This window comes from Brevibacterium linens ATCC 9172, from assembly GCF_900169165.1.
Classification (GTDB): Bacteria; Actinomycetota; Actinomycetes; order Actinomycetales; family Brevibacteriaceae; genus Brevibacterium; species Brevibacterium linens.
On the sequence record NZ_FXYY01000016.1, the window covers coordinates 1 to 57,245 of the forward strand.

Annotated in this window: 47 protein-coding genes and 1 riboswitch (1 of these 48 running past the window's edge); of the genes, 16 read left to right on the plus strand and 31 right to left on the minus strand. The window is 66.1% G+C overall.

The window, feature by feature from the left end; genetic code table 11:
* Positions 1-282 precede the first annotated feature (282 nt).
* Positions 283-1,596, minus strand: a complete 1,314-nt coding sequence (locus tag BLIN9172_RS12140) for an MFS transporter (RefSeq protein ID WP_101555308.1) — start codon at positions 1,594-1,596, stop codon at positions 283-285.
* A gap of 94 nt (positions 1,597-1,690) precedes the next feature.
* Positions 1,691-2,179 carry a MarR family winged helix-turn-helix transcriptional regulator gene (locus tag BLIN9172_RS12145; RefSeq protein WP_101555309.1) on the minus strand — a complete coding sequence of 163 codons (489 nt, stop codon included), beginning with the start codon at positions 2,177-2,179 and terminating at the stop codon, positions 1,691-1,693.
* Positions 2,180-2,288: 109 nt separating this feature from the next.
* Positions 2,289-2,417: riboswitch (FMN riboswitch) on the plus strand.
* A 113-nt stretch (positions 2,418-2,530) separates the two neighbouring features.
* Between BLIN9172_RS12145 and ribD the strand changes: the two genes are divergently transcribed.
* From ribD to ribH, 4 genes are all read left to right on the plus strand, one after another.
* Complete coding sequence (ribD, locus tag BLIN9172_RS12150) at positions 2,531-3,664, plus strand: bifunctional diaminohydroxyphosphoribosylaminopyrimidine deaminase/5-amino-6-(5-phosphoribosylamino)uracil reductase RibD (RefSeq protein WP_240812107.1); 1,134 nt, start codon at positions 2,531-2,533, stop codon at positions 3,662-3,664.
* 14 nt (positions 3,665-3,678) lie between these two features.
* Positions 3,679-4,326, plus strand: a complete 648-nt coding sequence (locus BLIN9172_RS12155) for a riboflavin synthase (RefSeq protein WP_101555310.1) — start codon at positions 3,679-3,681, stop codon at positions 4,324-4,326.
* Positions 4,319-5,698, plus strand: coding sequence for a GTP cyclohydrolase II (gene ribA / locus BLIN9172_RS12160; protein WP_170286908.1), 1,380 nt, complete (start codon positions 4,319-4,321; stop codon positions 5,696-5,698). The genes BLIN9172_RS12155 and ribA overlap by 8 nt, the downstream gene beginning before the upstream one ends.
* A gap of 64 nt (positions 5,699-5,762) precedes the next feature.
* Positions 5,763-6,233 (plus strand): 6,7-dimethyl-8-ribityllumazine synthase, encoded by a 471-nt coding sequence (gene ribH, locus BLIN9172_RS12165; protein WP_101555311.1) that lies wholly within the window; start codon positions 5,763-5,765, stop codon positions 6,231-6,233.
* Positions 6,234-6,329: 96 nt separating this feature from the next.
* Here the strand turns inward: ribH and poxB are convergent, their stop codons facing one another.
* From poxB to BLIN9172_RS12210, 9 genes are all read right to left on the minus strand, one after another.
* Entirely contained in the window at positions 6,330-8,045 is a 1,716-nt protein-coding gene (gene poxB / locus BLIN9172_RS12170; protein WP_101555312.1) for a ubiquinone-dependent pyruvate dehydrogenase, read from the minus strand.
* A 289-nt stretch (positions 8,046-8,334) separates the two neighbouring features.
* On the minus strand, positions 8,335-8,550 hold the full coding sequence (locus tag BLIN9172_RS12175; RefSeq protein WP_101555313.1) for a hypothetical protein: 216 nt from the start codon (positions 8,548-8,550) through the stop codon (positions 8,335-8,337).
* A gap of 131 nt (positions 8,551-8,681) precedes the next feature.
* The gene (locus BLIN9172_RS12180; RefSeq protein WP_101555314.1) at positions 8,682-10,043 is read right to left on the minus strand and encodes a Wadjet anti-phage system protein JetD domain-containing protein; all 1,362 of its coding nucleotides are present in this window, start codon (positions 10,041-10,043) and stop codon (positions 8,682-8,684) included.
* Complete coding sequence (locus BLIN9172_RS12185) at positions 10,040-13,573, minus strand: ATP-binding protein (RefSeq protein WP_101555315.1); 3,534 nt, start codon at positions 13,571-13,573, stop codon at positions 10,040-10,042. The genes BLIN9172_RS12180 and BLIN9172_RS12185 overlap by 4 nt, the downstream gene beginning before the upstream one ends.
* Entirely contained in the window at positions 13,570-14,448 is an 879-nt protein-coding gene (locus BLIN9172_RS12190) for a DUF4194 domain-containing protein (protein WP_240812108.1), read from the minus strand. The genes BLIN9172_RS12185 and BLIN9172_RS12190 overlap by 4 nt, the downstream gene beginning before the upstream one ends.
* The gene (locus BLIN9172_RS12195; protein WP_101555316.1) at positions 14,445-15,908 is read right to left on the minus strand and encodes a DUF3375 domain-containing protein; all 1,464 of its coding nucleotides are present in this window, start codon (positions 15,906-15,908) and stop codon (positions 14,445-14,447) included. Before BLIN9172_RS12195 ends, BLIN9172_RS12190 begins: the two co-directional genes overlap by 4 nt.
* 45 nt (positions 15,909-15,953) lie before the next feature.
* Positions 15,954-17,255 (minus strand): hypothetical protein, encoded by a 1,302-nt coding sequence (locus BLIN9172_RS12200; protein ID WP_145997956.1) that lies wholly within the window; start codon positions 17,253-17,255, stop codon positions 15,954-15,956.
* Between the two features lie 9 nt (positions 17,256-17,264).
* Complete coding sequence (locus BLIN9172_RS12205; RefSeq protein WP_101555318.1) at positions 17,265-18,854, minus strand: DEAD/DEAH box helicase; 1,590 nt, start codon at positions 18,852-18,854, stop codon at positions 17,265-17,267.
* Positions 18,847-19,254 (minus strand): MmcQ/YjbR family DNA-binding protein, encoded by a 408-nt coding sequence (locus BLIN9172_RS12210; protein ID WP_101555319.1) that lies wholly within the window; start codon positions 19,252-19,254, stop codon positions 18,847-18,849. Before BLIN9172_RS12210 ends, BLIN9172_RS12205 begins: the two co-directional genes overlap by 8 nt.
* A gap of 76 nt (positions 19,255-19,330) precedes the next feature.
* Between BLIN9172_RS12210 and BLIN9172_RS12215 the strand changes: the two genes are divergently transcribed.
* The gene (locus BLIN9172_RS12215; RefSeq protein ID WP_101555320.1) at positions 19,331-20,332 is read left to right on the plus strand and encodes an asparaginase; all 1,002 of its coding nucleotides are present in this window, start codon (positions 19,331-19,333) and stop codon (positions 20,330-20,332) included.
* A 122-nt stretch (positions 20,333-20,454) separates the two neighbouring features.
* Here the strand turns inward: BLIN9172_RS12215 and curA are convergent, their stop codons facing one another.
* Entirely contained in the window at positions 20,455-21,477 is a 1,023-nt protein-coding gene (gene curA / locus BLIN9172_RS12220) for an NADPH-dependent curcumin/dihydrocurcumin reductase (protein WP_101555370.1), read from the minus strand.
* A 75-nt stretch (positions 21,478-21,552) separates the two neighbouring features.
* Complete coding sequence (locus BLIN9172_RS12225; RefSeq protein WP_101555321.1) at positions 21,553-22,395, minus strand: ribonuclease FAU-1 family protein; 843 nt, start codon at positions 22,393-22,395, stop codon at positions 21,553-21,555.
* Positions 22,396-22,464: 69 nt separating this feature from the next.
* Between BLIN9172_RS12225 and BLIN9172_RS12230 the strand changes: the two genes are divergently transcribed.
* Positions 22,465-23,475, plus strand: coding sequence for an amidohydrolase family protein (locus tag BLIN9172_RS12230; RefSeq protein WP_308297965.1), 1,011 nt, complete (start codon positions 22,465-22,467; stop codon positions 23,473-23,475).
* Between the two features lie 3 nt (positions 23,476-23,478).
* Here the strand turns inward: BLIN9172_RS12230 and BLIN9172_RS12235 are convergent, their stop codons facing one another.
* From BLIN9172_RS12235 to BLIN9172_RS12255, 5 genes are all read right to left on the minus strand, one after another.
* Positions 23,479-24,018 (minus strand): DUF421 domain-containing protein, encoded by a 540-nt coding sequence (locus BLIN9172_RS12235; protein ID WP_101555322.1) that lies wholly within the window; start codon positions 24,016-24,018, stop codon positions 23,479-23,481.
* A gap of 140 nt (positions 24,019-24,158) precedes the next feature.
* On the minus strand, positions 24,159-25,094 hold the full coding sequence (locus BLIN9172_RS12240; protein ID WP_101555323.1) for a DUF4097 family beta strand repeat-containing protein: 936 nt from the start codon (positions 25,092-25,094) through the stop codon (positions 24,159-24,161).
* Between the two features lies 1 nt (position 25,095).
* Positions 25,096-25,740, minus strand: coding sequence for a response regulator transcription factor (locus BLIN9172_RS12245; protein ID WP_101555324.1), 645 nt, complete (start codon positions 25,738-25,740; stop codon positions 25,096-25,098).
* Positions 25,728-27,674, minus strand: a complete 1,947-nt coding sequence (locus BLIN9172_RS12250; protein WP_101555325.1) for a sensor histidine kinase — start codon at positions 27,672-27,674, stop codon at positions 25,728-25,730. Before BLIN9172_RS12250 ends, BLIN9172_RS12245 begins: the two co-directional genes overlap by 13 nt.
* 154 nt (positions 27,675-27,828) lie before the next feature.
* The gene (locus BLIN9172_RS12255) at positions 27,829-29,118 is read right to left on the minus strand and encodes a trans-sulfuration enzyme family protein (protein WP_101555326.1); all 1,290 of its coding nucleotides are present in this window, start codon (positions 29,116-29,118) and stop codon (positions 27,829-27,831) included.
* A 756-nt stretch (positions 29,119-29,874) separates the two neighbouring features.
* Between BLIN9172_RS12255 and BLIN9172_RS12260 the strand changes: the two genes are divergently transcribed.
* Positions 29,875-30,906, plus strand: a complete 1,032-nt coding sequence (locus BLIN9172_RS12260) for an NAD(P)H-dependent flavin oxidoreductase (RefSeq protein ID WP_101555327.1) — start codon at positions 29,875-29,877, stop codon at positions 30,904-30,906.
* A gap of 343 nt (positions 30,907-31,249) precedes the next feature.
* Positions 31,250-32,137, plus strand: a complete 888-nt coding sequence (locus BLIN9172_RS12270; protein WP_101555328.1) for a hypothetical protein — start codon at positions 31,250-31,252, stop codon at positions 32,135-32,137.
* On the opposite strand, the gene BLIN9172_RS12275 is transcribed toward BLIN9172_RS12270, so the two are convergent.
* Both BLIN9172_RS12275 and BLIN9172_RS12280 read right to left on the minus strand, forming a co-directional pair.
* On the minus strand, positions 32,079-32,483 hold the full coding sequence (locus tag BLIN9172_RS12275) for a hypothetical protein (RefSeq protein ID WP_101555329.1): 405 nt from the start codon (positions 32,481-32,483) through the stop codon (positions 32,079-32,081). The genes BLIN9172_RS12270 and BLIN9172_RS12275 overlap by 59 nt on opposite strands.
* Positions 32,480-33,493 carry a CPBP family intramembrane glutamic endopeptidase gene (locus tag BLIN9172_RS12280; protein ID WP_170286909.1) on the minus strand — a complete coding sequence of 338 codons (1,014 nt, stop codon included), beginning with the start codon at positions 33,491-33,493 and terminating at the stop codon, positions 32,480-32,482. The genes BLIN9172_RS12275 and BLIN9172_RS12280 overlap by 4 nt, the downstream gene beginning before the upstream one ends.
* A gap of 181 nt (positions 33,494-33,674) precedes the next feature.
* Between BLIN9172_RS12280 and BLIN9172_RS12285 the strand changes: the two genes are divergently transcribed.
* Positions 33,675-35,084 (plus strand): sensor histidine kinase, encoded by a 1,410-nt coding sequence (locus BLIN9172_RS12285; RefSeq protein ID WP_101555331.1) that lies wholly within the window; start codon positions 33,675-33,677, stop codon positions 35,082-35,084.
* Positions 35,081-35,713, plus strand: a complete 633-nt coding sequence (locus BLIN9172_RS12290; RefSeq protein WP_101555332.1) for a response regulator — start codon at positions 35,081-35,083, stop codon at positions 35,711-35,713. The genes BLIN9172_RS12285 and BLIN9172_RS12290 overlap by 4 nt, the downstream gene beginning before the upstream one ends.
* A gap of 125 nt (positions 35,714-35,838) precedes the next feature.
* On the opposite strand, the gene BLIN9172_RS12295 is transcribed toward BLIN9172_RS12290, so the two are convergent.
* Complete coding sequence (locus BLIN9172_RS12295; RefSeq protein WP_101555333.1) at positions 35,839-36,600, minus strand: 3-hydroxyacyl-CoA dehydrogenase; 762 nt, start codon at positions 36,598-36,600, stop codon at positions 35,839-35,841.
* Between the two features lie 198 nt (positions 36,601-36,798).
* A complete protein-coding gene (locus BLIN9172_RS12300) occupies positions 36,799-37,377 on the minus strand; it encodes an NADPH-dependent FMN reductase (protein WP_101543990.1) in 579 nt (192 codons plus the stop codon).
* Positions 37,378-37,773: 396 nt separating this feature from the next.
* Between BLIN9172_RS12300 and BLIN9172_RS12305 the strand changes: the two genes are divergently transcribed.
* On the plus strand, positions 37,774-38,433 hold the full coding sequence (locus BLIN9172_RS12305) for a TetR/AcrR family transcriptional regulator (protein ID WP_101555334.1): 660 nt from the start codon (positions 37,774-37,776) through the stop codon (positions 38,431-38,433).
* Positions 38,434-38,499: 66 nt separating this feature from the next.
* Here the strand turns inward: BLIN9172_RS12305 and BLIN9172_RS12310 are convergent, their stop codons facing one another.
* The 4 genes from BLIN9172_RS12310 to BLIN9172_RS12325 all read right to left on the minus strand — a co-directional run bounded on the left by BLIN9172_RS12310 (position 38,500) and on the right by BLIN9172_RS12325 (position 44,263).
* Positions 38,500-40,326, minus strand: a complete 1,827-nt coding sequence (locus tag BLIN9172_RS12310) for a dipeptide ABC transporter ATP-binding protein (protein WP_101555335.1) — start codon at positions 40,324-40,326, stop codon at positions 38,500-38,502.
* Complete coding sequence (locus BLIN9172_RS12315; RefSeq protein ID WP_240812109.1) at positions 40,323-41,384, minus strand: ABC transporter permease; 1,062 nt, start codon at positions 41,382-41,384, stop codon at positions 40,323-40,325. Before BLIN9172_RS12315 ends, BLIN9172_RS12310 begins: the two co-directional genes overlap by 4 nt.
* A complete protein-coding gene (locus BLIN9172_RS12320; RefSeq protein WP_101555336.1) occupies positions 41,384-42,475 on the minus strand; it encodes an ABC transporter permease in 1,092 nt (363 codons plus the stop codon). Before BLIN9172_RS12320 ends, BLIN9172_RS12315 begins: the two co-directional genes overlap by 1 nt.
* Positions 42,476-42,628: 153 nt before the next feature.
* Positions 42,629-44,263 carry an ABC transporter substrate-binding protein gene (locus BLIN9172_RS12325; RefSeq protein WP_101555337.1) on the minus strand — a complete coding sequence of 545 codons (1,635 nt, stop codon included), beginning with the start codon at positions 44,261-44,263 and terminating at the stop codon, positions 42,629-42,631.
* A 359-nt stretch (positions 44,264-44,622) separates the two neighbouring features.
* Between BLIN9172_RS12325 and BLIN9172_RS12330 the strand changes: the two genes are divergently transcribed.
* On the plus strand, positions 44,623-46,161 hold the full coding sequence (locus BLIN9172_RS12330; protein WP_101555338.1) for an alanine/glycine:cation symporter family protein: 1,539 nt from the start codon (positions 44,623-44,625) through the stop codon (positions 46,159-46,161).
* A gap of 321 nt (positions 46,162-46,482) precedes the next feature.
* On the opposite strand, the gene fbaA is transcribed toward BLIN9172_RS12330, so the two are convergent.
* Both fbaA and BLIN9172_RS12340 read right to left on the minus strand, forming a co-directional pair.
* Complete coding sequence (gene fbaA / locus BLIN9172_RS12335) at positions 46,483-47,508, minus strand: class II fructose-bisphosphate aldolase (protein WP_101555339.1); 1,026 nt, start codon at positions 47,506-47,508, stop codon at positions 46,483-46,485.
* 199 nt (positions 47,509-47,707) lie between these two features.
* Entirely contained in the window at positions 47,708-49,672 is a 1,965-nt protein-coding gene (locus BLIN9172_RS12340) for a BCCT family transporter (RefSeq protein ID WP_101555340.1), read from the minus strand.
* 138 nt (positions 49,673-49,810) lie between these two features.
* Between BLIN9172_RS12340 and BLIN9172_RS12345 the strand changes: the two genes are divergently transcribed.
* Positions 49,811-51,130 (plus strand): MFS transporter, encoded by a 1,320-nt coding sequence (locus tag BLIN9172_RS12345; protein ID WP_101555341.1) that lies wholly within the window; start codon positions 49,811-49,813, stop codon positions 51,128-51,130.
* Positions 51,131-51,265: 135 nt separating this feature from the next.
* Here the strand turns inward: BLIN9172_RS12345 and BLIN9172_RS12350 are convergent, their stop codons facing one another.
* On the minus strand, positions 51,266-51,754 hold the full coding sequence (locus BLIN9172_RS12350; RefSeq protein WP_101555342.1) for an SRPBCC family protein: 489 nt from the start codon (positions 51,752-51,754) through the stop codon (positions 51,266-51,268).
* A 31-nt stretch (positions 51,755-51,785) separates the two neighbouring features.
* Positions 51,786-52,127 (minus strand): ArsR/SmtB family transcription factor, encoded by a 342-nt coding sequence (locus BLIN9172_RS12355; protein ID WP_101555343.1) that lies wholly within the window; start codon positions 52,125-52,127, stop codon positions 51,786-51,788.
* A gap of 103 nt (positions 52,128-52,230) precedes the next feature.
* Between BLIN9172_RS12355 and BLIN9172_RS18760 the strand changes: the two genes are divergently transcribed.
* Genes BLIN9172_RS18760 through BLIN9172_RS12370 form a run of 3 tightly spaced genes read left to right on the plus strand, consistent with a single transcriptional unit; the run spans position 52,231 to position 55,585 of the window.
* Complete coding sequence (locus tag BLIN9172_RS18760; protein WP_101555344.1) at positions 52,231-52,932, plus strand: helix-turn-helix domain-containing protein; 702 nt, start codon at positions 52,231-52,233, stop codon at positions 52,930-52,932.
* A complete protein-coding gene (locus BLIN9172_RS12365; RefSeq protein ID WP_101555345.1) occupies positions 52,929-53,870 on the plus strand; it encodes an ABC transporter ATP-binding protein in 942 nt (313 codons plus the stop codon). The genes BLIN9172_RS18760 and BLIN9172_RS12365 overlap by 4 nt, the downstream gene beginning before the upstream one ends.
* Positions 53,867-55,585, plus strand: a complete 1,719-nt coding sequence (locus tag BLIN9172_RS12370) for an ABC transporter permease (RefSeq protein ID WP_101555346.1) — start codon at positions 53,867-53,869, stop codon at positions 55,583-55,585. Before BLIN9172_RS12365 ends, BLIN9172_RS12370 begins: the two co-directional genes overlap by 4 nt.
* 117 nt (positions 55,586-55,702) lie before the next feature.
* Here the strand turns inward: BLIN9172_RS12370 and BLIN9172_RS12375 are convergent, their stop codons facing one another.
* On the minus strand, positions 55,703-57,245 hold the 3' portion of the coding sequence (locus BLIN9172_RS12375; RefSeq protein WP_145997957.1) for a helix-turn-helix transcriptional regulator. It continues 743 nt past the right edge of the window; 1,543 of the gene's 2,286 nt are visible here — the last part of the coding sequence; its start codon lies off the right edge, out of view — the gene reads right to left on this strand; its stop codon occupies positions 55,703-55,705.

The following is a 57,245-nucleotide window of genomic DNA, read 5'->3' on the forward strand; positions in this document are numbered from 1 at the left end:
GTCAGCCATCGTGGGATGCCTTTCGTGAGGTTCTTGGCGGAACTACTAGCGGGATCCCACGATGGTTCTTCACATTTTTGGGGGTGAAGTCCCTGGTGGGAATGCCACCACTCTATGGGACTCACCCATCTATTCTGCACCAGGCTTTCTATCGATCATGTGTCGAACCGGTTTCAGATCTGCAACACAGCTCATGATTCACCCATTTGTCATGGTCCGGACACGGAAACGGCGCCCGAGGATTGCCTCCTCGGGCGCCGTGATCAGCGATTCGCTGCCACCTCAGGCGGCGCCGCCGGTGAGTGCATAGGCCTCGTCGACCGACGTCTCGTCGATGTGCCCGTCGACGCGACGCAGTGCCTTCCACCCGAGCGAGATGACGACGACCGACAGCAGCACTGCCCCGGCGCCGAAGAGGTACGGAGATCCCGCACTGATGGATTCCGACACCGCTCCGGCAACGATCGGTGCCACGGCACCGCCGATGAAGCGCACACCCGAATAGGTGCCCGAGGCGACCGGCCGGGGCAGGTCGCTGACCTCCATCGCCGATTCGGTGAAGACGGTGTTGAGCACACCCAGAAGCATGCCGGCCACGATGATGCAGACGACGATCCCGGCCAGCGATTCGACGAGGAAGGACATGACACCCAGCAGCACAGCGAGCGCGACGAGGGTGACGATGAGGCTGCGACGGCGCCCCATCCGCTTGGTCAGCACGGGAGCGCCGAACACCGAGGTGATCGCCACGCAGATGCCCCAACCGAAGAAGACGTAGCCGAGGCCCATGGCGCCGAAGTCCTCCATGCCCAGCTTCGCGGCGGCCGCCTCGACGGGGAACGGACTGTAGGCCAGCAGAATGAAGAAGCCGAAGTTGTACAGCAGCGCGGAGACGCCGAGGATGGCCACCCCCGGACGAGCGAGCGCTCGGAACGTGGCGCTGAGTCTGATCGGCTCCGCGGCAGCCCCGGTCGAGCTCGTGCCGCCCGGAAGCAGCACGATGATCGCGATGAAGCCGATGGCCATGAGCACTGCGGTGCCGAAGAACGGTCCGCGCCAGGAGATGCCCCCGAGGAGTCCGCCGAGCAGCGGGCCGGTGGCGATGCCGACGCCGAGAGCCGCCTCGTAGAGGATGATCGCCTTCTCCGCACCGCCGGACGCGGCGCCGACGATCGTCGACAGCGCTGTGGAGATGAACAGCGCGTTGCCCAGACCCCAACCGGCACGGAACCCGATGATCTGGTCGACGGATCCGGAGAATCCGGCCAGAGCCGCGAACGCGACGATGAGCACAAGACCGATGAGCAGCGTGGTCTTCGCACCGATGCGCGAAGACAGGAAGCTCGTGAAGAACATCATTCCGCCGGTGATGAACAGGTAGCTGGTGAACAGCAGCATCGATTGGGCGGGGCTGGCGTCGAGCTCGGCCGAGATGGCCGGCAGGATCGGATCGACCAAGCCGATGCCCATGAAGGCGATGACCGCGGCGAACGCGACCGCCCACACGGCACGTGGCTGGCGAAGGATCGACGTTCCCGCCCCGGGATCGCCGGGCGTTTCGTCCCCTGTTGTTTCGTTGTCTGCTGACGCTCTCATCTGCTGGTCGCGTCCCCTTTCCTGTGGTGCATTCGCTTCGAAATCAGTTCCGGAAGCGTGGAAGCGTGGTTGAAAACTGCGATGTGTTCGGCGGCTAGCCCGCGTCCGAGTCCGAATCCGGGCCCTCGATCTGCTCGTCGACGCCGTCGACCGGGTGGCGGTCCTTGAGGAAGTCCGATACCAGTCCCAGCGCACGATCGACGCTCTGCCGCTCCTCGACGCTCAGCGACTCGAAGTACGGCTGAATCTGCTCGATCATGATCGCCCGGTTCTCCGCCAGCCGCGCCCGACCGGCATCGGTGAGTGAGAACTGCGAAGCGCGACCATCCGTGGGGCTGGGCTCGCGCACGACGAGCCCGGCTTCCTCGAGTTTGGCGAGGAGCTTCGTCGCCGCAGGCTGAGAACTGAGATACCCTTGCGCAAAATGACCGACGCGGACAGGTTGATACTGCTCGACGACGGCGAGCGCACGCAGCGCCGCCAGTGAGTTCTCGTTGCCGATCACTCTTCGAAACGCTCTGGTCAGGCGCGACGAGACGACAACGAGCCGAGATACGAGTTCGGCCGAATCCACATCATCCATAACTTATTTATATACCCGTGTTATGCATTTCGGCAAGTCAGCCCCACCCGAATGTCACCATGTGTCGGACCTCACGGCCGCCTCGGTGACGGTCGTGCTAACCTGGCCTCACATGTTCCGGGGACGGTGAAATTCCGTACCGGCGGTCACAGTCCGCGACCCGCTCGCATTCGTGCAGGCGGTTGATTCGGTGAAATTCCGAAACCGACAGTCAGAGTCTGGATGGGAGGAGCATGGTGGCCTCGGCCGCTGTGTTCGGTGCATTCGACCGCACCGTCGCACGCGACTGAGACGCCCTGATGGTTGCACCCGCAATATCCTCCCTCCCGGCGAAGGCTCGGGAGGTTTTTCATGGGCACGCAGCCAGACGAGGCCGCGGAATTCACGGACCTCGAATCCGCGGCGATGGCCGCCGCTCTCAATGCGGCCCGCGAAGGAGTTCGCGGAGCGAATCCGCTGGTGGGCGCGGCAATCCTGACAGCCGACGGCCAGATCGTCACCGGTCACCACGGAGGTGCCGGAACGCCCCACGCCGAGGTGGACGCGATCACCACCGCCCACGACCTCGACATCGATCTGACCACCTCGACGCTGTTCGTCACGCTCGAGCCCTGCGCCCACCACGGCCGGACCGGCCCCTGCACCGAGGCGATCATCAACGCTCAAATCCCCTCCGTCGTCTTCGCCTCCCCCGACCCGAACCCCCTTGCCGCGGGCGGTGGACACACCCTCGCCGAGGCGGGGCTGACGGTCCGTTCGGGACTGTACGAAGCCGACTCCCGCGCTCTCAATGCCCGCTGGGTCCGGTCGACGGCCGAGGACCGCCCGTTCGTCACGGCGAAGATCGCGCAGAGCCTCGACGGGGCCGTCGCCGCCGATGACGGAACCAGCCGATGGATCACCTCGGCGGAGTCGCGCGCACACGCTCACGAGGTCCGGGCCCGAGTCGACGCCATCCTCGTCGGCACCGGCACCGCAGTGGCCGACGATCCGCGTCTCAATGCCCGCGGTCATGACGGAATCGCGCTCGACGATCAGCCGCGGCCCGTCGTGCTCGGAACCTCCGAGCTGCCGGTCACCTCGTTTCTCGCCCTCAACCCGAACACGCTGCATCTGCGCACCCATGATGTCCGGGACGCCCTGGACCAGCTGCACGCCGCCGGGGTGCGTCATCTTCTCGTCGAAGGAGGACCAACGGTGCTCGGCGCGTTCTTCGCCGCCGGGGTCGTCGACGAAGTCTTCTGCTATCAGGCTCCGCTGCTCATCGGCCCCGGCCGCAGCAGTGTCGACGGTTTGGACATCGGCACCCTGTCCGATGCGCTGCGACTGGTTCCCGACGATACGGAGACTCCGGCGGTCTCGCGGCTCGGCCCGGATTTCCTGCTGCACTTCGCAACGACAGCCCAGGAGCCAGCCGAACCCGGCTCCCGGCGGATCACGCACGCAGCCGCCGCAGACCCCCAGCCATCACCGACCAACACGTAGGAATCTGGAGTCACATGTTCACCGGAATCATCGAAGGACTCGGCACCGTCGAGTCCATCGAGCGCACAAACGATTCGGCCGCGATCACCATCGACGCCGGGCCCCTCGTCGCCGACCTCGAACTCGGCGGCTCGCTGGCCGTCAACGGTGTGTGCCTGACCTCGACGAGGCGGCCCACCGAACAGCGCCCCGGCCTCTTCACCGCCGAGGTCATGGGCGAGACCCTGCGCCTGACCGGACTCGGCACCCTGGGCACGGGCGACCGAGTCAACCTCGAACGCTGCACGCCCGCCTCGGGGCGCTTCGACGGCCATGTCGTCCAAGGACATGTCGACGGACGCGGTGAACTCCTCGACCGCATCGACCGTCCCGACTGGTCGACACTGCGCATCGGGCTCCCTGCCGAACTCGCCCCGCTGACCGCGGTCAAGGGGTCGATCGCCCTCAACGGGGTCTCCCTGACGCTGACGGCCGTGTCCGAGCCGAGCGCATCCTCGGCGTGGGTGGAGGTCGGCCTCATTCCGGCCACCCTGACCCACACGACGTTCGGCGAGCTGCCGGTGGGCGCGGCCGTGAACGTCGAGGTCGATGTGCTCGCGAAGTACACCGCACGCCTCCTGTCGTTCCGCACCACCATCCAGCAAGGAGTCGATCATGACTGATCCCATCGCCCACGCCAGCCGCCTCGATCCCATCGATGCGGCCATCGCAGCCGTCGCCGCCGGCCGGCCCATCCTCGTCGTCGATGATGAGGACCGGGAGAACGAGGGTGACCTCATCATGGCCGCCGAGTTCGCCGATCCCACAGCGATGGGCTTCTTTGTCCGGCACACCTCGGGCGTCATCTGCGCACCCATGACCGCCGACCGAGCCGCCGCCCTGCGTCTGCCGCCGATGGTCACCGACAACGAGGACCCGAAGGGCACGGCCTACACGGTCAGCTGCGATGCGGTCGGGGTGACCACGGGCATCAGCGCCGCCGAACGCGCCGAGACCGGTCGGGTCCTCGCCGCCGCCCACCCTGATCCGGCGGCGATCTCGCGGCCCGGCCATGTCTTCCCGCTCATCGCGAAGGACGGCGGTGTCCGGGAGCGCCCCGGCCACACCGAGGCCGGGGTCGAGTTCGCGCGTTTGGCCGGCGCGCAGCCGGTGGCAATGATCGCCGAGGTGGTCCACGACGACGGGTCGATGATGCGCTTCGACGCGGTGCGTGACTTCGCCGACGCCCACGACCTCGTCATGGTCTCGATCGAACAGCTCATCGCCTACCTCGAGCTGCGTGATACGGGTGCGTCGGTCGACTCCCCGGCGGCCGCCTCGGCGCACATCGCCGGTGTCCCTGGTGGGACCGGATCGGTGGAGGCGACCGCGGAGGTGGCTCTGCCGTCGGAGCACGGCAGCCTGCGGGCCCGCGCGTTCACGATCAACGGGCATGACCACCTCGGCGTGTTTGCGGGATCCCCGGATTCCGACGCAGCGGGTTCGGCGCCTCTCGTGCGGCTGCATTCGGAGTGCCTGACCGGGGACGTCTTCGGTTCGCACCGTTGCGACTGCGGTGAACAGCTCGACCTGGCGCTCGGCATCATCGCCGAACACGGCGGTGCGGTTCTCTACCTCACCGGGCACGAGGGCCGCGGAATCGGGCTGAGCAACAAACTGCGCGCCTACGCTCTGCAGGATCAGGGGCGGGACACCGTGGATGCGAACCGGGACCTCGGGTTCAACGACGATGCTCGCGACTACCGTGCCGCGGCGACGATCCTGCACTCGCTCGGGCTGACTCGCATCCGCCTGCTCACGAACAACCCGGCGAAGACCTCGGCCCTCGAAGAGCTGGGCATCACGGTCGAAGCTGTGGTTCCGCTCGAGGTCGCGGCGCGGCCGGAGAACACGCACTACCTGGTCACGAAGCGCGAACGCATGCACCATGTGCTCACGCTGCCGGAGGTCACGGGCACTGCCGGCACGGGCGCGGGTACCGTCGGCATGGGCGTGGGCAACGGTGCAGGTGCCGCCGGGGCCGTCGCCAGCTGAAACCCGCGCACCCACTCTGAACACGAACCAAGCTCTTCGGAGCCTTCGAACAAAGGACACACTCATGGCTCATTCCGGAGCACCAGAACTCACCGTCGACGCCGCTGACCTGCGCGTCGCCATCGTCGCCGCCTCCTGGCACACCCAGATCATGGACGGACTCGTCGACGGAGCCCAGCGCGCCGCCGCCGAGGCTGGAGCCGAGGCCACGCTCATCCGCGTGCCCGGCAGCTTCGAACTGCCCGTCGCCGCCGCGCGCCTGGCACCGCACTTCGACGCTGTCGTCGCCCTCGGCGTCGTCATCCGCGGCGGCACTCCGCACTTCGACTATGTCTGCCAAGCGGCCACCGACGGCCTCAATCGGGTCGCCATCGACTCGGGCAAGCCGGTCGGCTTCGGCGTGCTCACCTGCGACACCGAACAGCAGGGACTCGACCGCGCCGGACTCGAGGGGTCGGTCGAGGACAAGGGGCATGAGGCGATGACCGCCGCCCTCGTCACCGCCCAGGCCCTGGCGCCTTACACGCAGGGCTGAGTTGCGCTCATCTTCATCGAGAAACGGGCTGAGCGCCGAGAAACGGGTGTGTACACCCGTGTTTCGACGCTCAACCCGTTTCTCGGCGTGTGCTCGTCAGAAGAGCTGGCGGATGTTCGTGCGTGCGAGGTCGATGAGTTCGTCCCCCTTGCCCGAGAGCACCGTGCGGATCGCGTAGAGCGCGAAGCCCTTGGCCTGTTCGGCGGTGATCGACGGCGGCATCGACAGCTCCTGGCGTTCGGTGACGACATCGAGGACAGCCGGCCCCGGGTAGGCGAGGAATTCCTTGACGACCTTCGGCAGGTCCTTGGACTTCTCGACACGGAAGCCCTTGATCCCGACCGCCTCGGCGATGGTGGAGAAGTCGGGATCGTCGAGGTCGGTGCCGAACGTGACGAAACCGGCCGCCTTCATCTCGAGCTCGACGAAGTTGAGCGAGGAGTTGTTGTACACGACCGTCTTCACCGGCAGCTTGTTCTGGGTGAGCGTGATGAGCTCACCGAGCAGCATGGACAGGCCGCCGTCGCCGGCGAGCGCAATGGTCTGCCGGCTATCGAACGCCGACTGGACGCCGACGCTCTGCGACAGTGCGTTGGCCATCGAGCCGTGGCTGAAGGAGCCGATGAGGCGGCGCTTGCCGTTCATCGTCAGGTAGCGGGCCGCCCACACCACCGGCGATCCGACGTCGGGAACGAACACCGCGTCGTCATCGGCCATCTCGTCGAGGAGGCGGGTCAGATACTGCGGGTGGATCGTCCGCTTTGACGGAGTGGCCAGTTCGTCGAGGTCCTTCCGGGTCTTCTGGTAGTGCTTGGTCAGGGACTTGAGATGAGTGCTGCTGCGGTTGGCTTTGATCTGCGGCAGCAGCGCCTCGACGGTGTCGGCGACCGTTCCGACGAGCGGAATGTCGACCTTCGTGCGCCGCCCGATCTGGGATCCGCGCACATCGACTTGGATGACGGTGGCGTCCTCGGGGTAGAACTGCTGGTAGGGCAGGTCGGTGCCGAGCATGAGCAGGGTGTCGCAGTCCTTGAGTGCGGCGTAGCCGGAGGAGAATCCGAGCAGACCGGTCATGCCCACGTCGTAGGGGTTGTCGGGTTCGACGAATTCCTTGCCGCGCATCGTATGGACGATCGGGGCCTGAAGCTTTTCGGCGATGGCGAGCAGTTCGTCGTGGGCGCCCTCGGTGCCGGCACCGGCGAGGATCGTCGTCTTCTTGCTCTTGTTGAGCGCCTTGGCCGCGGCTTCGACCTGGGAGGCTGCGGGGATCATGTGCGACGGGTAGGCCTTGACCACCTCGGCGGCGGCATCGATGTCGGCCAAGCCGATATCGCCGGGGATGACGAGGACGGCCACGCCGCGCTTCTCGATGGCCTCACGCATGGCGATGCGCAGCAGTCGAGGCATCTGCTCGGCCGAGGAGACGTTTTCGACGTAGACGCTGCAATCGCGGAACAGTTCGGTCGGGCGGGTCTCCTGGAAATAGTTCGAGCCGATCTCGTCGCTGGGGATCTGGGCGGCGATGGCCAGCACGGGAACCCGTGAACGCTGGGCATCGAAGAGCCCGTTGATGAGGTGGAGGTTGCCGGGTCCGCAGCTGCCGGCGCAGACCGCGAGTTCCCCGGTCAGTGCGGCCTCGCCGCTGGCGGCGAAGGAGGCGGCTTCCTCGTGACGGACATGGACCCATTCGAGCTGCGGGTTGACGCGGAGGGCATCGGTGAATCCGTTGAGCGAATCTCCCGGGATGCCGTAGACGCGCTTGACTCCGCTGGCGACAAGGGTATCGACGATGTTTCTGGCGACGGTGGGCATTGACTTCCTTCCGTTGAACCATGGCACCGGGGGTGCATTCACAGCCCCGGCAGGGGCGGCCCCGTGATCGAGGCCTTGACAGCACTTTCAGTCTAGCCCCGAAGTCCAGCAGGGCGGCTGTCCGATTCCTCACCCACGAATGCGGGAATATCTCCCGTATCGGTCTGGGAACGGCCTCGCCGAGGCGGCATTCACGTCTGCGCAGACAGCAGGGTCATACATCCGCGCACACCACCGTCGAGCATGGCGATGCCGATGAGCCGCCAGATCGGGCCGAGAACCAGGGCGATCAGCCACAGGCCGACGGGCCCGAGGCGGAGAGGACGACCGTCCGCGACCGTGTCGACGAGTGCTGTTCAAGGCTCGGGTACCTGAATCGGCCGGCCACCTGACCGAAGCCGACGAGGCCGAGGGAGATGGCCGCCAGACCGTAGTCGGCACCGCGTTCGATGATGAGCGGGATGGTGTTGATCGTCACCGCGAAGAGGGTGAAGGTCGCGATCACGATCTGGAGGGTGATGAAGCGCGGGTGACGGGTGACGTGGAGCAGTTCGGCCCGGCTCGGGCGTTCGGTGCGGTCGGCCGCCTCGTCGGTCCAGGTGCGGTTGAGGACTGGCGGTCAGTCCCCCGCGCGGCTTATCGTTCGTCGTCAAGGCCCTCGCCGAAGCGGCGCTCCGTTCCCACGCCACGACCTGTTCCTGCGCCGAGGTGACCCGAGGTCTCCACCTCGGCCGCGGTCCGCAGCCGGTTCAGAGCCGTATCCCACGGGATGCGTTCCTGTTCGAGCCGGACGCCTCCTTCAGCATGTAGTCGTTCGAGGGCACGTGCCTCGGTGCCGGTCAGATGCGCGAAAGTGCCGGTGCTCGGCTTCGGTTCCGGTACCCAGAGATCCTGGTGTGCGAGCAGAGTTGCTTCGTCCATGAGCACGGATTCGACCTCCGGCAGATGGCTGCGCAGGCGGTTGAGGATCGCGAAACCATGGGAGTCGAGGTCGCCCCAATAGATCACACGCGCACCGTCGATCCAGTCCAATCGAGCGACCCCGTCGACGGCATAGCCAGAGCCGTGTACGGCCACGGCACCCGGCCAATCCGGCATGGCGAGCACTGATTCGAGGTTCTCGAAGACGAAGACCAGCCTCGGCGATACGGGCAGTCGACCGAGTCGGGAGATCGGAGCGGTCACATCGTCGAGGGACGCGGCGGCTGCTCTGACCGAGGTGCGATCGACGGTGACCTCATGATCCACGGCGCCGATCAGGGTCCCGTCGAGGATACGCAGCCGCAGTCGCGGTTCGGCGTCGAGGACGGTCACCGCATCGGCGTGGCCGATCCCTCCGAGCAGGGCGGTGACGAGGCTGCGGTGGGTCTCGAACCACTTCGAGTCCACCCCGCGGATGGGCAGCTGTCTGGGTCGCAGCGATCCGAGCGGATGGGTGCACAGCCAGTCGACGACGTCGATGACAGTAACGAATGCGGCGTCGGACAAGGAGAGGATCCGTTTCGACTGGGAACGTATCGCCGCGGCAAGGGAGGTCCCGTCTTCAACAGCCTCGGCATCTGCGTCACCGATCGCTTCAGTGCCGTTCGATACGGGTCCCAAACGTTCTCGGATCAGCTGAGCCCGGTCGCGCAGGATCCGCCAGTCTCGAGCAGTGTCGCCGCCGACGAAAGCGGCCACTGCATCAGGGGTCAACAATCGCAGTCGGACCGGAACACGTTGCCTGCCGACGCGGACCCAACTGCGTTCTTCCCAATCGATCTCGAGCTCAGCAGGAGCGCCCGCGGCAGCCGCCCCCGCACGCTCCCGGACCGCCCGCCAACTGCCGGCCCAGTTCGCGGCGGCAGCCTGATCGGAGAGCACCTGCTTCTCCGTCGGGGGTTTGAGGGCGACCTCGATTCGCACCTCCTCGACCTGCTCCGCCGCCCACGAGGCCATGGACGAACTCAGGCGCTTGCGCGCCTTCGCTCGGGCCTCGGCGACGGAGAGCATCGTCATTGGGCGTCCGACTCCTCGAAATCGAGCTCGACTTCACCGGCTACACGGACGCTCTCGGAGCTGTCCGCACCCGTGGAACCACCTGTCCCACCAGCGCCGACCGGCTCCTCGCCCGCGCCATCAGCCGAATCCGAATTCGAGCCCGACTCCGTTCCTGTAGCCTCCCCGCGCACGGACTCGTCCCACACCATCGTCGAGGTCAGGGTCTTCTGCCGGCTCGGATTCTCGATCGAGGTCGCCGCCCCCACATACGGTTCGATCGTCTGCAGCAGCTTCTGCGGGGTGGCGAGCACCATGTGGAACCCGAACTCGATGAAGATGTCGAGAGCCATCCGGGTGTAGCGGGTGTCGGCCTTGTCGAAGGCCTCGTCGAGGATGATCGTGCCGTATTTCGAGATCGCCTCGTCCGGGTCGGCCAGCTGATACCGCAGCGCTGCCGCCAGGCAGAAGATCACGAGCTTCTGCTGCTGGCCACCGGACATCGCAGCACCCGAATCGTAGGTGGCGTGCGCGCGCCCGTGATCGTCGATCTCCTCGGCGAGGAAGCTCACGTGCAGACGTGTGTCCAGACATTGGGTCTTCCACACCTTGTCGACGTGCTCGCTGGAGGCGAATCGGCGCATCACCTCGGCGAGGGTGTCGTACTTCTTCTCCGCGGTCTCCATATCGTCCTCGCCCCAGCTGCCGCTGGCGACGAGTCGAAGATCGGCGATGAAGGCGTTGACGGTCTCGGAGCGGCGGGTCTTGACCTTGAGCCGCAGGTACCGGTCCTCGTCGAACTGCGAGCGCAGCAGGGACGAATTGATCGGGGCGACCCGATCCTCGATCTCGCGCGGAGCGGCGTGGATCTCGTTGAGGAGTTCGCCGATGAGGTCACGGGAGCGCTGCTGCAGCAGATCCCGGAAACGGTTCTCATGATCGGGCAGGCCGTGCGCTTCGATCTCATCGAGCATCGCCAGATAGGCTCGACGATCATCGACTTCGGCTGTCAGCTGGGACGATACCGACGGCCATGCGGCCTTGAACTCGGCGGCCAGCCGCGTCACGGACTGCCCCGACCGGCTTGCTTCGGCCTGGGCCCGGTCCTTCTCCTCCTGCAGCACCTGCGAGACCTGCTGGCCCACCTCGGCGAGGTTCTCCCGCTTGATGCTGCGTTGGATCTTGCGGAAGCGTTCGTCGAGCTGTTCGCCGAGGTGGCCCTCCACAACCGCTACCCGACCGGAGTCGACGTCGTCTTCGATCCGGGTGATGTTCGAGCGCAGATCCGTCGATTCTTCGTTCGCTCGGCGCAGGGCATAGTCGGCTTCGGACCTCGCGGTCTCGGCCGTGTCCTTGACTGCTTTCGCCTCACGTTCGGCGCCGATCGCCTGCTGCAGGTCGCCGTCGGCGTCTTCGAGTTCGGCCAGCTGCCGTTCGAGAGTCGCGACTCTCTCCGCCGCGCCGTCGCGGTCGACGTCGCGCCAGGACTGTTCGCGAATGCCGGCGAGGATGCCGCGGCGGCGGTGGGCCTGTGCGGTTTCGGCGTCGGCTGCCGCGACCACCTGTTCGGCGGCGGCCAGTTCCGACTGAGCCTCTTTGAGGGATTCGACGAGGGCTTCGAGTTTCGCTTCGCGGTCGCCGAGGACCCATTGGCTGCGATCGTCGATAGCTCGCCGGTCGTCTTTTTCGTAGCGGGTGCGTGAGGTCTTGATCTGTCCTTTGACGGTGACGGCGCGCGGGTGGTCGTCGAGTTCGTCGGGGTAGTCGACGCAGGCGAAGTCGAAGCGTTCGGACAAGGTGGTCCGGACCCAGTCGCCGAAGCCGGTGTCGGAAACATGCACCTTGTTCACCAGCGACTTCTCACTGCCGACGGGGCGAGGGCTCGGCACCGAGTGCGGGATCTCCTCGAAGACGAGTCGGCCGCGGATGCGGTGGGCGTCGACCCAGGTGCGCACTGCCGAGAGGTTCTCCGCCCGGACGAGGACGGTCAGTGCCATGGGGCGCAGCACTCGTTCGATCGCGCCGGTCCACCGGGCCTCGTCGGGGTCGACTTCGATGAGTTCGGCGGCGAACGGCAGCGCCTTCTCGCTCAGACCGGTGCCGGCGGCGAGTTCGGAGCGGATCGCCAGGAGGTTGTTCGGCACAGTCGATCCGGACCGGCGCAGCGATTCGATCTCACCTTCGAGTTCGCGCACCTTGGCCCTCGCTTGGGAGAACCGGTCATGGTCGGCGTGGCTGGGCCCGGCGACCTGCGTGTCGTCGTCGAGGCTGGAGGCGATCTGAGCCTGGAGTTCGGCGAACTCGGCGGCCGTGGTCGGAGCGTGCTCGATGCCGGCCTGCTCGAGTTGCCGGGCCAGTGACGCCCAGCGTTCGGCGATGGCGCGGCGTTCCGTCTCGGCTGTGTCGATGCGCTGCTGCAGGTGTTCGGCCTCGGAACCGCCGAGTTCGAGAGTGGCTCGCCTGGCCAAGTCGTATTCGTCGACGGCGGCATCGCAGTCGCGTTTCGCGCGGTCGGCGGTGACTTCGAGTTCGACGATCTGCCGCGTCAGCGCGGACAGGTCGGCACGCAGGATATCGAGCTCACGCCGTTTCTGGTACGGCAGCAGGGCTTCACTCAGGGCGATCGACTTCGCGGCGATGTCATTGGCGGTCTCGAAGCGGGAAGCGGCTTCACGCAGCTGAAGCAGGTGGTCGCGCTGTTTGCGCAGCTGCACGACATGGTCGTGAGCGTCCTTGAGGTCACCGAACTGGGCGACGGCAGTGTCTGCGAGGTCGAAGGTCACCGGGGTTTCGAGCATATGGTCCCGGAAGAGCCGGTCGAGGCTGTCGAGGCTCTTCGCCGACTGGGTCTTGTGCAGCAGCTGGAGAGCGGACTCGTCGGCCATGCCGAAGGTCTTGCGCATCCGCGCATAGAACTTCCCGTGGGATCCGTTCGAGGTGATGACGGCATCAGGATGGTCGGCCTTGAGTTTGCGAGTCTCGAGGCCGGACCGGGCATAGTGCTGCAGGTCGGAGAGGTCGAGGTCGGCACGCTCGAGGACGCAGGCGTCGGAGAGGTCCGTCGCCTTCGTCGCCGACCCCTTGATGAAGAAGAGCCGGGCCAAGGACAGAGGTCTGTCGCTGCCGTTGTCGTAGCGGAGAATGATTCCGCTCCAGGTGGCGCGCGGGCGCAGGTATTTGCTGACGACGCGGTCTTCGTCGGAGTCGGCGGTCCGGGTCCAGGCTCCGCGGACGTAGCTGACGAGGCTGCGCTGGTCGAGACGAGCACCCGCGGTCTGAGCGGCGACGTTGAAGCGCAGCCACTTGTCCGGGGTGAGGACGGCGGCGATGCCGTCGAGCAGCGATGATTTGCCGGAACCGGAAGGACCGGTGATGAGGTGGCCCTTGTGGGAGACGGGGATCCGGTGGATATCCGAGTCGAAGGTGCCCCAGTTCGCGATCTGGATCTCGCTCAGCCGCCACTGGCTGCCGACGTCGGGTCGGTTCGCTCCGCGGGCGCGCGCCTGATCGGCGACGAAGGCCGCGTCGAGCGGGAAGAGTGCCTCGGTCACGCGTCGTCCTCCTCGGTGACGGTGTCTGCATCGGTTTCGGTGGCGGCGACGGAACCGTCATCGGACTCCACCCCCGCCTCGGCGGCGGCATCGATTTCGGGTTCCTCCCCGGTGTCGGCCTCACCTGCGGCGATGCGTTCGTAGACGGCGATGAGCTCGCGCACGCGATCCTCGTCGATGAGGAACTTCACCATCGGGGAGATCTCGAAGCGGTCCTCGCCGGCCTTGTGGAGCACCCGCAGCCGGTTGCTCATTCGCGACCACGCGCCGTTGAGGTTGCGCTGGAACGTCGATTCGTCGCCGGTGCGGTAGATCGCGAGGCGCTCGTAGACCTCTTCGCGGTCGACGATGACGCGCTTCTCCCCCGGCGCGGCCAGCAGCAGCTGTCGGAGCACGAGCAGCATGGCCGTGTCGAGGAAGGTCAGGCGTTCGCTGCGCACTGCGGCGGGGGCGTCGATTTCGTCGGTGACGATTTTGCGGGTGAACGCGAATTCGTCGACGCGGTCGATGACGAGGTCGAGGAACAGGTCATGCAGGCGTGATCGGACGAGGCCTTCGTCGGCGACGAGCGCGGCCCACAGCTGCGGGGCCTGGGTGCCGGACACGTATGGTCCCTTGAGCAGTTCGAGCAGCACTCGGCGGGTGCGCTCTCCCAGCGATCCGGTGTCTCCGGACCACAGTCCACTGGGGTTGTGGTCGAAACCGTCCGCGGATGCCGTGGTCGACTCGGCGACAGAATCGGTGGATTCCCTCGCCGAGGCGGCTCCCGCCTCGGCGCCGAATGTGCGCTCATCTGCCGATGAAGTCCGGTGGGCACCATTGCGGGCTTCCACCTCGGCGGGGGCTGTGTCGTTGTCGTGGTCGGTGGGGCTCATAGGGTGATGCCTTCGGTGAAGTAGTGGCGGCGGATCGCGGCGGTGCGGGCGATGCCGTCGACGCCGGTCCACGTGAGGATTTCGCGGTTGCCGACATCGACGTGGCCATAGGTGCTGGCCAGGGACAATAACCCGACGACGCTGGCCAGGCCCTGGGTCGCGGGGTGGGTCTCGAGCACCTCGGCGACGGAGGCTTCATGGGTGGAGGTGAGTGAGGAGTTGATGTTTTCGGTGAGCTCGGCGAAGTCGATCTCCGATTCGCGAGCGACGGCGATGAGTTCGGCGAAGTCGATCTCCGAGTCAGTGGCCTCGCCGAGTTCCGCTCCGGCATCGAACTCCTCGGGGTCGTGGAGGATGACCTCACCGACGCTGCCCAGCGACACGCTTGAGAGTTCGAGGTCGATGCCGATCTCATCGTAGGGCTTGAGCTCCTGCGACACGGGCGCGGCCGCGGCGAGGCCCTCCTGGAGCAGAGTGCGCATGACGCGGTCGCGTTGGAATTCGTGGGAGTGGACGTAACGACGCAGGCCCCGGGCGAATTCGGTGAGGATGTCCGAGACCTCGTGGGAGCCGTCCTTCATCTGGCGCATCAAGGTGCGCAGGGAGCGACGGGTGGCAAGGGAGAGGGTGGCGGAGAAGTCCCGGTCGAGGATGGCCGCGATGTCGTCGTCGAAGGACGCGGACTGTTCGGGGTCACGGACGAGTGCGGAGAACGCCGAGAACGTGCGGCCCTCGTCAGAGGACTCGATGAGGTCGACGCCGCGGAAGACTTCGTCCAGTACTTGTGATCGGGAGTCCTCGGCGGCCAGTATCGAGATCCGCAGTTCCTGGTTGAGCTCTTCGAAGCGGGCACGCACGCGGGCGAAGTCGGCGGGCAGACCCTGTGCCTGTTGGAGGATGTCGGAGACGCGTTCGTTTGCGCGCCTGCGGTCGAGGACGACCGAACGCGGGTCGCCGCGACGGACGCGGGCGATCTCGGCATCGATGCGGTCGCGTTCGGCGCGGAGAGCAGCCAGTCGACGGGAGCTGTCCGGGTCGGTGTCGATGGCCAGCTGACGCACGGACTGGGCGAGGCTGACCAACCGGGATTCGGTGGCGGTCTGCGGAGGTGTGCGCAGCTGTTCGAGCATGCGGATGGCGTCGAAGCCGGCGGCGGAGAGCTCGTAGGTCTCGCCTCTGGCCCCGGTGGCGGGCCGGCGGACGAGGATCTCCGCGCGTCGCCAGTCATCACAGTAGGCCTTCGCGGTCCGCAGCGAGAGGTCGAAGTGGTCGCGGAGCTCTTCGAGGTCGGCATCGATGCTTTCGTGCAGATCCTCGGTGTTCATCCTCGTGCCGGGCCTGCCGAGGTGGGCGTCGAGGGTTCCGGCCATGACGGCGAGGTTGTCGGCCCGGAGCATGCGCAGGGTGGCATTCGATTCGAGCAGACGCCGGTAGGCGAGCGCGGAGGACAGGGCGGACATAGCAACTATTCTCGATGCACCGGCGGGTCCGCGCCAATTCGCGGCTCAGCGCCAGCGCATGCGCAGCACCGAGGTCATCGACCAAGGATCGCCTCCGCGCACGGCTGCAAGGATGCCGGCCCCGCCGGGACTGCGGGTGTAGATCGGTTCACCTCCTCCGATCCAGGTGTCCCAGGCGGCGGCGAAGGCCACGGCGCGTTCCTTCTTCGTCCCCAGCACGGCGGGCACGCCCACCCAGATCGGGTCGGCCTTCTGGGCGGTGCCGGTCCCCCACCTCAGCTGCGTCCACCAGCCACGCAGCCCATGGGCGCGCCTCGGCAACTGCCAGCACGGAAGCAGGTACCGCGGGTCACCGATCGGTGACACCGCTTCGTCGAGCGCGAGAGCGAAGGCCTCCGCCGAGGCGGGATCCGCGTCGAGGTGACACCGCAGGTCACCGCGTGCATCGATCCTCATCCGCACCGCGTCGGCTCCTGAACTGCTCAGCTCGAGGGAATGAAGCGCCTCGGCAACGGCACCGGCGATCTGCGCGACTGTCGGGGTGACCCCGTAGATGCGGTGCCTGCGACCGCCGGCAATGGTGAGGACGCAGGGCAGGCTCAGCAGCAGTCCGACGGCGATGATGCCGAGGATCCACGCCGCGGCTCCGCTGCTCAGCACCGCTGTCGCCGCCATGACGAGACCCACCGTTGCCCAGACGATGACGATCGGCATGCGAAGAGTGACGGGGAGGATCTTTCCGGGGTCGCCGTCGCGGTGCCGCGGCCTCGGGATGATGCCTTCAGCACCAGCAGCGGCATCAGCCGCGGCACGAGCGCCGTCGGAGGCGTTTTTCGTCGGCGCAATCTCGGGCCGGGGATGATCGGCGACGATCCGCACCGTCCGCAGCTCCTCGTCGCGGTAGTCCGCGCCGACGTTCCACCGTTGCGCCACCTCGGTGCGGGCTTGCGCACGCGTGATCATCCGCGCATTGATGGCGTCGATATCGTCCTCGGGCGGGTGGAACGGCGAGAACGCGGGGTCGATATGGGCGACGCCGTCGACGATCTCGCCGCTGGAGTCGGTGCCGAAGAAGCCGTCGTGCTTGCGCACGAGTCGGCCCCAGTCCTGTCCTCCGCGCGGGTGGTCTGGGCTGATGCACACAACGGTCCAGTTGAGGGCGACCTTCTGTGCCCAGTTCGGATCTTCGCGCAGCGCCCGGCCGCGGGTCTGCGTCACGGCGGTCGGGGTGGTCGCGGTGGTGAGGTCGATGAGTCCGGTCACGGCCGGTGCATCCCAACCTTCGCCGAGCAGCGCCCGGGTGCCGACGAGCACCTGCGCTGACCCGGAAGTGAAGAACGAGGTCACGTACGGCACCTAGTCGCGGCTCGTCCAACGCCCGTCGATGCGGCTGACACCGGCGACGGGATCGGTGACGCTGAGCCGGGCTGCGAGTTCGGCGTCGTCGCCGGCGATGAAGTCGATGAGCGCGCGCAGCACGTCCGGTGGTCCCGCGACAATGCGCCCGGAGACGAGCAGCGGGTTCAGATGTGCCGTCTGAGAGTCGGCGGCCAGACTCTCAAGGGTCAGGAGTGCGGATTCGGACCGTTCGTCGAGGACCGCGCGGACGTCTGCGGCCAAAGTCGCGGTGGCGGACTCGAAGTCGCAGAGGACGAGCATCCGCAGGTGGTCGCCGAGGGTCGCCGCTTCAACTGCGGCGATGTCGACACAGGCGCGCGGCTTCGACGCCGAATGGGACAGGACCCGGTCGGTCGGAGACCGACCGGCGGCGATTCCGTGGCGCGTCCAGCGGCAGCCGATCGCGGGCAGCCGACGGCGAATCTCCTCGGCGAGGTCCTGGTCGGACGCGGAGTCGGAGACGAGCAGGAGGTGTTGCATCCAGTCTTCGATGAGCCGGGCCCAGTCATCGGTGTCGGGGTCGCGGCGGTGCTGTTCGCCGAGTCGGGCTCCGGGCGGCAGACGCAGCAGAGCGGCGTGGTGGAGGCGCAGGGCCGCATCGCAGAGTTCGGGTCGCTGCCGGCTCATCGTCTGCCAGTCCACCGATTCGGCACGGTCGCCGAGGAATCGTCGGTCCACCCATTCGAGCAGCCCGATCGTGCCCTGGCCGGGGTCGAGGATGCCGGTGATGAACTCGGTGTGCCGTTCGGCCTGGGCCGACAGCCAGTCCTGTTCCTCCCGGGTGGGTTCGGTGACCCAGACGAGGTCCGCAAAGGGCACGAGGTCGCCTTCTCTGACGAGGGCGGGGATGGACGCGGAGTAGCGGACGGAGGAGAAGAGGTCGGCGACGAGTTCCCGGTGTCGGGTCGACATCGTCGCCGGTGGGGTGGCAGTGAGTCCGAGCACCCATACGTCGGGCAGCAGGGCCATCAGGTCGGCCAGGAGCCGACCCCAGACTTCGAGCAGGTGATGGCATTCGTCGAGGATGAGCAGCGTCCGTCCCCCGGAGACGAGGTTATCGACAAGGGCCCGGCCACCAGTGGCCAGGGAGTCGAGCAGGTCGCCACCTGGTCCAGAGGCGGGGGAATCGGTTACGCGGTCCTCGAGGTCGCGGTCCGTGGTGCGAGTGTCGTCCTCACGGTCGACGGTCTCCCGTTCCGTGTCGAAGACGGCCAGGGACTGGTAGGTCAGAGCGGTGAAGGTCTGGGTGAGTTCGCGTGTGCCTCCGGCGGGAGGACGCCCCTCGCCGAGGCGGTTCCATTCCTTGGCCCATTGACCTTGGATCGCCGTATTCGGGCCGAATGCCACGACCCGCTCGACGAGCTTCCGGTCGAGCAGGTGGGTCGCGTAGTCGATGCCGACGCGGGTCTTTCCCGCACCGGGAGGCAGGACGATCCAGGATCGGCGCTCATCGGCAGCGGATCCGTCGCGCAGAGTCGCGAGCGCTTCGTCTTGGTGGCGGCGCAATGGCGGTTGCATCGCAGCCGCCTCCCGTACGTTCTCAGTCATCGCCGCGCCCGCCGAAGACGTCCGGGTCAACAGGGCGGTCCCGCTTGGACATCTTGGTCACGACAAGACAGTAGGACTCGAGGACAAGATCGTGAAGCAGTTCGGCATCGAGCCGGTCGCCGCCAGCACTGTCTCCTTCCCCGGCCACGGTGATCCAGTGCTTCTTATTCATGTGATATCCGGGTGAGATCTCCGCATAGGCGTCTGTCAGCACCTCACCGTCGAGGGGATCGATCTTGAGGTTGAGGCTCGGGACTCCGCGCAGCTCATAGGCCATCATGAACATCTTCCCGCGTACCTTGTAGACGGCGTTGTCAGGACCGAAGGGATAGTCGATCTTGACAGACGGGTACTGCATGGCCTGCTCGTGGGCCAGGCGGAGCACGGTATCGGGATCCATGCGTGGAGATTAGCAAACGGCACTGACGCAGAACCGACGACGGCTTCTCCGCACGAACTGACGATAGACTCGAATCATGCCTGAGACCACACCCCGCACCGCCCCTCACCTGCTCTTGGCCGCTCTCGGCGGCACCATTGCATCGACCGCCGATGCATCAGGCGGGGTTGCCCCAGCACTCAGCGGAGCCGAGATCGCTGCGGCCGCGGGCCTCGACCAGGTCTGGCCGGATCTGCAGGCCGATTTCACTCAGGTCGCTCAGGTCTCGAGCGCGAATGTCACCCTCGAGATGCTCTTCGACGTCGTCGATCTCGCCCGCACGTCCACGGCCGATGGCATCGTGCTGACCCAGGGCACCGACACCCTTGAGGAGTCGGCGTTCGGTCTGTGGCTGCTCAATGACTCGGGAACGCACATCGCTGCCACCGGGGCCATGCGCAATCCGACTCTGCCCGGAGCCGACGGACCGGCCAACGTCCGGGCGGCCGCGCTCACTGCCCTGTCCGACCAGGTCGGCAACCTGCCTGCATCCCTGGTGTTCAACGACGAGGTCCACGATCCGAGGTTCGTGTCGAAGTCGCACACGACGTCGACCGCGGCGTTCTCCTCCGGGCCCGTCCTCGGGGCGATCGGGTGGCTGAGCGAGGATGACCTCCACCTTCCGCACACACCCCAGACTCCGACGTCTCCGTTCGCCGGCCTGTCCCGTCCGTCCCAGCTGAGCAAGGTCGCCCTCGCCGAGGTGGGGATGGGCGAACCGGCAGAGACCCTTGATCTCATCGCCGGTTCCGGCTTCGCCGGCGCCGTGATCTCCGGTGTCGGAGGTGGGCATGTCCCCGAGGACCTGCTGCCTGCGGTGACGCGTCTGACGGAGGCGATGCCCGTGGTGCTCGCCTCCCGCGCCGGGTCGGGTGCGAGCCTGCGCCGAACCTACGGCTACCCCGGCGGAGAGATCGGCCTGCTCGAGACCGGACTCGTTCCCGCCGGAATCCTCGATGCCCGCAAGGCCCGCATCGTGCTCACCCTCGCATTGAGCTTCGGACTCGATCCCGCCGAGGTGTTCGCCCGCTTCGCGTGAGTTCGCCGAGGCACATGCCCGTCTGACCAGCAATACCGACTTCACCAACAAAAAGAGGCGGCGTCGGCCAGAACTGGCCGACGCCGCCTCCTCTGTGCGACAACTGTGATGAATCGACAGCCTCAGCTCTCGGCGCCCACAGCGACGACCATCTTGCCGAAGTTCCCGCCAGTGAGCAGATCATTGAAATATTCGGGAGCCTTGTCGAGACCGGGACGGATGTCCTCGCGGTAGCGAACCTTGCTTTCCTTGAGCCAGCCGCTCATGTCCTCAAGGAACTGCGGGGTCAGACGCTCGGCGAACTCGGTCTGGATGAATCCGCGCACGAGCAGCGACTTCGACAGGATGTTGCCCATGAGCGCTCCCGAACGGTCCGGCCCCTCGGGCAGCGAGGTGAGGTTGTAGTTGGCGACGAGACCGCACACGGGCACGCGAGCGAACGTATTGAGCCGCGGCAGCACAGCATCGAAGACCTCACCGCCGACGTTCTCAAAGTAGACGTCGATGCCCTGCGGCACCGCGTCCTTCAGCTCCTGCCGCAGGTTCCCGCTCCGGTGGTCCAGTGCCACATCGAAGCCGAGTTCCTCTAGGTGAGCGACCTTGTCCGGGCCACCGGCAATGCCGACGGCGGTGGCTCCCTTAATCTTCGCGATCTGTCCGACGACCGAGCCGACGGGCCCGGTCGCGGCGGCCACGGCCACGGTCTCGCCCTCCTTGGGCTGACCGATCTCGAGCAGACCTGCATACGCAGTGAATCCGGGCATGCCGAGCACACCGAGGTGGGTGGAGATCGGTGCGAGCTCCGGGTCGATCTTGCGCAGATGCCCGGTCGACTCCACCGAATACTCCTGCCACCCGCCGTAGCCGAGCACGATCTCACCAGCGGCGAAGCCCTCGGCATTGGATTCGACGACCTCGGACACGGTGGCACCGACCATGACATCGCCGACCTCGACGGGCTTCGCGTAGGACTTCGCGTCCGACATCCGGCCGCGCATGTACGGGTCGAGCGAGAGGTAGAGCGTGCGCAGCAGCACCTGTCCCTCGCCCGGGGTCGGCACAGGCACCTCGTCGAGCAGGTAGTTCTCCGCAGTGGGAGCGCCCACGGGGCGCGAGTTCAGGCGAATCCGATGGTTGGTCGTCATGGAGACGGTTCCTTTCAGCAGCAGATCATTCTTCACTTGTGTGCTTCATTGCGGCGACAGGTGCATCCGCGACGATCACCGATGCTGTCGGTCATAACAACCATTCTGCGGTCGCTGATGTTCCTGATCGAACGATTTTTCTGACACCGAGGCGGCCCCCAATCGGGCCTTCCCCACCAGGTCGCGGGCCACGGTCTCCCATTCGGGGTCGAAGGCCCAATCGAAATCGCCGAGGTGGTCGAGCAGATGGCTGCCATTGTCCCGGATGACTTCCGACCACTCCTTCGGCCACGCCCCGAAGTTCGCCGCCGCGGCGAGCTCGTCGACGTCCTTGAACACGGCACCGGTCGGATCGAGCCGACCGTCCGCGGCGTGCAGGGGCATCGAGGCGGTCGGAAAGGTGATGTCGAGGATGTGATCGCTGGTGAACAGCGCATCACCGCTGCGTACGTGCGTGGCCTCGAGATTGATGTACCACTCGGCCCGCACACCGCCGGGCTCAGTACGATCGACACCGTCCACAGCATCTTTGAGCAGTACCCATACGGAGAACGGAACCTTCGGCGGGACGATCTTGAGCACCCCGCGTCCCCGCCACGTGCCCTCGACATTGATCCTGGTGGGCGCCTCGGCGAGCGATCGGAACCGCGCCTTCAACGGCACATCATGGGCGTTCGTGTTCTCCCACCCGACGATGCGGGTCTCCTGCGTCGGCGTACCCCCTGCCAACCACAGAACAGAACCGGACGGCCCGTCGGCGATGACACGCATCGGTCGGGCCACCTCGGCGAGGTCGCGGTCGAAGTCGAACCGTCGGAACGTCCAGGTCACGGTCTGCCCCGGAGTCCAGAACGGCGCCTGCCCCACGGGTCTGACCTGGAGCGGGGTGGGGATCGTGAACGGATCGCGCAGGCTCATGCGGGCAGTCTATGTGTCGGGCATGGACGGCCGCTGAAGACCTGGGAGGCGAGGTCATATAGTGGGGCGATGAACGACTCCGATGACGCAGCGACTCAGACCCCCTCGGCCGCCCAGACCGCACCCACTCCCCCGACCGTGAACCCTGCCCCGGAAACGACGATCGGTCGCACCTTCGTGGTCCCGGACACGATGACCACTCCCCCGCGCACCGATGTCGAGGTCCCCGACTATATCCGCGCTCTCGGCCTGCCCGGCCTCGCTGACATCCACGTCCATTTTCTCCCGCAGAACGTGCTCGACAAGGTGTGGGAGTACTTCGACAATGCCGCGGACAACTACGGCCGCGACTGGCCGATCAATTACCGGTACGACACGGACACCCGCCTGAATATCGTCCGCGAGCTCGGCCTGCGCGCGATCCCGGCCCTGACTTACCCGCACAAACCCGGAATGGCCGCGTGGCTGAACGAATGGAACGCCGGGTTCGCCGCCGCCCACGACGACGTCATCCACTGCGGCACCCTCTATGCCGAACCCGAATCAGCCGACTACGTTCCGGCCGCGCTTGCCGCCGGGGCGAAGCTGTTCAAAGTCCACGTCCAGGTCGGTGTGTTCTCTCCCGACGACGAGGTCCTCGACCCCGCGTGGAAGGCTCTCGAAGAGGCCCGAGTGCCGATCGTCATCCACGCCGGCTCTGCTCCCCTGCCGGGCACGTACACCGGCCCGCAGGCGGTGGGCAACGTCCTCGAGCGCTTCCCGCAGCTGACCTTCGTCATCGCTCATATGGGCATGCCCGAGTACGACGAGTTCGCCGATCTCGCCGAACGTTTCGACAATGTCCATCTCGACACGACGATGTTCGCGTCCGGGTATTTCTCCGACCCCGCCGAGGTGACCCCCGCCTACCGCGAACGCTTGGCCAGGCTTGAGGACAAGGTCATCCTCGGCTCTGATTTCCCGAACATTCCCTACCCCTACGTCGACCAGATCGCAGGCCTTGCCGCCCTGGGCCTCGGCGATGCCTGGATGCGCTCGGTGCTGTGGACCAACGGCGCGAAGGTGCTCGGGCTCGACTGAGTCTCAGCCGTCGCGGGGCACTCGGTCGGCGCCGACGACCCCGGTGAGCATCTCCTCGGTGATGGGTGCGCCGCGTCGGATGACGCTGATCTGACCGGTCGATTCGAGGATCGCGCACGCCACCTCATCACGGTTGCGGATGCCGGCCGATCGCAGTTTGGCGATGAGTTCGTCATGGTCGACATGGCTCTTCGACAGATTGTCCGCGAGGATCTCGCGACCAGCCATGAGCACCACCGCCGGAGAGTTGACGACGCTGCGTACGAATCCGAAGCGCCTGCCGAATCCGCTGAGCGCCTGCAGGATCAGCAGGGTCGCCAATCCCAGAATTCCCGCGGCCAGGGTCGGAGTGTCGCCTAGGATGGACCGCCCGATGATCGCTCCCATCGCGATGATCGCGGCGACATCGAAGCTCGACAGACTCGCCAGCGTGCGCTGGCCGAAGATGCGCAGCAGCAGAATGATCCCGACGTAGAAGACGACGCACGAGACGACGACCCTGACCGCGTCGACCCCGTCGAGCCCGAATTCCATCCAATCCATGAGAACCTCCGGACAGGATGATACCGCCACCGAGGCGGCCCGCCCCGGATCTCAGACCGAGCGCAGCCATTCGTCGACGGCAGCCCCGGACGCCACGCGGGCGGACCCGCAGTCGAGTCCGCCCGTGCGCCGGTCGTTTTTCAGTTCTGGTTGACCGTGACCCTGCCGGTGTCGGCTGTGGCCGAGATCGGTACGAGGGTCTTGCCCTCGGCTTCCTTAGGATCGTCCGCCACATCGTACTTCTTCAGATCGGAGGCGAGGTCGACGGTGCCGTCGTTGGACTTCGCGTTGATCCGGTAGAAGAAGTCCTCATCCAGCTCTTCCGAGGTGAGATTGAGATTCGGCACTCGCAGCTCGATCGAGCCTTCTTCGGTCTTCGCGATGATTCCGCCGGTGGGCATCGCCTGATTGGTGAAGTCGAGGTCGACGGTTCCCGTCGAACTGACCACGTCGATGCGGTCGCTGACGGTGAGGTTCTCACCTTCGATGGCACCGACCCCGGTCTTGGCCGACACGGTCCCGAATTCTCCGTCCAGGTAGGTCGCGCCCCAATCGCTCGTGGTCCGCACCTTCTGTGCCGAACCGGTCACACTCGCGGTGCCACCGCCGGTGTCGGCGTTGATCTCGGCGAAGTCACCGGTGACATCGAACCGGCCGTAGTTGCCGTCGAAGTCCAGGGCGAGGTCTTTCGCCTCTGTGGTCGGGATGGTGACGGTCAGCCGGGTGTTCTCGAGTTTCCCACCGTTCTTCACGGCCACCTCGGCGGTATCGGCGCGGCTGTCGACCTCGAGGTTCGCGGAGCTGTCCCGGGGACCGGTGCCGGTGAGCTTTGCGGTCGCCTCGGCGACGTCGGCGGTCTTGATCTCGACGGCACCGCCGGAATCGAGGCCGATCTTGAGTTCCTTCATCGCCTTCGGCAGCGGTTCGTTCGCTTCGATCCGCCCGTAGTCGAGGCGGGAGGCGCCTTGGGCGGTGCTGACGATGACGGGGATGAGGAGGACGACGGCGGCGAGGATGATCAGGACCGCGCGCAGACCGACGCGGGCGGATTCGCTGATGCGGACTGTGGCAGGCATTCTAAGCTCCGAGGAATGTGAGGACGGCGAGGACGCGGCGGTTCTCCGAGGTGTCGGCGGTGAGGCCGAACTTCGTGAACACCGAGGAGATGTGCTTCTCAACGGCACCGGCGCTGAGGTAGAGGGTGCGGGCGATCGCGGCATTGGACTTGCCTTCGGCCATGAGCTGGAGGACTTCGAGTTCGCGGGGGCTCAGGGTCGACAGTCCGTCCTTCTTGCGTGTGCGCACGAGGATCTGGGACACGACCTCCGGGTCGAGGACGGTGCCGCCTCCAGCCACCTCGTCGACGGCGGTGAGGAAGTCTTCGACGTCGGCGACACGGTCTTTGAGCAGGTAGCCGAAGCCGCCGGTGTTCTCGGCGATGAGTTCGGACGCGTACTGCTCCTCCACGTACTGGCTGAACACGAGGACCTTGACGTCCGGGTTCTGCTTGCGGATGAGGACGGCGGCGCGAATGCCCTCATCGGTGAACGTCGGCGGCATGCGCACGTCGATGACGGCGAGGTCAGGCGGGTCGTTGTGGACGACTGCGAGGAGTTCGTTGGCGTCGGGCACGGCGGCGATGACCTCGTGTCCGGCATCGGCGAGCAGCCTTTCGAGTCCGGCTCGCAGAACGGCAGAGTCTTCAGCGATTACGATGCGCATGGCACCTCCACAACTACAGTCGTCGGCCCACCTGCGGGGCTGGTCAGGTTCAGTGTGCCACGTGCGGCTTCGACCCGGTCGATGAGACCGGCGATCCCGGTGTGACGGCCGGTGCGGTCGACACGGGCACCGCCGTGGCCGTTGTCGGTGACGACGATCTGCACGCCGGTCTCGATCGGGGCGATGAACACGCTGGCGCGAGTGGCGCCGGAGTGTTTGGCGATGTTCGTCAGGCATTCGGCGACGACGAAGTAGGACACGGCTTCGGCTTCGCGCCCGATCCGGCCGTCGAGACGGACATCGACGTCGACGGGGATCGTCGATCGTCCGGCCAGTGCGGACACGGCGGCGTCGAGTCCGCGGTCGGTGAGGACGGCGGGGTGGATTCCGCGGGCCAGCTGGCGGAGTTCGTTGACGATGCCCTTGGCTTCGGTGTGGGCTTCGGCCACGAGTTCCTTCGCCTTCTCCGGATCGGAGTCGATCTTCGTCTTCGCCATCCCCAAGGTCATGGTCAGGGCGACGAGGCGGGGCTGGGCTCCGTCGTGGAGGTCGCGTTCGATGCGCAGACGTTCGGCGGCGGCCGCTTCAAAGCCGGCCATGCGGGCCCGGTCGAGTTCGGTGACTTCGGCCTGCAGCGCCACGGTGCGGGCCGGTGCGAGCAGGGCACGGTCGAGGGCGCGGTCGAGCAGCGGGGCGAACCACAGGATGGCCAGGGAGCTGGCGAGGACGATGACGGAGCCGATGGCCACACCGATGCGGGCCGACCCGTCGATGGACTCTCCGATGAAGAAGGTGTTGACTCCGTGCGGGTTGATGGCCGCGAAGATGCCGAAGATCGATCCGCAGATGCCTGCGAGGGTGCCGGCGACGACGATCGCCCCGAGGAGCATCTTGATGTAATGGTGGGCGGTCGAGCGCCAGAAGGCACCGGATTTCACCTGCAGCCAGCGGTTGTGGAGGAACCGACCGAAGCCGGGGTCGCGATTGCTGCTTTCGATCTTCGGGACGGGGATCTTATCGGAGTAGATGAGTTCGGCCCGGTAGCGTTCGGCGTTGTTCGCGCCCTGCTGGACGAGGACCCAGACGAGGAGGGCGAGGACGCCGAGGCCGAGGGCGAAGATTCCGCCGATTCCGGTGAACAGGAGTCCAAGCGGGATCCACGCCCAAATCACGGCGAGGACGGCGGAGAGCACGAGGTTCGCGACGCCGATGATTCCGGTGGGGCGTTTGGGCCAGGTGATCGGGCCGTCGGCGGGGATCTCGGTGACTTCGTCCCGGCTGAGCGGCAGTGAGCCGGTGACCGGGGCGTAGGCGACGGGTTCGGTGCGCTGCCTCCCTCGCCGAGGTGGTCGTGGGGGTGGCATCGGAGGCGGCCCCTGGCGGGGTGGTCGATGTTGGCGCGGTTGCTGGGGCTGCCCCGGTTGGTGGGGTTGCTGTCCGGCGGGGCCATAGGAGGCCGGGGCCGAGGGGTAGGTGCGAGGACCGGAGTGGCTGGGTGCTGAGGCGCGGTTCGGAGATGCGAGGTGGGCCGCTGGAGCCTGTCCGGGCGGCGGAGTCTGCCCGGTTTGCGGAGTCTGTGGGGCCTGCGGCCCCTGCTCATAGACGCGGGTCGGCGCTTGTGCGCACTGCCTGGTCGGCTGCTGGGGATCCTGCGACTGTCCATAAGCCTGCGACTGCTGCGGGTACTGGCGAGTCGAACCGGAAGCGGACGGCACGTCGAGATCGAGCGGCTTGGTCCGGAACTCTCCGGCCTGGCTGGCCGTCGGCTCAGCTATCTCTGTGGTCGGCGGGGCGTTGACGATCGCCTCGGCGCTGATGGATTCTTCGCGTTCACCGGCGCTGGGGGCCGCCTCGGTGTCGGGGATCTGAGGCTCCACCGGATCGGTGCCGTGCGGCTCCTGATCGTGCGGGTTCTCGGGGGTCTTCTCACTCATAGCAATAACGCTACGGGAGTGACGTCGCGGCCAACAGCACGAAGACCTCCGACCCCGCATCGGGTTTTCCCCCGCGGCAGTGACCGGCCCCACCCTTCGCCATCGTCAGCGACAGAACACCCCGGTGACGGCTGATTGCGCCGTTACCGACGCATCACACCGCTGCAACGGTAGGACGAGTCTCTGACGATGGCTCGCGGTCCGAGTCGCCCGCGGCACCGTTGGCCGAAGCCGCACCTCCACCGACAGCTCCCGCCGTCGCGTCGAGGGCCTGCGCGAGGTCGGCGAGGATGTCGTCGATGTCCTCGATGCCGACCGAGAGGCGGATGAACGCCCCGTCGATGCTCAGCTCGCAGTCGGCCACGGCCAGGTGCGTCATCGTCGCGGGATGATCGATGAGGGACTCGACTCCGCCGAGCGACTCGGCCAGGGTGATCAGCTTCGTGCTCTTCACGAGCGCCAGCGCACGCTCCTCGGTGTCGGTGCGCAGGGAGACCACTCCCCCGAACCCGTTCATCTGCGCCTTCGCGACCTCATGACCCGGGTGGGAAGGCAGTCCGGGGTAGAGCACCTCGGCGATCTCATCGCGTGTCTCCAGCCATTCGGCCACGGCCTGCGCGTTCTCGCAGTGGGCCTTCATCCGCACCGGCAGGGTCTTGATCCCGCGCCGGGTCAGCCACGCGTCGAAGGGGGCGATCCCCAGGCTCACGGAGGCCAGGTGGCTCTCGAGACGCCCGACCACCTCGGCGGCGCGGGCGCAGGTGGTGCCGTCACCGGCGAGCACGGCACCGCCGATGACATCGGAATGGCCATTGATGAACTTCGTCGTCGAGTGGATGACGAGATCGGCGCCCAGGTCGAGCGGGCGCTGCAGGATCGGGGTCGCGAACGTCGAGTCGACGGCCAGCAGCGCGTTCGCCTCGTGCGCGAGCCGAGCGGTCTCGGCGATGTCGACGATGTCGAGGCCGGGGTTGCTCGGGGTCTCGACCCAGATGATCGCGGTGTTGTCGTTGATGGCGGCGGCGAGCGCCGCAGTGTCGGTGAGATCGACGGTGCGGATGACCACGCCCCACCGTTCGTATTCGTTCTTCAGCAGACGGTGCGTGCCGCCGTAGACGTCGCGGGGAATGATGATCTCATCACCGGGCCCCAGCAGCGCGGAGAACACGGCCACTTCGGCGGACGTGCCTGAGTTGACCGCGGCTGCGAACGTCGCATTCTCGAGTTCGCACAGTGCCTCTTCGAGGTCGCTGCGGTTCGGGGTGCCGGTGCGCGCGTAGTCGAAGCCTGCGCGAGTGTCGCCCGGGGTGTCCATCATGAAGGTCGAGGTCTGGAAGATCGGAGCCACAACCGAACCGGTGTGCGCTTCGGGCATAGCCCCCGAGTGCACCGATCGGGTCGAGATTCCGGCGGGTGTTGTGGGCTCGGTGGCAAATGAACTCACGGCGGATCCTTCCTTCACTGATGGTGACCGCTGCTTCTGCGGTCACCATCAGTCTGCTCTGCCGTGGACCCCACGCGCGCGCTCCATGACGCGCGCGGTCATTCCACGTCATAATGTCCGTCATCTTTCGACGCAGAACGTCACCATCACCCGCCGAGTCGGCTCGCCGTCCCATGTGACCGTGGCCCTACCGACGCCCGTTCTTCGCCGAGGCGGCTCACTGTCCCGGGTGCCCGGCCCCCGCGGCGACCGGTCTCGGCCGTTCACCCGGCGAGGAGCTCCCGACGGTCGGACGCCGCCGACACAGCGTCGAGAATCGCCGAGGCGATGCGCTCGTTGTCAGCGAATACCGACGCACCCGTGTGCGGACGACAGCAGGTTCTCCAGCGGTCGGTCGGGGTGAGACAGGTCGAACAGATCCGCCGAGTCGGTGAGGACCTCCCGCGCCGAGGTAGCGGTCGTCGCGAATCCGGCACGGTCTCTCACTGCATCGGCCTGACTGGACTGGCCCTCGTCCTCGTTCCATGGCTCCCAGTCGTTCTGGCGAGAACGTCGACGGCAATGCGGGCACCGGCGAGGACTGCCAGGGACAGTCTCTCCCCCGCCGACCGATACTTCCGAGGGATACCGTCCACCGGTCACCTCAAACTCGCCGCGGCCGATCGTGTGAGAATGGCGGTGAGCACGCCCGACCACGCGGCCGACTCGCTCGGCGACAGACGCCGAGCCCGGGCCCGCCGGTAAAAGGAGAGAACCGTGACGATCGCCTTCGCGAAGACCTCACTGCCCATCATCGGTGCCCCCATGGCCGGTGGGACGACGACACCCGAACTCACCGAAGCGGTCGCCCGGGCCGGCGGATTCCCATTCGTCGCTGGCGGCTATCTCACCGCCGAGGCTCTCGCTCCTCTCGTCGAGAGGATGCGTGAAGCGACCTCGAACTTCGGCGTCAATCTCTTCGCTCCGAATCCCGTTCCCGTCGATCGAGAGGCTTTCGACGACTTCGTCAGTGCGCTCGAACCGGCCGCTGCCGCCCGCGGGATCACGCTCGAACCCGAACCGGTTGAGGATGACGACCATTTCGACGACAAGCTCGACTGGCTCACCGAGCACCCCGTCCCCCTGGTCTCGCTGACGTTCAATCTGCCCACCGCCGAGGCGGTCGACCGCCTCCACGCCGTCGGCACTCAGGTCGTCGCCACCGTCACCTCGGTCCCCGAGGCCCGTGCGGCCTCCGAAGTCGGGGTCGACGGGCTCATCGTCCAGGGGCCGCGTGCCGGCGGACATTCGGGTACGGCCGATCCGACGCGGACCATCGAGGACCGCGCGACCGTCGATCTCGTCCGTGACATCCTCGCCGAGGTGGACCTGCCCGTGGCAGCCGGAGGCGGAGTCGACGGTGAGGCAATGGTGGGTGACCTCCTCGGTGCTGGGGCGAGCGCCGTCGTCGTCGGCACCCTGCTGCTGCGCTCCGACGAGGCGGGCACAACACCGACGCATCGGGCCGCACTCGCCGCCGACGAGTTCACGGAGACGCGGCTGACCAGGGCGTTCACGGGACGGCCGGCGCGGGCACTGGTCAATGACTTCGTGCGGACGTTCGACTCGATCGCCATCGACGCGTACCCGGCGGTGCACCATCTGACGAAAGAGTTCCGCGCCGCGGCGAAGAAGGCCGATGACCCGCACGGCCTGCACCTGTGGGCCGGGACCGGCTACCGCAGCGCCCAGGAAGGATCGGCGGAGACCATCGTCAAGAACCTCGGCGCCGGATTCGCCCGCGAGTAGTCAACGAGCCGGCGTACCCCGCACACGCCCCTCTCCGAACCGCGCCGCTCAGCTCCCGGTGACGACCAACCCGGAGTCGTCGGCGGCGACGACGATCTGGGTACGGTCGCACAGTCCCAGCTTCGACAAGATCCTCGAGACGTGAGTGTTCACGGGGACGGACGCGGGTGGGCACGGCCACCTCGGCGGAGGTTTCGGCATCAGGGGATGCGCGAACGCGTCGAAGCCTTGGACGGGAGCCTGCAGGTGGGGCCGACTCAACACCGCCTCAGGTACGTGTCGAGCATCCGGTGCCATACTGGAAATCCCCTCCTGCTTTCCCTTCTGGAAGGACTGTCGCCCCATGTCACAGCCGCCTCCCGCCGCTTCTGCACCTCCGCCCTCGTCGGCAACCGCCTCGGCGTCGGATCCGAAGGCACCGAGACGATCGGTGCGTATCCTGCGGCGCACGATCGCCATCGTCATCGTCGTGGCCTTCAGCCTGGCAGCGGCCGGCGGGATCATCGTCCTCCTCGGCGACATCGAGTCCGAAACGACGTATAAAGTCATCGGCACCACGGCTCTGACCGGCGCCGTCAGTGTCGCAGCGTTCTGCGGCGCCACGCTCATCGGTCGCCGGACCCAGTGGTTCGGAATCGTCACGATCGGCATGGCTGCAGTCACGATGGCGCTGAGTCTGTGGTTCCTCTGGGGTGATCCATTGGGTGGACCGGATAACTACGATGTCTGGGACTTCCTGTTCAAAACCCTGTCCTCGTTCGCACTCCTCACCGCTGTCGCCTCGATATCCGCGCTCATTCTGCTGTTGGTGCCCCGGTCCTGGATGGTGCGGATCGGGCTGCCGATCACGCTCGGCCTGCTTGGCCTCGGCACGAGCCTGGTTCTCGTCACGATCTGGGTGGAGTCGGCGTGGGAACTCGAGTGGCTGACCCGCCTCAACGGGATCGTGTGGATCCTCGCCGCACTCGGGGTCGTCGTCGTGCCGCTGACCTCGCTGCTGCTCAGGGCCGGGTCGAAGCCTGCGCGCGCCGACCGCGCCGGCGAGACGTCAGCCCGATCGACTCAACCGTCGTCGTCCGAGCCGTCGTCCCAACCGGCGCCGGCCCTGTCGCCTTCGACGCTCGATCGCATCAACGCCGCTGCGCGGGCCGAGGGCATCACTGCAGATGAGCTCATCGATCGGCTTCTGACCGCGGAGCCTCGAACCCCTTCGGCAGACGAGAGTCGATGAAACCTGCGACGAAGGCGCCGAGGACGAGCAGGATGAGGAGCGCGATCATGCCGGCGAAGTTCGACAGCACGGGGTTCTTGAAATCGAACAGTCCCGGCCAGATGGCGTAGACGACCACACAGCACACGCCCACGAATCCGAACACGTTGAGCGTCGCCTGGCCCGTGGACCGTGCGCGCTTCCCGCTGTGCTTTGAGGCTTTCTCTTCGGGGGTGCCGAACTCGGCGTCGGGTGTCGTCCCTGCCGCCTCCGCTCTGTCTTTGACCTCGTGGAGGACGGTGAGGACCTGGTCTTCTTCACACCCGCGCTTGCGCAGGTTCTGGGCGAGCTCGCTGTAGTAGCTCATGACAGGTTCGCTTTCGTTTCGGTGTCGGCGTTCACGTCGCTGTCCACCGCGGTTTCCTCGTTCTCTGGGCTGTCCCCGCTGGGACGCCTCGGTTCACGGTCGGTCGGGCCGCCTCGGCGAAAGGACGATCCGCTTCGGCGGCGATGATCGAGGACGACGACGGTGCCGAAGATGATCGGAGCCGCGATCGACATGACGACCTCCATCGTCGGTGCGCTCGTCGCATTGAGGTCGGCACCGGCGAGCAAACCCAGACCGAACGCGAAGACGTTGTTGACGATGTGGAAGGCGATTGCCGCCTCGAGACCGCCGGTGATGATGGTCAGGGTGCCGACGATGACGGCGAAGATGCCGACGTCGATGAGTCCCGGCAGGTCGTAAAGGTGGCCAGCGACGAACATCGGCACGGGGATGAGCACGGCCCACGCGGGGTGGCGCAGCCATGAGCCGATGATGTTCATGGCCAGGCCGCGGAAGACGATCTCCTCGGCCGTCGCCTGGAAGGGAACGAGGAGGATGATTGCGATGAGCATGGCGAGCACTTGGCTGTTCCATACGATTCCCGAGGTCAGGTTGCCCATCGCTCCGTCGGAGAAGATGACCATGACGATCGCGCAGACCACCCATACGGCCGCGCCGACCAGCAGATAAAGGCCGAGCCGCCCCCATCGCATGCCGCCGCGGAGCGAGAACATCGAGGAGAACAAGCGCCGGTAGATGCATAAGGTCGCGAGCTCGGCGGTCGGCCACATGAGGATCACGCTGATGAGTCCGAAGAGGATGCCGGTGGTCGTGTTCATGTCGATGAGCTGGTCCGACCACGCGTTGAAGTCGCTGTCGGCGCCGAGGGCGAACAGTGCCCAGAGGAAGAAGCCGACGAAGAGGACGACTATTGCGATGAGGTAGAACACCGCGGCCAGGACGGCCACGAGGAGCGGTTTGTACCACCGGTTGCCTGGCAATGCGGCGAACTGACGATGGTAGTGCAGTGTGTGGGGTTGAGTTCTCATGTCTCCACCCTTTCGAAACCGGCGGCCGCCCACCATCGGTCAAGGGCATGATTCATGTCATCCGATCGGATGAATGCGCCTGTCAGAAGTCCTTCGGCCGGGTCCCGGCAGCCCCGGCGACGGACACATCTCATCCTTTCGGACGACAGATTCCCGGCCCTCACCCCGGTAGGCTCGAAGGGTGACACCTCGCCCCGCCCGCCGCTCTCTCGCGCATGCCCTGATCTGGACAGGCATCTCCGCGGTCATCGGCGTGCTCCTCCTCATCATCGTCGTCGGAATCGAGTGGCCGGACCTCGACAGTGCAGCAGCCCAGGATGACGCTCTCTTCTTCGAGTTCCTCATCCACCTCGTCTTCGGTTTCATCGCCCTCCTCTGTCTGCCATTCGTCCTCTTCTGCGACGGACGCCGAGTTCCGCGCAAGCAGCTGCGGCCGAAGGTCCTGGCCGCAGAGAAGCTGCGCGAATTCCTCACCGTCACCGGTCACGGCGGTGAGGACTTCCTTGCCGTCGACGGTTCGGTAGAGTCGCTTCAGCGCCGCACAGGTGGCTGGATTCCCATCGTTCTCGGAATCATCGGGATCTTCTGCGGGACGATCAGTGCCATGGGTGCGGCCGCCGCATCGATCATCATCGTGTCCTTGTCGGCCCGACGCAGCTGGTCGCTCGACTTCGTCGCCCTCATCGCCGCTCTGGCCGCGTTCTCTTCGACGTTCCTCCTCACTCCGCAGGCGGCGGGAGCCTTCGAGCTTCCCATCTTCGTCTTCGGCGGCGTCATCTACGCCGTGTTCGTCATCATCGGTGTCATCCGCGGATCTCGTGAGCAGGGCTTCATCGATTCCGCCGCGCAGAACCTGCTGCGCGGACGCTCCCGGCAGGACCGTGCCATCGCCGAGGTGCGCCGCGGTATCGCCCGCGACATGCACGATTCGCTGTCCCACCACCTCTCCGTCATCGCGATGTACTCCGGTGCCCTGTCCGTGCGGGCGGACCTCGACCCCGACGAGGTCCGTGAAAGCGCCCGCCTCATCGCCGATGCGGCCCGCCGCTCCGGCGTCGAACTCCGGGAGGTGCTCACCATGCTCCGCAGCGACGATCAGGGCACGGTCATCGACCCCGACATCGACCGCCTCGTCGCGGCCAGGGGCGACACCGCCGAGCTGCGTTACCTCGAGCCGGTGACTGCCGCGGCGCTCCACCGGTGCGGGGCGCTTGAGCGCACGACGATCTACCGCTTCGTCCAGGAGGCGATCACGAACGCGGTCAAGCACGCCCCGGGCCAGACGGTGACGATCAAGGTCGGCTTCGACGAGGTCGACGGTCACCTCGTGCTCGTCGCCAGCAATCCGCACACAGGTCTGGCCCCGGCCTTCCGCGCCGGAGCGCAGCAGCTCGTCTCCGGATCCGGGTTGGGACTGCTCGGCCTGCGGGAGAGAATGGAGGCCATGGGCGGCGATCTCACCGTGACGACCACTCCGGAGTTCACCCTCCGTGCCCGCATCCCCGTCGATGCCGACATCGTCTCCGACGGCGACGCTCTGGGTATGACCGAATCGACCGATTCCCCCGACGAGCAGGAGACGCAGCCATGAGCATTCGGGTTCTCATCGCCGACGACGAATCGCTCATGCGCTCGGGCCTCAGGCTCCTCCTCGGCGCGGCGACCGATATCGACGTCATCGCCGAGGCAGTCGACGGTGTCGAAGCCATCGACCTCGCCCGCCGACTGAGTCCCGACCTCGTGCTCATGGACATCCGGATGCCCCGGCTCGACGGACTCGAAGCCGCACAGACCCTGTTGAGCGAGCCCGAACACCCGCAAGTGCTCATGCTCACGGCCTTCGGCACCGACGATTTCATCCACCGCGCCCTGCAGTCCGGGGCGGCCGGTTACATCCTCAAGGACACCCCACCGGAAGAGCTCATCAACGCCGTTCGCGCGGCTGCCGACGGCACCCGCACCCTGTCGGCGACCGCCCTGGCCACGTTGATGTCGTCCCGTCCGGCCGCCTCGGCGCCGAGTGTGGATCCGCTGGCAAATCTGTCGACCAGGGAACGGGAGATCGCCGAGGCGGTCGCGCAGGGTATGACGAACGCGCAGGTGGCGCGGTCGCTGTTCGTCTCGACGGCGACGGTGAAGACCCACTTGGCGCGCATCTTCGACAAGCTCGAGGTGACCTCGCGGGTGCAGCTGGCGCTGCTCGTCAACGCCCGCCGCTGACAATTCCACTCAACAGCAGAGCCGCCCCTCCGCGACTGCGGAGACGGGCGGCTCTGTCGGTTGGGCGATCCTCGGCGAGGAATTCCTCGGGGAAGGAGGGCATCCTCGGTGATGGTGTCAGCCGATCATTTCGGGGCCATGCGGATGGCGCCATCGAGGCGGATCGTCTCCCCGTTGAGCATCGGGTTGGCGACGATCGATTCGACGAGCTGGGCGTACTCGGCGGGCTTGCCCAGGCGGGCCGGGTGCGGCACGGACTTGCCGAGGGATTCCTGCGCCTCGGCGGGCAGACCGGCCATCATCGGGGTCTCGAAGATGCCGGGGGCGATGGTGACGACGCGGATGAGGCTGGCGGCGAGCTCGCGGGCCATCGGCAGGGTCACCGCGGCCACGGCGCCCTTGGACGCCGAGTAGGCGATCTGGCCGATCTGGCCGTCGAAGGCCGCCACCGATGCGGTGTTGATGATGACTCCGCGCTCTTCGCCGTCCGCTTCCTGGTTCTGCATGGCTGCGGCGGCGAGGCGGCAGACGTTGACGGTGCCGACGATGTTGATGTTCAGCACCTTCTGGAATGCTTCGAGCGGCAGCGGGCCCTTGCGGGAGACGAGCTTTCCGGGGGTGGCGACACCGGCACAATTGACGACCACACGGAGGGCGCCGAGCCCGGTGGCGGTGTCGACGGCGGCCTGAACCTGTTCTTCGTTCGTCACATCGGCGGTGACGAAGTGGGCGGAGTCGCCGAGTTCGGCGGCGGCCTGCTGTCCCACCTCGGCGTTGAGGTCGACCATGACGACCTGGGCTCCGGCGGCCAGGAGGCGTTCGGTGGTGGCGCGGCCGAGACCGGAGGCTCCGCCGGTGACGAGGGCGACGGTGTTCGTGAGATCCATGAGTGTCCTTTGCATCGCAGAGTGAACGATTGATCACTGCGACTCTAACGCAGATGTGGGGACGGTCACTGTGCGCGGTCGGGTAGGGCCGCCTCGGCGAGGGATTGCTTTGAGGACGGCGACGGTCGACGCGGGGACGACAAAGCCCGCCGGTCGGGCGATCGGCGGGCCTGACTCAGCTCAGCTGCGCGGGCGGGCTCAGGCGGCCTGCTCCTCGGCGCCGGCTTCGCGCACGGACTTCAGTGCCTCACCCCAGGCGACGATGTCGTCGACCATGGAGGCGAACGGGGCGGCCGAGACCTCGGTCGGGGCGAACGTGCCGTCGGCGACGTCGGTGAAGATCGAGAACGACGCCTGGTCGCGGACGACGGCGAGCTTGTAGTTCGCGAGGATGTGGCGCAGGTGCTCAGCGGCGCGCACTCCCTTGTCGGCGCCGTAGTTAACGATGCCAGCGACCTTGTGGTTGAACTCGGTGGCGACGAAGTCGAGGGCGTTCTTCAGCGAGCCGGAGATCGAGTGGTTGTACTCAGGGGTGACGAAGATGAAGGCGTCGAACTCTTCGAGCTTCGCGCCCCAGGCCTTCGTGTGGTCGTTGGCGTACATCTTCGCACCGGCGGGGATCACCTCGTCGAGGAGGGGCAGGTCGAAGCTGCCGAAGTCGACGACCTCGGCTCGGACGTCATCATTGGAAGCCAGCTGCTGCTCGACCCAGCTCACGATCTGCGGGTTGAGCGCCTGCGGGCGGGAAGTTCCGGGAATGATGGCAATGTTGAGCATATGCGTCCTCAAATCGTTGAGCGGTGCCCACCGGCCGGGCGGCCATGGCGGTCGAGTTCACGGGCCGAGCCTGCGACCTCGGCGAACCGAGTCGGCTGCAACTCCACCGTGGCCAACATTGTTGAACACTCAATCATTCCCGGACAGAGAGTGACGCTGGTCACCGGTTGAGGCTGGGTCAGGTCACTGACCAGGCACTGCTCGATCACTGTTCCGGTGACGGAGCCATACGAAGTCCGCGACCCGTCGCAACGGACGCCGAACACGGTGATACCGTAATTCCCCGCGAAATCAGGCCCGCAGAGACCACCGGTCGTGTATGGTCGTTGGGCAAGTGAAAGACTGTTCGTTAAAAAGTCGGCTTCGACCAAAAACTAGGCAAGGAGTCCGGTCATCGTGCGCTCAACCAACGGCCGCAACAATATTCTCCGCTCGGCCCGGGACACCTTCGCGGACAAAGGATTCGACGGCGCGTCCATCCGCGACATCGCGCAGACAGCAGGCCTGAGCCTCTCTGCGCTCTACTACTACTTCCCGTCCAAACAGGAAGCGCTCTACGAACTCGTCCACACAGCGTATACCTGGTACGTCGAACACTGCCGGGCGGTCATCAGTGACGTCGATGACGATCCTGTCGACCAGCTGGCCGTGGCGGTGCGCTACCTCGCCCGCTACCGGATGGAGAACGTCTCGGTCTCCACCGTGCTGCTGCGCGACACCGAACGGCTCACCGGCGACAACGCCGTCCGCGTCAAGGGACTCCAGCGGGAGGCTCGCGAGATCATGGGCGATATCGTCCAGCCAGGCATGGACTCGGGTCAGTTCCACGTCAGCAGTGCGGCTCTGGCCACTCGCGCCATCCACTCGATCTGCAACTCGCTCTCGCTGTGGTACCGGCCGACGGGTGACCTGACGCCTGACATGATCGAGCGCGACTTCACTCAGTACTCGATGCGCATCCTCGGAATCGACCCCGACGAGGCCGAACTCGACCGCCTGCTGGCCCTGCCGGTCAACCAGGCCGGAATGCTCGACTTCATCGCCGACACCAACTGACCCCTTACTACCTGACGGCGGCGCAGCAACCTCGCGCGAGGTTGCTGCGCCGCCGTCAGGTAGTAATTAGGGAGTGGTGCGGAGGGTTCTTGCCAGTTCGCGGCGTTCCGCCTGCTCGGCCGGGTCCGGGACCGGCAGGGAGGCGATGAGGCGCTTCGTGTAGTCGTTGTCCGGTGACCCGAGCACCTGCTCGCCCGTGCCCTCTTCGACCAGCTCGCCGTGGAAGAGCACCCCGATGCGGTCGGAGAGCATGTCGACAACGGCGAGGTCGTGGCTGATGAACAGCGCCGCGAAGTCGAAGCGGTTCTGCAGCTCGACGAAGAGCTCGAGCACCTTCGCCTGCACGGACACGTCGAGCGCGGAGGTCGGTTCATCGGCGATGAGCAGCTCCGGATCGAGCGCCAGACCGCGCGCCAGCGACGCCCTCTGCCGCTGGCCGCCGGAGAGCTCATGCGGATATCGTGCCGCATACGCCTTCGGCAGCTGCACGGAGTCGAGGAGTTCGAGCACTCGCTGCGACCGGTCGGACGGACTCATCTCCCGCCGGTGGATCGCGAACGGTTCGGCGATGCACTCCCCGATCGACAGATGGGGGTTGAATGAGGCCGCCGGGTCCTGGAACACGAATCCGATCCGTCGCCGGATCTTCGAGAACTCACGCTCCTTGAACCCGACCATCTCGTGCCCGAGCACTTCGAGACTGCCGCCGCTGGCCCTGGTCAGGCCCGCGATCGCGCGTCCGATCGTGGTCTTGCCCGATCCCGATTCACCGACGAGTCCGTAGACCTCGCCGGCCTTGATGTCGAAGCTGACCTTCTTCACGGCGTGGAAATCCGACTTGCCGAACCCTCCTGGGTAGACGATGTCGAGCCCGCGCGCGGTCACGATCGATTCGCGCGCGTCCCTTTTCTTCGCCGAGGCGGTCCCCGCCGAGGTCTCCCTCGCTGAGTCGGTACGTGGCGAGTCTGTGCCGGCCGCCTCGGGGTCCGTCGTCGACGGATCCCCCGTGGCCGCACCGGTCTGTGCTCCCGCCTCGGCGGCGGCCGCCTTGCGACTGCCGGCCACGGTCGACCCGATCCGCGGCACAGCGGCGAGCAGTTCGCGAGTGTACTGCTCCTGCGGATCGTTGAAGAGCTGTTCGACCGACGAGACCTCGACGAGGTCTCCGCGCAGCATCACGGCCACCCGATCGGCGAGGTCGGCGACGACGCCCATGTTATGGGTGATGAGCACGATGGCAGTGCCCGTCTCGTCGCGCAGTTCGCGCAGCAGGTCGAGGATCTCCGCCTGCACGGTGACGTCGAGGGCGGTGGTCGGTTCGTCGGCGACGATGAGCTTCGCCCCCAGGGCCAACGCCATCGCGATGACGATGCGCTGCTTCTGCCCGCCGGAGAACTGGTGCGGGTAGTAGTCGAAACGGCTTTCGGCATCGGGAATTCCGACCCGCTGCATCGCCCTGACGACGCGCGCCTTGAGGTCGGCCCTGCTCGCCTTCCGATCATGCGCGCGCAGACCTTCGGCGATCTGCCACCCGACCGTGTAGACGGGATTGAGCGCGGTCGACGGCTCCTGGAAGACCATCGCCACATCCCGGCCGCGCATGGCTCGCAGCTCATCTGCGGAAACGCTGAGCACGTTCGCACCCGAGATGACGACAGCACCAGAGCGCTCCGCCGTCTCGGGCAGCAGGCCGAGGATGGACCGGGCGGTCACGGTCTTGCCCGACCCCGACTCGCCCACGATCGCCAGCACCTCACCGGGCGAGACGGACAGCGACACGTCCTTGACGGCGTGAACGTCGCCGCCGTCGGTGGAGAAGGTGACGTCGAGACCGTCGACGTCGAGGATGCTGCCCGTCGCCGAGGCGGTCTGCTCGTGTTTCTGCTTGCTCATGCCGTGACCTCCGCGGGCTTGACGTTCTTGACCTTGGCTTTGCGTCGTACGCGCAGACGCGGGTCGTTGAGGTCGTTCATCGACTCACCGACCAGGGTGATTCCCAGCACCGTGAGCACGATGGCCAGGCCTGGGAACACCGCCGTCCACCACACACCGGAGGTGACGTCCGGCAGCGCCTTGTTGAGGTCGTATCCCCATTCCGACGCCGAGGTGGGTTCGATTCCGAAGCCCAGAAACCCGAGCCCGGCGAGAGTGAGAATCGCCTCGGAGGCGTTGAGTGTGAAGATCAACGGCAGGGTGCGGGTGGCGTTGCGGAAGATGTGCTTGGAGATGATGCGCGCCTTCGAGGCACCGAGCACGATCGCCGATTCGACGAAGGGTTCGGCCTTCAGCCGCAGGGTCTCGGCCCGCACCACGCGGAAGTACTGCGGAATGAAGACGACCGTGATCGAGAACGCGGCCGCCGCGATTCCGCCCCAGGCACTCGATTGTCCGCCGGAGATGGCGATCGACATGACCAGTGCCAGCAGCAGGGTCGGGAATGCGTAGACGGCATCGGCGATGACGACGAGGATGCGGTCGAGCCAGCCGCCGATGTAGCCGGAGATGAGTCCGAGGATGACACCGGCGAACAGGGACATGACCACGGCCACGACGATGACGGCGACTGCGGTCTGCGCGCCCCAGACGACACGGGAGAAGACGTCGTAGCCGCCGACCGTGGTGCCCCAGATATGGGTGCCGCCGGGGGGCAGCTTCGACCCGAAGTTGCCTTCGGAGGTGCCCAGCTGGTTGAAGCCGTAGGGGGCGATGAGAGGAGCGAAGATCGCGCAGATGATGACGATTCCGCTGAGGATGAGTCCGGTGATGAGCATTCCGCGCTGCAGGCCGACGGACTGGCGCAGATGGGAGACGATCGGCAGGCGGGAGAACCAGGATTTCTTGGCTCTCTCGTCGAACGCCACTGCCGGTGCTCCGGAGCCGGGAGCCGCCTCGGCGAAAGTCTGGGTCGGCTCATCCGGGCCTGGGTTCTGCGAGTTGTCTGGAGTGGACATCAGTACCTCACTCTCGGGTCGATGAATGCGGCGATGACGTCGACGAGGAAGTTCGTGACCGCGACGATGACGGCGAGGAACACGACGATTCCCTGGACGGCCACGAAGTCGCGGGCGGTGAGGTACTCGGCGAGTTTGAAGCCGAGCCCCTTCCATTCGAACGTCGTCTCGGTGAGCACGGCTCCGGCGAGCATGAGCGCGATCTGCATGCCCATGACCGTGATGATCGGGATCAGCGCCGGGCGGTAGGCGTGCTTGGTGACCAGGCGGTATTCGGAGATTCCGCGGGAGCGGCCGGAGTCGATGTACTGCTGTTCGAGCGTGCCGATGAGGTTCGTGCGCACGAGCCTGAGGAACACTCCTGCGGTGAGCACGCCGAGGGCGATCGCCGGCAGCACCGCATGGGCGAGCACGTCGGCCACGACGGAGAAGTTGCCGATGCGCAGGGCGTCGATGAGATAGAAGTGCGTGGGCCCGACGACACCGGACATGATGTATTCGGTCTCCGTGGTGCCACGGCCGGCGACGGGCAGGATCGGCAGGAAGACGCCGAAGATGAGTTTGAGGATCATGCCGGCGAAGAACACCGGGGTCGCGTAGCCGAGGATCGCGAGCACGCGCAGCGCGGCGTCGGGGGCCTTATCGCGGTGGTAGGCGGCGAGCATGCCCAGCGGGATGCCGAGGATGAACGCGACGATGAGCGCGTAGAAGACGAGTTCGACGGTCGCTGCCCCGTAGTTGAGCAGGATCGACGACACCGGCTGCCCGTCGGAGACCGCGGTGCCGAAGTCGCCTTTGAACAGGTTGCCCAGGTATTCGAAGTACTGGACGAGGATGGGCCGGTCGTAGCCGGCGGCGTGGACGCGCTCGGCCAGCTGCGCCTTCGTCAGGCGTCCGCCCAGCGCTGCGGTGATCGGGTCACCGGTGATGCGCATGAGGAAGAACACCAAAGTGGTGAGAATGAAGATCGTGGGAATGATGAGGAGGAAGCGGATGAGGACGTAACGTCCCAGTCCGCCCCCAGCGGGCTTTTTGACCGCGACCGAAGTCTCGGCGGCCTCAGCCCCTGGTTCGCTGATGGCAGCAGACATGTGTTCCTTCTGGGATGTGTTTCGATGCGCTCGCGGCTGAGGGACGCACAACGGCCACCTCGGTGCGGGTCACCGCGGGTGTACGGAGCTGACCGCGAACGCGCCACGAGGTGCAGGCGGCCCGATCGGCTCACCTGCACCTCGTGTGGGTGATCACTTGCTCAGCAGTGCCAGACGGAACTGGAAAGCGGGGTCGAGGGTGTCGTCGACGCCCTTGACGTCCTTGCCGGACACGGCGATCTGGTTGCCCTGCAGCAGCGGCAGAGTCGGCAGCTCGTCGGCCAACTGGCCTTGGATCTTCTTCAGGGCCTCTTCGCGCTTGCCTTCATCGGCAATCGAGGACTGTGCGTTGAGTTCCTTGTTCATCGCCTCGTCACGGTAGTGGTTGGCGAGGAACGACGGAGTCTCATCCGTGTCGTAGAAGAACGGCACGAGGTAGTTGTCGGCATCCGAGTAGTCCGGGAACCAACCCAGCTGGTACATCGGGTAGACGTCGTCGGTGCGGTTTTTATTGTACTGCACCCACTCCGTCGACTGGAGTTTGACCTTGAACAGACCGGTCTTGTCCAGCTGGTCCTTCACCAGGGCGTACTCATCGCCCGAGGACGGGCCGTAGTGGTCCGGGTTGTACTGCAGGTTGAGCTCGACCGGGGTCTTGACTCCGGCGTCCTTGAGCGCCTTCTTCGCCTTGGCGACATCGGCTCCGCCCTTGCCGTCGCCGTATTCGGACTTCAGCGGCTCATCAGCACCGGGCAGCCCCTCGGGCACATGCGAGTACAGCGGGGTAAAGGTGTCCTTGTAGACCTGGCTGGCGATGGCCTGACGGTCGACGGAGTCGGCCATGGCCCTGCGGACCGCGAGCGCCTTCTTCTCATCGGCTTCATCGGCCTTTGCTCCGAATGGCATCGTGTCCATGTTGAACACGATGTAGCGGATCTCGCCGCCGGGACCCTTGTGGACCTTGAGGGCCTCGTTCTTGCCGAGGTCCTCGACGTCGGTGGCCGACAGTGAGCGCCAGGCCACGTCGATGGTTCCTTCTTGGACATCGAGCTTCATGTTGTTCGCGTCCGAGTAGTACTTCATCTGCACGGTCTCGGTCTTCGCCGGCTCGATGAATCCCTTGTAGTCCGGGTTCGCCTTGTAGGTGATCAGCTCGTTGAACTTGAAGCCGTCGATCGTGTACGGGCCGGCGAATGCTTTGCTGTCGACGATCTCCTGATCCTTCGTGACCTTGTCAGGCGAGAACACGTCCTCATCGACGATCGGACCGGCGGCGCTGGCCAGCACTCCCGGCCAGGTCTGGTCGTTCTTGCGCTTCAGGTTGAAAATCACAGTCTGATCATCCGGGGTCTCCACGGACTTCAGGCCGCCCAGCAGCGAGGACGGTCCGTTGGGGTCCTGGATCTTCAGCTGCCGGTCGAAGGAGAACTTCACGTCGGAGGAGGTCAGTTCGTTTCCGTTGGCATATTTGAGCCCGTCCTTGAGCTTGACCTCGTACTTCGTCGGCTCGGTGAAGTCGGCCGATTCGGCGATAGACGGGTTGAGTTCGGCCGTGCCCGGCTTGTAGGCGAGGATGTACGGGTAGATCTGCTGTTCGACGAGCGAGCTTCCGTTGTCGTACGCGGCAGCCGGGTCGAGCGCCACGACCTTGTCCGTGGTTCCGACCGTGAGCATGCCGCCATCGTCGTCTCCGCCACCGCCTCCGGTCGTCGAGGTCGAGCAGGCGGAGAGGAGCAGTGCGCCCGCCGCAGCGATGGCTACGGCCTTAGCGCCAGTTCGTCGTTTCATGGTGTTCCTGTCTTTCACACGTGCTCTTCGTGTCTTCTTTGCTCGAAGAGATCCGCACCACATCATACGGTTCCCGTCCCAAATAGTGAACTGACGCACATGAAGTGATCCGCTTCGCAATGACTTCGCAACAATTCGCCGAGGCGGTCCTGCCCGGCACAGCGCAACGGGAAGCCGCCTCGGCGAATGCGATTTGCGTCACCGATGACAATCGGTTTCACTTATGAGGTGCATCACAGAGAACGCTAGGGAAACTCTCGTGAATCCGGTCGCTCAACAGCGGGCCGGCGCTGTGGCACAGATGCTAGATAAGCAACACCGTGTCGGCGATCCCGGCACGGAAGAACGAATGGAGAAGCGTGTCCGCTTTCATCGACTGGCTCAACGGGGTGGTGTGGTCGTCCGCCCTCGTCTACCTGTGCCTCGGCGCTGGTGTCTATTTCACGATCCGCTCACGGGTCGTGCAGATCCGCCAGATCCCCGCCATCTTCAGGCAGATGTTCAGGGGCAAGAGCTCCAATGAGGGCGTCTCGTCCTTCCAGGCTCTGGCCATCTCGCTCGCCGGTCGCGTCGGCGTCGGCAATATCGCCGGTGTCGCTACCGCCATCGGCTTCGGCGGCCCCGGTGCCGTCGTCTGGATGTGGATCTCGGCCCTCCTCGGTGCCTCGACGTCCTACGTCGAATCCACGCTGGGCCAGATCTTCAAGGAGCAGGACCCTCGCACCGGCGAGTACCGCGGCGGCCCCGCCTTCTACATCGAGAAAGCCTACCGCCACACCAAGGCTCGCGGCCTGTTCAAGGTCTACGGCATGGTCTTCGCCGCCGTGACCGTCATCGCCATGTCGTTCATGCTGCCGGGCATCCAGTCCAATGCGATCTCCGGCGCCGTCGAGAATGCTTGGAGCATTCCGACCTGGGGCACCGCAATCGCTCTGGTCATCATCATGGGCTTCATCGTCGTCGGCGGCATCAAGCGCATCGCACACTTCGCTTCGCTGGCTGTGCCTTTCATGGCCGTCATCTACATCATTGCGGCCATCGCCGTGACCATCATCAATGCTGATCAGATCGTTCCGGTCCTCCAGCTGATGTTCACCTCGGCCTTCGGCATCGACGCCGGACCGGAAGCGGCCTTCGGCGGCATCATCGGTATGGCGGTCCAGTGGGGCGTACAGCGCGGCATCTACTCGAACGAAGCCGGACAGGGCACCGGGCCTCACGCGGCATCGGCCGCCGAGGTCTCCCACCCGTCGAAACAGGGACTCGTGCAGGCCGGCTCGGTCTACATCGACACCCTCTTCGTGTGCTCGGCGACGGCGTTCATGATCCTCTCGACCGGCATGTACAAGGTCTTCGACGCCGACGGCACCACGATCATCGGCACCGGCCGCGGCCAGCTGGCCGAGGAGATCGCAGCGACCCCGGGCGAGAAGTGGCCGCAGGCGGGGCTCGACTCGATGATCCACGGTCTCGGCGCCGGGTTCATCGCGATCTCGATCTTCCTCTTCGCGCTGACCACGATCGTCGCCTACTACTACATGGCCGAGACCAACCTCGTGTACCTGCTCGGCAAGGCCAAGAACACCATGGTGCTCGCGGTCGGCAAGCGCGTGCTGCAGCTGCTCATCCTCATCGCCGTCGCCGTCGGCGCGATGTCGACAGCCGGCAGTGCCTGGGCGCTCGGTGACATCGGCGTGGGCCTCATGGCCTGGCTGAACATCATCAGCATCCTCATCCTGCAGCAGCCGGCGTTCAAGCTCCTGCGCGACTTCGAACGCCAGACCAAGCTCGGCTTGGACCCGGTGTTCGAGCCCGAGAAGATCGGCGTGCGCAACGCCGACTTCTGGGATCAGCGGGTGGCTCGCCTCAAGGCCGGCGAGGCGGTGCCCAAAGGCTGACGCGAAGCGCGACCGGGCTGCAGGCCACTCGGCAGGCAGTCCGATCGGCAGACAACTCGTCCGCCGATCCGAGGGACGATACGAGGCCCGGGACAATGGCGTCCCGGGCCTCGTACATTCCACAGTGGAATCTCGCCGAGAAACGGGCTGACTGTCGAGACACGGGTGTCCACGTGCGTTTCTCGACGCTTGGCCCGTTTCTCGACGGTTCGGCATGCGCAGCGGCCGCCGCGCGGAATCGGGCGACGGCCGCTGTCGGTTCGTGAGGCAGACCCTGCTGCGCTCCGGCCCACTAGCCGAGCTAGCTGAGCCGGCTGAGACTCACTTCTGCAGGCTGGTGCCTGCCGAGCCGAGGTTCTGGCAGGCTTCGAGGACGCGCTCGGCCATGCCCTTCTCCGCGGCCTTGCCGTAGGAGCGCGGGTCGTAGAGCTTCTTGTCGCCGACCTCACCGTCGATCTTGAGCACTCCGTCGTAGTTGCGGAACATGTGCTCGACGACGGGGCGGGTGAAGGCGTACTGGGTGTCGGTGTCGATGTTCATCTTCACGACTCCGTGGCGGACCGCCTCGGCGATCTCTTCCGCACTCGATCCCGAACCGCCGTGGAAGACGAGGTCGAACGGAGCCTTCTTGCCGACTTCGGCGCCGACCTTCTCCTGGATCTCACCGAGGAGTTCGGGGCGCAGCTTCACATTGCCGGGCTTGTACACGCCGTGGACGTTTCCGAAGGTCAGAGCCGTGAGGTAACGGCCCTTCTCGCCGGTGCCCAGGGCACGGGCGGTGGCCATCCCATCCCCGACGGTGGTGTAGAGCTTGTCGTTGATCTCGTTCTCGACGCCGTCCTCTTCCCCGCCGACGACGCCGACCTCGATCTCGAGAATCGAGTGCGCAGCCGTCGAGAGCTCGAGCAGCTCCTCGGCAAGGACGAGGTTCTCGTCGAGGGGAACGGCCGAGCCGTCCCACATGTGCGACTGGAAGTAGGGCTCGCCGCCGTTCTTCACGCGCTCGGTCGATGCGGCCAGCAGGGGCTTGACCCAGGCTTCGACGGCGTCCTTCGGGGCGTGGTCGGTGTGCAGTGCGATGTTGACGTCGTAGCTCTTGGCCACCTCGGCGGCGAAGACGGAGAACGCGATGGCACCGCGCACGCGGTCCTTGACGGTCGGGCCGGACATGTATTCGGCGCCTCCCGTGGAGATCTGCACGATGCCGTCGGATCCGGCCTCGGCGAAGCCGCGGATGGCGGCGTTGATCGTCTGCGAGGAGGTGCAGTTGATCGCGGGGTAGGCGAAGCCCTGGGTCTTCGCGCGGTCGATCATCTCGGCATACACTTCGGGGCTGGCGATGGGCATGTGCGCTCCTTGGTCGATGGGTCGGTGTACTCGTTCGCCACCAGCCTACTCGTTCCGACTTGCGCCGCAGAAGCCGCCGACAGCGGGGTCCGGGATCTGCGATGAGATCTGGTACGACAAGGGCCCGTGTGACCGACTCGCAGTCGGTCACACGGGCCCTCGATCCGTCGGCGGCGCAATGTCCGTCGAAGGTGCCGTGTCAGTCCGCGGGGGTCGACGTCCCCTTGTCGCGGCCGGACTTGCGCAACTCCCGGGTTCCTCCGGAGCGCGACTTCATCCGATCGCCGATGCCGCGAGTGCGCGTGATTCGGTAGTCGATGCGCTCATCGACCTTGTCACCAAGGTACTCGTCGAAATCATCGGCCAGGTACTCACCGACCTGACGGAACCGCGCGGCACGCTCAATCGCCGCCGTCCGCTGCGCCTCCTTGCCGAAGGCCTTGAGCGTGGACACGCAGACGAGGACGAGGATGATGCTGAACGGCAGCGCCGTGAGCAGCGACCCGGCCTGCAGCGCTCCGAGTCCGCCGGCGATGAGCAGACCGATCGCCAGTGCACCCTCCATCAGCGCCCAGAGGACACGCGACCACAGAGGCGGGTTCGGGTGGCCGCCCGAGGCGAGCATGTCGACGACGAGCGAACCCGAATCCGACGAAGTGATGAAGAAGATCGCCACGACGATGATGGCGATGACCGACATCACTGCGCCCAGCGGCAGGTCTCCGAGCACGTCGAAGAGGACGCGCTCGGCCACGACGCCTTCGTCCGGGTCGACGAGGTCGCCGGTGCCGAAGATCTGACGGTGGATGCCGGTGCCGCCCATCACGGAGAACCAGAAGAAGCCGACGATCGACGGCACGAGGAGCACACCGGCGATGAATTCGCGCACGGTGCGGCCACGCGAGATGCGGGCGATGAAGACGCCGACGAAGGGCGCCCACGAGATCCACCAGCCCCAGTAGAACAGGGTCCAGGAGGAGTTCCACTCCGCGCCTTCGTCACCGGTGTAGGCACCGATGTCGAACGTCATATCGAAGACATTGGCCAGATACACGCCGATCGACTCGACGAAGTTCTGGAACAGGAACAGAGTCGGCCCGAGCACGAGAACCGTGACGAGGAGGATACCGGCCATCGTGAGGTTGATGTTCGACAGCCACTTGATGCCGGCGCCCACACCCGAGACCACCGAAGCGGTGGCGAGGAAGGTGATGATGACGATGAGGATGACGAGGAACATGTTGTCGTACTCACCGACGACGCCGATGTGTTTGAGTCCGGCTGAGATCTGCTGCACGCCGAGCCCGAGAGAGGTGGCGATGCCGAAGACCGTTCCGCAGATCGCGATGACATCGATGACGTCACCGGCCCACCCCTTGACGAAACGTCCCAGGAGCGGTTCGAGGGCCCAGCGGATCGACAGGGGGCGACCACGGCGGTGGATCGCATAGGCCAGTGCCATGCCGAGTACGGCGTAGAGCGCCCAGGGGTGCAGACCCCAGTGGACGAAGGTCTGGGCCATGCCCAGCTTCGCGTCGTCGATCTCGTTGTCGGGCCATCCCGGCTTCGCCCCGGTCGTGGCGTAGGTCAGCGGTTCGGCGACGCCGTAGAAGACGAGGCCGATGCCCATACCCGCGGCGAAGAGCATCGCGAACCACGAGAAGACGTTGAATTCCGGTCGGTCGCCATCCTTGCCCAGCCGGATTCTGCCGTACTTGGAGAATCCGACGACAATGGCGAAGACGACGAACAGCCCGACGACCAGCATGTAGTACCAGCCGAGGTCGGCGACAACCCAGCCCTGCATCGCAGAGATCACGTCGCCGGTCGACGTCGGGAGCGCGATCGCCAAAGCCGCGACGGCGACGATGATGATCAGCGCTGGCCAGAAGACGGCCGGGGCGATCATGCCCTTGCCGATGCGCACACCTTGGCGGCGCAGCTTCTCGGTGATCTCCGCATCGGAGTCGCCTTCGCCGATGTGCAGCTTCTCCGGAAGATGAAGCGCTACGGGGTCGGGTTCGCCGATGAGATAATGTTCGGTTTCGGACGGTGTGGAGGCGGTCGTATCGTCGGCACCGGTGGTTGGTGCCGAGTCCGCCTCAGCGGTCGCGCCGGCCTGCTGGCCGGTCGCGGAGCCGTCGTCCGCGTTGGGGTCGCTCATAATGCCCTTCGCTTCGAGTTCAGATCCGTCTATCTACTTTGCCGCAATTCACGGACTGCTTCAACGTCGCATTCAGCTATCCCCTGCTATTATCGCAGTTTTCATCCCGTTCGGGCAGCGATTCAGTACAGTGACACCATGTCTGCATCCCCGCCGTCACCGGCAGCAAGCCGCCTGCGCATCGTCAATTGGGCACTGTGGGACTGGGGTTCGGCATCGTTCAATGCCGTAATCATCACTTTCGTGTTCGCTCCCTACCTGACGAAGTCCGTGGCCGCCACCGAGGAGGCGGGTTCCTCGGCATTGGGCTGGTCGATGGCCGCGGCCGGATTCGTCATCGCCGTCATCGCTCCGGCAGCCGGTACTCGGGCCGACGCCGGGGGTCGGCATCGCCTGTGGCTGGGCGTGCACACCGGAATCGTCGTGCTCACGATGTTCGGCCTGTTCTTCGTCCGGGACTCCCCCGACTATCTCTGGCTGGGTCTGCTGCTTCTGGCTGTGGGCAGCGTGTTCTTCGAATTCGCCGAGGTGTCCTACAACGGCATCATGGTCCGCATCACCACCCCCGACAATGTCGGCAAGGTCTCCGGATTCGGGTGGGGCATGGGCTACGTCGGAGGGCTGGTCCTCCTCGTCCTCCTCCTCGTCCTCGTCATCCAACCCGAGGTGGGCATCCTCGGTGCCAGCGACGTCGACGGACTGAGGTTCCGCATCGTCGCTGTCCTCGCGGCGGTCTGGTTTGCGATCTTCGCGATCCCGGTCCTGTTCTCGGCTCCCGGCGCGAAGGTCAAAGGCACCTCGGGCGGCCACCCGATCCGCGCTTTCGTCTCCGACTATGCGGGCCTCGTGCGTCGTCTTGTCCGGATGTGGTCGACCGAGCATCAGACGCTGCGGTTCTTCATCGCCTCGGCGGTCTTCCGGGACGGCCTGGCCGCGATCTTCTCCTTCGCAGGAGTCCTCGCCGCCGGCAGCTACGGGTTCTCCGCCTCGGAGATCATCATCCTCGGTGTGGCAGCTAACGTCGCCGCCGGCGCCGGGGCGATGATCGCAGGGTGGTTCGACGATCGGCTCGGGCCGAAACCCGTCATCATCGCCGGTCTCATCGTCATCATCGCAGGTGGACTGCCGATCCTCTTCAGCGCCGAGGCGGCCGTGTTCTGGGCCTGCGCCCTGATCCTGAGCTTCTGCGTCGGTCCGGTCCAGGCGTCGAGCCGGTCGTTCCTGGCCCGCATCACTCCGCCGGAGTCGGCCGGGGAGAACTTCGGCCTCTATGCCACGACCGGACGAGCCGTGAGCTTCCTGGGGCCCGCGATGTTCGCCTTGGCGATCACGATCTTCGGCTTCCAGCGGGCGGGAACGCTGGGCATCCTCATCGTTCTGGCTGTTGGTCTGGCGCTCATCATCCCCGTCCGCCCGGACGCCCCGGCCCACTCCATGCAGGCCCGCACAGAGGCGTAGCCCGACCCCGGTGCGGAACCCGCGCGCCATTCTGCGGGAGAGGAATGTTGGTTTCAGCGGCGAGAATCAACATTCCTCTCCCGCGGAATCTCCCTATGCGAGTTCGCACGGTTGCGAGTTCGCTCGGTTGGCGGCTCAGTCGCGAGCCAGCAGGTCGTCGATCTGGTTGATCGCCCCGGTCGAACCTTCGATGACACCCATCTCGAGGACGGTGCGCAGTCCCTCCACCGAGTCGAAGATGGATTCATACGTGGCTCTCGTCCCGGTCTCGGTTGCCTCGAAGCGGTAGACGCAGCTGCTTCCGGGCATCGATTCGACGACCGTGAAGTCCTCATTCGCGAAGTAATCGCGGAATTCCAAACGTGTGGGACGATCGACGGCGGTCAGCTCCCACAGCCCGCAGAACTTCTCGCCCTCCGGGCTCGTCATGTAGTACGTGACTCTGCCGCCGGGTGCGAGCGAATGGTCGACGACGGTGGCCGGGTACGTCGGAGGCCCCCAGATCTGCTCGAGCTGTCGCGGGTCGGCGTAGACCTCCCACACTCGTTCGAGCGGCGCCGCGAATTCGGCGACGATCGTCAGCGTCAGTGTCTCTTCGTCATGAAATGTGTCGATGACCGGCATGGCTGCTCCCTGAGCATTGTGGTGGTTGGCTTCACGACCCGGCCTGTTCGTGCCCGGCCAGAAGGTCGTCGATTCTCTGCACTCGTTCGACCCAGTGGTCTTCGAGCTCGGCGAGCATGCTCCTGATGGTGCGAAGCGGACCCACCTCTGCGTGGGCGATCTGCCGTTTGCCTGCTCGGCGCTTCGTCACCAGTCCTGCACGTTCGAGGACAGCGACGTGCTTCTGCACTGCGGCGAAGCTCATGTCGTAGCCGGCGGCCAGATCGGACACCGAAAGCCCTTCCCCTGCGACTCGGCGCACGATATCGCGCCGGGTGCGGTCGGCCAATGCATGGAACAGCGCATCGACCTCGTCGTCGAGAACGGCTTTCATGCACCCAATCATACAACTAGATGGTTGTATGTAAATGACTGAGGACGAACTTCCTGAGCCCACCCATTGACATCGACGATTGAACACGCGTTTAATATTAAACATGCGTTCAACATCGTCGGATTCGCGATCGAACCGATCACCCAATTCGTCCCCGGAGACCGCGGTCCGGATCCGCTCCGCTGCGATCGAGACCTTCGCCGAACGCGGTTTCGCGAAGTCGACGATCCGTGCGATCGCCGCCGCGGCCGACGTCTCCCCCGGGCTCGTCATCCACCATTTCGGGTCGAAGGACGGACTGCGCCGCGCCTGCGATGACTTCGTCTTCTCGGCGATCGCGGACGCCAAGGCGGCCAATGCCGACTACGCGACCGAGGCGGTGCGAGAGATATTCGCCAGCAGCGACATGTCGCTGAACATCGACTACCTCACCAAGTCGCTGCTCGATCCCTCGGATCATGGTCAGCGCTATTTCGACCACTACGTCGACCTCGTCGAGGGCTATATCCGGCACGGCTTCGCCGGCTACGAATTCCGCACCAGCGACACCGACGTCCGCGGTCAGGCGGCAACGATCGCCGCCCTCGCGCTGGCCCCGTCGATCCTCGGATCCCGCCTGCAGATGGCGCTGGGGACCGCGGACTTCCCCGAGACGATGTCCCGGCTCGCACCCCACCTCTACGACCTCTACTTCCACGGCGTCATCACCGCCGCCCCCGACACCGCATCCGCGAACTCCGCGACTTCCGACCGCACCGAGACACCGACAGCACACCGCACCGACGAAGGAGACGAGAAGCGATGAGAACGACGACAGCTCCGACGACCCGCAGCCGACGGACCGGGGAAGAGGCACCCGCGATCACCCTCGCCGAGGTGGTCAAATCCTTCGGTCGCGCACGTGCCCTCGACGGCCTCGACCTCGAGGTCGCCCGCGGTGAGGTCCACGGCTTCCTCGGTCCCAACGGCGCCGGCAAATCGACGACGATCCGCATCCTGCTGGGCATCCTCCGCGCCGATGCGGGACGGATCCGCCTCCTCGGCGAGGACCCGTGGTCGCATGCGGTCCCCCTTCATCGGCGACTCGCCTACGTCCCGGGGGACGTGGAGCTGTGGCCGGGACTGACCGGCGGTGAGGCGATCGACCTGTTCTCCCGGCTCCGCGGCGGAGTCGATGTCCGCAAGCGCGACGAACTCATCGAACGCTTCGACCTCGACCCCAGAAAGAAGGGGCGGACGTACTCGAAGGGCAACCGGCAGAAGGTCGCGCTCATCTCCGCACTGGCCTCGAATGTCGAGCTCCTGCTGCTCGACGAACCGACCGCGGGCCTCGACCCGCTCATGGAGGCCGTGTTCCAGGAGTGCATCCGCGAGGCGAAGGAGGACGGTCGCACGGTGCTGCTCTCGAGCCATATCCTCGCCCAGGTCGAGGCGCTGGCCGATCGGATCTCGATCATCCGGGCCGGCCGCATCGTCGAGACCGGTACTCTGTCGGATCTGCGCCACCTGTCGCGGACGACGATCACCGTTCAGGTCGAGCGGGACATCCCCGCTCTGACTCGGATGGCCGGAGTCCACGACCTCGTCCGCGAGGGAGCGCAGCTGCAATTCAGCGCCGACGCCGCTCACCTGCCGGACATCATGCGCACCCTCGGCGAGCACGACGTCGAGTCGCTGACGGCCACGCCGCCGACGCTCGAGCAGCTGCTGCTGCGCCACTACGGCAAGGAGGCCGGATCATGAATCTGCTGGCATCGACCGAGGCGGGTCCAGGGGACTCGACCGCCGACCATCGTCAGGCACACAGGAGGACCCGTCCCCGCGGAACTGACGGCCGCCTCGGCGGGGGTGGCCTCACCGGGCTGGGACACCTGCTGCTGTTCATGCTCAGGCGCGACCGGCTGCGGATGCCGATCTGGGTGCTGTCTCTGACCGCGCTCACGGCCTACTTCGCGAATGCGATCGCCCTGGTCATGGATGCGGACACCTTGCAGACGATGACCGTGTTCGCGAAGAATCCGGTGATGGGACTCATCACCGGACCCGGCTACGGGCTCGACGACATCACGGTGCCGCGATTCATCGTCGGCATGTACGCCGTGTTCCTCATGATCGGCATCGCCCTGATGTCGATCACCACCGTCACCCGTCATACCCGCGCCGAGGAGCAGACGGGCAGAGCCGAGCTCATCCGCGCGAATGTCACGGGACGACATGCCCAGCTGTTCGCCGCGGTCATCCTCACTGTGATCATGAACGTCGTGGCAGGGGCACTCATGGCCGCGGCCCTTCAGTTCTCGGAGGCTGACCCCGATCCGGCGACCTCGAGTCTGCTCTTCGGGGCCGGGATGACGGCGGTCGGCTGTGTCTTCGTCGGGGTCACCTCCGTGGCGGTGCAGCTGACGGGGTTCTCGCGGGCGGCCTCGGGAATGGCCGGAGCCGTGCTGGCGCTGAGCTTCGTCGTCCGCGGGCTCGGTGACATGTCCGCCGTCGCCGGCGGTGACCTCGACTGGCTGTCCTGGCTGTCCCCTCTGGGATGGTCTCAGCAGACGGCTCCGTTCACTCTCGACCGCTGGTGGCCGCTGCTGTACTCAGTCGCCGCCCTCGTCGTCCTCCTGCTCATCTCCCTGACCGTGCAGTCGCGGCGCGACCTCGGCGCCGGCATCACTGCGGAGCGACCCGGGCGGACTCACGCAGGTCGCGGCCTGTCGACCGCGTTCGGACTCGCCTTCCGCCTGCAGCGTTCGACGCTGATCTGGTGGTCGCTGGGGATCCTCGTCATGGCTGCGATCTTCGGGTCCTTCTCCGGAGCGATGGCCGAGGGCGCCGACGGCATGCCCGAACAGATCACGCAGCTCATGGGCGGACCGCGGGGAATCGTCGACGGCTATCTCGGCTATATGGCGCTCTACATGGCCATGATCGTCGCCGCCTTCGCGCTCATCACCGTCGGGGGACTGCGCTCCGAGGAACAGGACTTCCACACCGAGCCCGTGCTCGCGACAGCGGTCTCACGGGGCGGGTGGATGGCTTCCTGGGTGACGGTGACGTTGCTCGGATCCGCCTGGCTGATGCTGCTGGCCGGTATCGGTGAGGGCATCGGCGCGGCCGCCTCGCTGGACGATTGGGACCTGCTGGGCCCGACGGTGCTCGGCCATCTCGTGCAGTCGGCCGCCGTGTGGGTGCTGATCGGCCTCGCCTGCCTGCTGTACGGATTCGCGCCGCGACTGCTGGGTCTGACCTGGATCGTCTTCGCCGGTTCCGCAGTGCTCGCTCTGTTCGGCGGGCTCCTCCAGCTCGACGATGCCGTCCTCGACGTCTCCGTGTTCAACCACATCGGTCAGTACCCGGCCGAGGACATCTCCGCCGAGGCGGTGCTGACGTTCCTGTCGATCACGGTCGTTCTCGTCGGAGCCGGCATGGTCGGGTTCCGGAGACGGGATCTCGTGACGGCGTGAGGGATTCGCCTCGGCGATGGCGTTGGGGACCCTCGGCGATGGCCTCTTCCCTGCTTCGTGAGCGGGTTTGGATATCCGCTCGGTCGTGATTGCGCGCCGGGTTCTGCCGTAGTGCCGCTAGGCGAGGTAACCGAAGGATCGGGCCCGGATGAGCACATCCGCCCGGTTCGAGACTCCGAATTTGCGGTAGAGGGCAGAGAGACGGTTCTTCACTGTGCCCGTCACCTGATTGAGTTCCTCAGCGATCTCAGCGACGGACAGGCCCCGTGCCAGAAGATCGATGAGTTGGGCTTCGCCGGCATTGAGCTGTGGCGTTTCTGCTATGTCCACAGAAACCGGGCCGATACTGCGCAGCCGCTCCACAAGCTGCGCAGGTGGAGCGAAGGTCGCGGAGAACTCGTTCGCAGCGTCCGCCCATACAGGCGAGTCGGTTGTGAGGTCGATGAGCCGACTGCGATCGGGCAGCGGCAGAAGAGCAATCGGCAGCAGCGAGCTCACCCAGGTCGAGAGACTTACAGCCATCCTGAAATCACTCTGCGCTCCAGTCTCGTCCCCAGTGCGCAGCTTGGCTGCTGCTCTGACGGCAGCGAGCTCAGCCCGGCTGCGCGGACTCAGCGAGTGGTGATAGAACCAGGTATCTGCGCATGAGATCGCCTCATCGTTTCGACCGGCGACGAGCTTCGAACGGACGTCGAGAACAATACGGCCGTCGCAGGCGGGAGAGAGCCGATCGCGGTCGATCTCGGCCCACCGCAGCTGCCCCAGAGCGATGAAGACCGTGCTGCGCCCGAGTGCGATCAGGTCCTTCTCCGCGTCTGACAGGACACCGCTGTCCTGGAATCGCTGCGCATCATCGTTGACGAACAGCAGACCGGATTCCGCTTCCGCGGACAGCACCGCCAAGGTCCGGGCGATGAGGGGCAGATAGACCCACAGCGTCCGCATCTCAGGGTAGGCGGAGAGGGCGCCGAACTCGGCCTCGGCCCGCTCAAGATCGAGTCGGTCCAGAGCCCTGAGAGCCGAGGCGATGCGCAGGGGCGGAGTCACCAGTTCATCGATGATGACGGTTGGGGGCGAATCCGCAGGTGCGGCTGCCGGATCCGCTTCGGAACCCGCTCGGCTGATCCCCGACGGGGCATCGGACTCCGCCAGGTGCGCATCGGCCCGCTCATGGTCACCACTGACCGCGGCGATGAGGGCGGTCCATGCGATGATCGACGGCAGAAGAAAGTCACCCTCGACATGGCCGGCTCGGGCGGGGCCCTCGATCTCGTTGAGCACGGACAGAGCCCGCCGAGGTTCAGCTGCGTGGTGAAGTGCGATCGCGGTGAGGAGACGCACGACGGATCGTGCACGCGCACTGCGCATCTCTGCTGAGGCGCGAATGCCCAGTTCCGCAGCCTCGCCGTGACGCCCGGCATCGGCGAGCCGGATCAGCTGCCAGACAGTGCCGATGACATCGACCAGCATCTCGCCCAGACGCGATTCTTCCTCTTCCACGTTAAGTTCCGAATCGCCGAGTTTCCCCGGTAGTCGTGACCTCAGCATTCCCGGGCCGGTATGTCTGATCACGGCGGCCCGAATCCGAGCCGGAGAGTCATCGGCGGCATCGGCCGTGATGTCTTCGGCGAGAGATCCGAAGAACGCAAGGCCGGGGCGG

Excerpts from the sequence above, each read along its gene's own strand:
- BLIN9172_RS12140 (WP_101555308.1), bottom strand. The coding sequence starts at position 1,596 with ATGAGAGCGTCAGCAGACAACGAAACAACAGGGGACGAAACGCCCGGC.
- BLIN9172_RS12145 (WP_101555309.1), bottom strand. The coding sequence starts at position 2,179 with ATGGATGATGTGGATTCGGCCGAACTCGTATCTCGGCTCGTTGTCGTC.
- ribD (WP_240812107.1), top strand. The coding sequence starts at position 2,531 with ATGGGCACGCAGCCAGACGAGGCCGCGGAATTCACGGACCTCGAATCC.
- BLIN9172_RS12155 (WP_101555310.1), top strand. The coding sequence starts at position 3,679 with ATGTTCACCGGAATCATCGAAGGACTCGGCACCGTCGAGTCCATCGAG.
- ribA (WP_170286908.1), top strand. The coding sequence starts at position 4,319 with ATGACTGATCCCATCGCCCACGCCAGCCGCCTCGATCCCATCGATGCG.
- ribH (WP_101555311.1), top strand. The coding sequence starts at position 5,763 with ATGGCTCATTCCGGAGCACCAGAACTCACCGTCGACGCCGCTGACCTG.
- poxB (WP_101555312.1), bottom strand. The coding sequence starts at position 8,045 with ATGCCCACCGTCGCCAGAAACATCGTCGATACCCTTGTCGCCAGCGGA.
- BLIN9172_RS12180 (WP_101555314.1), bottom strand. The coding sequence starts at position 10,043 with ATGACGATGCTCTCCGTCGCCGAGGCCCGAGCGAAGGCGCGCAAGCGC.
- BLIN9172_RS12190 (WP_240812108.1), bottom strand. The coding sequence starts at position 14,448 with ATGAGCCCCACCGACCACGACAACGACACAGCCCCCGCCGAGGTGGAA.
- BLIN9172_RS12195 (WP_101555316.1), bottom strand. The coding sequence starts at position 15,908 with ATGTCCGCCCTGTCCTCCGCGCTCGCCTACCGGCGTCTGCTCGAATCG.
- BLIN9172_RS12205 (WP_101555318.1), bottom strand. The coding sequence starts at position 18,854 with ATGACTGAGAACGTACGGGAGGCGGCTGCGATGCAACCGCCATTGCGC.
- BLIN9172_RS12210 (WP_101555319.1), bottom strand. The coding sequence starts at position 19,254 with ATGGATCCCGATACCGTGCTCCGCCTGGCCCACGAGCAGGCCATGCAG.
- BLIN9172_RS12215 (WP_101555320.1), top strand. The coding sequence starts at position 19,331 with ATGCCTGAGACCACACCCCGCACCGCCCCTCACCTGCTCTTGGCCGCT.
- curA (WP_101555370.1), bottom strand. The coding sequence starts at position 21,477 with ATGACGACCAACCATCGGATTCGCCTGAACTCGCGCCCCGTGGGCGCT.
- BLIN9172_RS12225 (WP_101555321.1), bottom strand. The coding sequence starts at position 22,395 with ATGAGCCTGCGCGATCCGTTCACGATCCCCACCCCGCTCCAGGTCAGA.
- BLIN9172_RS12230 (WP_308297965.1), top strand. The coding sequence starts at position 22,465 with ATGAACGACTCCGATGACGCAGCGACTCAGACCCCCTCGGCCGCCCAG.
- BLIN9172_RS12235 (WP_101555322.1), bottom strand. The coding sequence starts at position 24,018 with ATGGATTGGATGGAATTCGGGCTCGACGGGGTCGACGCGGTCAGGGTC.
- BLIN9172_RS12240 (WP_101555323.1), bottom strand. The coding sequence starts at position 25,094 with ATGCCTGCCACAGTCCGCATCAGCGAATCCGCCCGCGTCGGTCTGCGC.
- BLIN9172_RS12245 (WP_101555324.1), bottom strand. The coding sequence starts at position 25,740 with ATGCGCATCGTAATCGCTGAAGACTCTGCCGTTCTGCGAGCCGGACTC.
- BLIN9172_RS12250 (WP_101555325.1), bottom strand. The coding sequence starts at position 27,674 with ATGAGTGAGAAGACCCCCGAGAACCCGCACGATCAGGAGCCGCACGGC.
- BLIN9172_RS12270 (WP_101555328.1), top strand. The coding sequence starts at position 31,250 with ATGTCACAGCCGCCTCCCGCCGCTTCTGCACCTCCGCCCTCGTCGGCA.
- BLIN9172_RS12275 (WP_101555329.1), bottom strand. The coding sequence starts at position 32,483 with ATGAGCTACTACAGCGAGCTCGCCCAGAACCTGCGCAAGCGCGGGTGT.
- BLIN9172_RS12280 (WP_170286909.1), bottom strand. The coding sequence starts at position 33,493 with ATGAGAACTCAACCCCACACACTGCACTACCATCGTCAGTTCGCCGCA.
- BLIN9172_RS12290 (WP_101555332.1), top strand. The coding sequence starts at position 35,081 with ATGAGCATTCGGGTTCTCATCGCCGACGACGAATCGCTCATGCGCTCG.
- BLIN9172_RS12295 (WP_101555333.1), bottom strand. The coding sequence starts at position 36,600 with ATGGATCTCACGAACACCGTCGCCCTCGTCACCGGCGGAGCCTCCGGT.
- BLIN9172_RS12300 (WP_101543990.1), bottom strand. The coding sequence starts at position 37,377 with ATGCTCAACATTGCCATCATTCCCGGAACTTCCCGCCCGCAGGCGCTC.
- BLIN9172_RS12310 (WP_101555335.1), bottom strand. The coding sequence starts at position 40,326 with ATGAGCAAGCAGAAACACGAGCAGACCGCCTCGGCGACGGGCAGCATC.
- BLIN9172_RS12315 (WP_240812109.1), bottom strand. The coding sequence starts at position 41,384 with ATGTCCACTCCAGACAACTCGCAGAACCCAGGCCCGGATGAGCCGACC.
- BLIN9172_RS12320 (WP_101555336.1), bottom strand. The coding sequence starts at position 42,475 with ATGTCTGCTGCCATCAGCGAACCAGGGGCTGAGGCCGCCGAGACTTCG.
- BLIN9172_RS12325 (WP_101555337.1), bottom strand. The coding sequence starts at position 44,263 with ATGAAACGACGAACTGGCGCTAAGGCCGTAGCCATCGCTGCGGCGGGC.
- fbaA (WP_101555339.1), bottom strand. The coding sequence starts at position 47,508 with ATGCCCATCGCCAGCCCCGAAGTGTATGCCGAGATGATCGACCGCGCG.
- BLIN9172_RS12340 (WP_101555340.1), bottom strand. The coding sequence starts at position 49,672 with ATGAGCGACCCCAACGCGGACGACGGCTCCGCGACCGGCCAGCAGGCC.
- BLIN9172_RS12345 (WP_101555341.1), top strand. The coding sequence starts at position 49,811 with ATGTCTGCATCCCCGCCGTCACCGGCAGCAAGCCGCCTGCGCATCGTC.
- BLIN9172_RS12350 (WP_101555342.1), bottom strand. The coding sequence starts at position 51,754 with ATGCCGGTCATCGACACATTTCATGACGAAGAGACACTGACGCTGACG.
- BLIN9172_RS12355 (WP_101555343.1), bottom strand. The coding sequence starts at position 52,127 with ATGAAAGCCGTTCTCGACGACGAGGTCGATGCGCTGTTCCATGCATTG.
- BLIN9172_RS18760 (WP_101555344.1), top strand. The coding sequence starts at position 52,231 with ATGCGTTCAACATCGTCGGATTCGCGATCGAACCGATCACCCAATTCG.
- BLIN9172_RS12365 (WP_101555345.1), top strand. The coding sequence starts at position 52,929 with ATGAGAACGACGACAGCTCCGACGACCCGCAGCCGACGGACCGGGGAA.
- BLIN9172_RS12370 (WP_101555346.1), top strand. The coding sequence starts at position 53,867 with ATGAATCTGCTGGCATCGACCGAGGCGGGTCCAGGGGACTCGACCGCC.